The organism is Zunongwangia mangrovi, from assembly GCF_900112105.1.
GTDB lineage: Bacteria > Bacteroidota > Bacteroidia > Flavobacteriales > Flavobacteriaceae > Zunongwangia > Zunongwangia mangrovi.
Genome location: NZ_FOKV01000001.1, coordinates 689,973 through 747,643, shown reverse-complemented (window position 1 = coordinate 747,643; position 57,671 = coordinate 689,973). Strand labels below are relative to the sequence as shown.

50 protein-coding genes (2 of these 50 cut by a window edge) are annotated in these 57,671 nt (G+C 36.5%); 22 read left to right on the top strand and 28 right to left on the bottom strand.

Translation table 11 applies throughout. From position 1 onward, the window contains the following. The 6 genes from pdeM to asnB all read right to left on the bottom strand — a co-directional run. Positions 1-490: the 5' portion of a ligase-associated DNA damage response endonuclease PdeM gene (pdeM, locus tag BM201_RS03435; RefSeq protein ID WP_092539973.1), read on the bottom strand. The gene continues 140 nt to the left of window position 1, outside the view; 490 of the gene's 630 nt are visible here — the first part of the coding sequence; the start codon lies at positions 488-490; its stop codon lies beyond the left edge, outside the window. Between the two features lie 28 nt (positions 491-518). After that, the gene (locus BM201_RS03430; RefSeq protein ID WP_092539972.1) at positions 519-1,676 is read right to left on the bottom strand and encodes a methionine aminotransferase; all 1,158 of its coding nucleotides are present in this window, start codon (positions 1,674-1,676) and stop codon (positions 519-521) included. Positions 1,677-1,758: 82 nt separating this feature from the next. Beyond that, positions 1,759-2,505, bottom strand: coding sequence for a succinate dehydrogenase/fumarate reductase iron-sulfur subunit (locus BM201_RS03425; RefSeq protein WP_092539971.1), 747 nt, complete (start codon positions 2,503-2,505; stop codon positions 1,759-1,761). A gap of 75 nt (positions 2,506-2,580) precedes the next feature. Beyond that, positions 2,581-4,584 carry a fumarate reductase/succinate dehydrogenase flavoprotein subunit gene (locus BM201_RS03420; protein ID WP_092539970.1) on the bottom strand — a complete coding sequence of 668 codons (2,004 nt, stop codon included), beginning with the start codon at positions 4,582-4,584 and terminating at the stop codon, positions 2,581-2,583. Between the two features lie 12 nt (positions 4,585-4,596). Continuing rightward, positions 4,597-5,259, bottom strand: a complete 663-nt coding sequence (locus BM201_RS03415; RefSeq protein ID WP_092539969.1) for a succinate dehydrogenase cytochrome b subunit — start codon at positions 5,257-5,259, stop codon at positions 4,597-4,599. A gap of 326 nt (positions 5,260-5,585) precedes the next feature. Then, a complete protein-coding gene (gene asnB / locus BM201_RS03410; RefSeq protein ID WP_092539968.1) occupies positions 5,586-7,268 on the bottom strand; it encodes an asparagine synthase B in 1,683 nt (560 codons plus the stop codon). 288 nt (positions 7,269-7,556) lie between these two features. Between asnB and BM201_RS03405 the strand changes: the two genes are divergently transcribed. From BM201_RS03405 to BM201_RS03395, 3 genes are all read left to right on the top strand, one after another. After that, complete coding sequence (locus BM201_RS03405; protein WP_092539967.1) at positions 7,557-8,855, top strand: aminopeptidase P family protein; 1,299 nt, start codon at positions 7,557-7,559, stop codon at positions 8,853-8,855. Positions 8,856-8,921: 66 nt separating this feature from the next. Then, positions 8,922-9,692 carry an alpha/beta fold hydrolase gene (locus tag BM201_RS03400; protein WP_245758561.1) on the top strand — a complete coding sequence of 257 codons (771 nt, stop codon included), beginning with the start codon at positions 8,922-8,924 and terminating at the stop codon, positions 9,690-9,692. A gap of 354 nt (positions 9,693-10,046) precedes the next feature. Continuing rightward, positions 10,047-10,304, top strand: a complete 258-nt coding sequence (locus BM201_RS03395) for a DUF1660 family phage protein (protein WP_092539966.1) — start codon at positions 10,047-10,049, stop codon at positions 10,302-10,304. Between the two features lie 8 nt (positions 10,305-10,312). Here the strand turns inward: BM201_RS03395 and thiL are convergent, their stop codons facing one another. Further along, positions 10,313-11,365, bottom strand: a complete 1,053-nt coding sequence (thiL, locus tag BM201_RS03390) for a thiamine-phosphate kinase (RefSeq protein ID WP_092539965.1) — start codon at positions 11,363-11,365, stop codon at positions 10,313-10,315. A 307-nt stretch (positions 11,366-11,672) separates the two neighbouring features. Here thiL and BM201_RS03385 point away from each other — a divergent pair, with 307 nt between their 5' ends. The 13 genes from BM201_RS03385 to BM201_RS03325 all read left to right on the top strand — a co-directional run bounded on the left by BM201_RS03385 (position 11,673) and on the right by BM201_RS03325 (position 22,236). Next, positions 11,673-12,002, top strand: coding sequence for a HesB/IscA family protein (locus BM201_RS03385; protein ID WP_092539964.1), 330 nt, complete (start codon positions 11,673-11,675; stop codon positions 12,000-12,002). A gap of 109 nt (positions 12,003-12,111) precedes the next feature. After that, positions 12,112-13,557 (top strand): Fe-S cluster assembly protein SufB, encoded by a 1,446-nt coding sequence (gene sufB / locus BM201_RS03380; RefSeq protein ID WP_092540612.1) that lies wholly within the window; start codon positions 12,112-12,114, stop codon positions 13,555-13,557. 21 nt (positions 13,558-13,578) lie between these two features. Continuing rightward, positions 13,579-13,965 (top strand): hypothetical protein, encoded by a 387-nt coding sequence (locus BM201_RS03375; protein WP_139219121.1) that lies wholly within the window; start codon positions 13,579-13,581, stop codon positions 13,963-13,965. A gap of 42 nt (positions 13,966-14,007) precedes the next feature. Continuing rightward, the gene (sufC, locus tag BM201_RS03370) at positions 14,008-14,760 is read left to right on the top strand and encodes a Fe-S cluster assembly ATPase SufC (protein WP_092539962.1); all 753 of its coding nucleotides are present in this window, start codon (positions 14,008-14,010) and stop codon (positions 14,758-14,760) included. 77 nt (positions 14,761-14,837) lie between these two features. Continuing rightward, positions 14,838-16,151: a Fe-S cluster assembly protein SufD gene (sufD, locus tag BM201_RS03365; protein ID WP_092539961.1), complete on the top strand. Its 1,314-nt coding sequence runs from the start codon at positions 14,838-14,840 to the stop codon at positions 16,149-16,151. 48 nt (positions 16,152-16,199) lie between these two features. Beyond that, entirely contained in the window at positions 16,200-17,438 is a 1,239-nt protein-coding gene (locus BM201_RS03360; RefSeq protein ID WP_092539960.1) for an aminotransferase class V-fold PLP-dependent enzyme, read from the top strand. Continuing rightward, positions 17,431-17,892 (top strand): META domain-containing protein, encoded by a 462-nt coding sequence (locus BM201_RS03355; protein ID WP_175486967.1) that lies wholly within the window; start codon positions 17,431-17,433, stop codon positions 17,890-17,892. Before BM201_RS03360 ends, BM201_RS03355 begins: the two co-directional genes overlap by 8 nt. Positions 17,893-17,935: 43 nt before the next feature. Continuing rightward, on the top strand, positions 17,936-18,313 hold the full coding sequence (locus tag BM201_RS03350) for a SufE family protein (protein ID WP_084841237.1): 378 nt from the start codon (positions 17,936-17,938) through the stop codon (positions 18,311-18,313). Beyond that, the gene (locus tag BM201_RS03345; RefSeq protein ID WP_092539958.1) at positions 18,314-18,637 is read left to right on the top strand and encodes an iron-sulfur cluster assembly protein; all 324 of its coding nucleotides are present in this window, start codon (positions 18,314-18,316) and stop codon (positions 18,635-18,637) included. It abuts the gene before it with no gap. A 10-nt stretch (positions 18,638-18,647) separates the two neighbouring features. Continuing rightward, on the top strand, positions 18,648-19,163 hold the full coding sequence (locus tag BM201_RS03340) for a DUF2480 family protein (protein ID WP_092539957.1): 516 nt from the start codon (positions 18,648-18,650) through the stop codon (positions 19,161-19,163). A gap of 21 nt (positions 19,164-19,184) precedes the next feature. Continuing rightward, the gene (locus BM201_RS03335; RefSeq protein WP_084841057.1) at positions 19,185-20,081 is read left to right on the top strand and encodes a DUF3078 domain-containing protein; all 897 of its coding nucleotides are present in this window, start codon (positions 19,185-19,187) and stop codon (positions 20,079-20,081) included. Between the two features lie 120 nt (positions 20,082-20,201). Further along, the gene (hflX, locus tag BM201_RS03330) at positions 20,202-21,422 is read left to right on the top strand and encodes a GTPase HflX (RefSeq protein WP_084841056.1); all 1,221 of its coding nucleotides are present in this window, start codon (positions 20,202-20,204) and stop codon (positions 21,420-21,422) included. A 79-nt stretch (positions 21,423-21,501) separates the two neighbouring features. Next, positions 21,502-22,236, top strand: a complete 735-nt coding sequence (locus tag BM201_RS03325) for a hypothetical protein (protein ID WP_092539956.1) — start codon at positions 21,502-21,504, stop codon at positions 22,234-22,236. Here the strand turns inward: BM201_RS03325 and BM201_RS03320 are convergent, their stop codons facing one another. From BM201_RS03320 to BM201_RS03310, 3 genes are all read right to left on the bottom strand, one after another. Then, complete coding sequence (locus tag BM201_RS03320; RefSeq protein WP_092539955.1) at positions 22,237-22,635, bottom strand: hypothetical protein; 399 nt, start codon at positions 22,633-22,635, stop codon at positions 22,237-22,239. Positions 22,636-22,674: 39 nt separating this feature from the next. Beyond that, complete coding sequence (locus BM201_RS03315) at positions 22,675-23,979, bottom strand: DUF5689 domain-containing protein (RefSeq protein ID WP_245758560.1); 1,305 nt, start codon at positions 23,977-23,979, stop codon at positions 22,675-22,677. Between the two features lie 65 nt (positions 23,980-24,044). Next, complete coding sequence (locus tag BM201_RS03310) at positions 24,045-26,864, bottom strand: peptidase associated domain and porin domain-containing protein (protein ID WP_092539954.1); 2,820 nt, start codon at positions 26,862-26,864, stop codon at positions 24,045-24,047. Between the two features lie 115 nt (positions 26,865-26,979). On the opposite strand from BM201_RS03310, the gene BM201_RS03305 reads away from it, so the two are divergent. Continuing rightward, complete coding sequence (locus tag BM201_RS03305) at positions 26,980-28,014, top strand: endonuclease/exonuclease/phosphatase family protein (RefSeq protein ID WP_245758559.1); 1,035 nt, start codon at positions 26,980-26,982, stop codon at positions 28,012-28,014. A gap of 34 nt (positions 28,015-28,048) precedes the next feature. Here the strand turns inward: BM201_RS03305 and BM201_RS03300 are convergent, their stop codons facing one another. The 10 genes from BM201_RS03300 to BM201_RS03255 form a co-directional block, all read right to left on the bottom strand. Beyond that, complete coding sequence (locus tag BM201_RS03300) at positions 28,049-28,489, bottom strand: hypothetical protein (RefSeq protein WP_092540610.1); 441 nt, start codon at positions 28,487-28,489, stop codon at positions 28,049-28,051. Between the two features lie 26 nt (positions 28,490-28,515). Continuing rightward, on the bottom strand, positions 28,516-30,162 hold the full coding sequence (locus tag BM201_RS03295) for an Ig-like domain-containing protein (protein ID WP_092539952.1): 1,647 nt from the start codon (positions 30,160-30,162) through the stop codon (positions 28,516-28,518). A 121-nt stretch (positions 30,163-30,283) separates the two neighbouring features. Next, positions 30,284-31,570, bottom strand: a complete 1,287-nt coding sequence (locus tag BM201_RS03290) for a hypothetical protein (protein WP_245758558.1) — start codon at positions 31,568-31,570, stop codon at positions 30,284-30,286. Between the two features lie 436 nt (positions 31,571-32,006). Continuing rightward, on the bottom strand, positions 32,007-34,619 hold the full coding sequence (locus tag BM201_RS03285) for a TonB-dependent receptor (protein WP_092539950.1): 2,613 nt from the start codon (positions 34,617-34,619) through the stop codon (positions 32,007-32,009). Between the two features lie 372 nt (positions 34,620-34,991). Further along, positions 34,992-36,623 (bottom strand): glucose-6-phosphate isomerase, encoded by a 1,632-nt coding sequence (gene pgi, locus BM201_RS03280; protein WP_092539949.1) that lies wholly within the window; start codon positions 36,621-36,623, stop codon positions 34,992-34,994. A 67-nt stretch (positions 36,624-36,690) separates the two neighbouring features. Beyond that, positions 36,691-37,923: a peptidoglycan DD-metalloendopeptidase family protein gene (locus BM201_RS03275; RefSeq protein WP_092539948.1), complete on the bottom strand. Its 1,233-nt coding sequence runs from the start codon at positions 37,921-37,923 to the stop codon at positions 36,691-36,693. A 10-nt stretch (positions 37,924-37,933) separates the two neighbouring features. Beyond that, positions 37,934-38,893, bottom strand: a complete 960-nt coding sequence (locus BM201_RS03270; RefSeq protein ID WP_092539947.1) for a tryptophan 2,3-dioxygenase family protein — start codon at positions 38,891-38,893, stop codon at positions 37,934-37,936. A 1-nt stretch (position 38,894) separates the two neighbouring features. Beyond that, positions 38,895-39,671 (bottom strand): DUF3108 domain-containing protein, encoded by a 777-nt coding sequence (locus BM201_RS03265; RefSeq protein ID WP_092539946.1) that lies wholly within the window; start codon positions 39,669-39,671, stop codon positions 38,895-38,897. Between the two features lie 297 nt (positions 39,672-39,968). Continuing rightward, positions 39,969-41,111 (bottom strand): 4-hydroxyphenylpyruvate dioxygenase, encoded by a 1,143-nt coding sequence (gene hppD / locus BM201_RS03260; protein WP_092539945.1) that lies wholly within the window; start codon positions 41,109-41,111, stop codon positions 39,969-39,971. A 32-nt stretch (positions 41,112-41,143) separates the two neighbouring features. Continuing rightward, positions 41,144-42,313: a homogentisate 1,2-dioxygenase gene (locus tag BM201_RS03255; RefSeq protein WP_092539944.1), complete on the bottom strand. Its 1,170-nt coding sequence runs from the start codon at positions 42,311-42,313 to the stop codon at positions 41,144-41,146. Between the two features lie 201 nt (positions 42,314-42,514). Here BM201_RS03255 and BM201_RS03250 point away from each other — a divergent pair, with 201 nt between their 5' ends. Then, positions 42,515-43,525 carry an LLM class flavin-dependent oxidoreductase gene (locus tag BM201_RS03250; RefSeq protein WP_092539943.1) on the top strand — a complete coding sequence of 337 codons (1,011 nt, stop codon included), beginning with the start codon at positions 42,515-42,517 and terminating at the stop codon, positions 43,523-43,525. On the opposite strand, the gene BM201_RS03245 is transcribed toward BM201_RS03250, so the two are convergent. Genes BM201_RS03245 through uvrC form a run of 3 tightly spaced genes read right to left on the bottom strand, consistent with a single transcriptional unit; the run spans position 43,505 to position 47,919 of the window. Then, positions 43,505-43,897, bottom strand: a complete 393-nt coding sequence (locus BM201_RS03245) for a ribosomal maturation YjgA family protein (RefSeq protein WP_092539942.1) — start codon at positions 43,895-43,897, stop codon at positions 43,505-43,507. The two genes, BM201_RS03250 and BM201_RS03245, sit on opposite strands and share 21 nt — an antisense overlap. Then, positions 43,897-46,116: a patatin-like phospholipase family protein gene (locus BM201_RS03240; RefSeq protein WP_092539941.1), complete on the bottom strand. Its 2,220-nt coding sequence runs from the start codon at positions 46,114-46,116 to the stop codon at positions 43,897-43,899. The genes BM201_RS03245 and BM201_RS03240 overlap by 1 nt, the downstream gene beginning before the upstream one ends. Beyond that, the gene (uvrC, locus tag BM201_RS03235) at positions 46,117-47,919 is read right to left on the bottom strand and encodes an excinuclease ABC subunit UvrC (protein WP_092539940.1); all 1,803 of its coding nucleotides are present in this window, start codon (positions 47,917-47,919) and stop codon (positions 46,117-46,119) included. A 187-nt stretch (positions 47,920-48,106) separates the two neighbouring features. Between uvrC and BM201_RS03230 the strand changes: the two genes are divergently transcribed. The 4 genes from BM201_RS03230 to BM201_RS03215 are packed head-to-tail and all read left to right on the top strand — an operon-like array spanning position 48,107 to position 50,966. Further along, positions 48,107-48,553 carry an ATP-dependent zinc protease family protein gene (locus BM201_RS03230; protein WP_092539939.1) on the top strand — a complete coding sequence of 149 codons (447 nt, stop codon included), beginning with the start codon at positions 48,107-48,109 and terminating at the stop codon, positions 48,551-48,553. Beyond that, entirely contained in the window at positions 48,543-49,415 is an 873-nt protein-coding gene (gene rimK / locus BM201_RS03225) for a 30S ribosomal protein S6--L-glutamate ligase (RefSeq protein WP_092539938.1), read from the top strand. Before BM201_RS03230 ends, rimK begins: the two co-directional genes overlap by 11 nt. A gap of 8 nt (positions 49,416-49,423) precedes the next feature. Next, positions 49,424-50,410 (top strand): succinylglutamate desuccinylase/aspartoacylase family protein, encoded by a 987-nt coding sequence (locus BM201_RS03220; RefSeq protein WP_092539937.1) that lies wholly within the window; start codon positions 49,424-49,426, stop codon positions 50,408-50,410. Continuing rightward, positions 50,403-50,966 carry a 5-formyltetrahydrofolate cyclo-ligase gene (locus BM201_RS03215; RefSeq protein WP_092539936.1) on the top strand — a complete coding sequence of 188 codons (564 nt, stop codon included), beginning with the start codon at positions 50,403-50,405 and terminating at the stop codon, positions 50,964-50,966. The genes BM201_RS03220 and BM201_RS03215 overlap by 8 nt, the downstream gene beginning before the upstream one ends. Before the next feature lie 276 nt (positions 50,967-51,242). Here the strand turns inward: BM201_RS03215 and BM201_RS03210 are convergent, their stop codons facing one another. The 5 genes from BM201_RS03210 to BM201_RS03190 all read right to left on the bottom strand — a co-directional run. After that, positions 51,243-51,851, bottom strand: a complete 609-nt coding sequence (locus BM201_RS03210; protein ID WP_092539935.1) for a lipoprotein signal peptidase — start codon at positions 51,849-51,851, stop codon at positions 51,243-51,245. 37 nt (positions 51,852-51,888) lie between these two features. Continuing rightward, positions 51,889-52,521: a DUF4097 family beta strand repeat-containing protein gene (locus BM201_RS03205; RefSeq protein WP_092539934.1), complete on the bottom strand. Its 633-nt coding sequence runs from the start codon at positions 52,519-52,521 to the stop codon at positions 51,889-51,891. 90 nt (positions 52,522-52,611) lie between these two features. Then, positions 52,612-52,995 carry a TraR/DksA family transcriptional regulator gene (locus BM201_RS03200; RefSeq protein ID WP_092539933.1) on the bottom strand — a complete coding sequence of 128 codons (384 nt, stop codon included), beginning with the start codon at positions 52,993-52,995 and terminating at the stop codon, positions 52,612-52,614. Positions 52,996-52,999: 4 nt separating this feature from the next. Further along, complete coding sequence (gene ileS, locus BM201_RS03195) at positions 53,000-56,425, bottom strand: isoleucine--tRNA ligase (RefSeq protein ID WP_092539932.1); 3,426 nt, start codon at positions 56,423-56,425, stop codon at positions 53,000-53,002. Between the two features lie 631 nt (positions 56,426-57,056). After that, positions 57,057-57,671, bottom strand: the 3' portion of a protein-coding gene (locus BM201_RS03190; RefSeq protein WP_092539931.1) for a TonB-dependent receptor. The gene runs 2,019 nt beyond the window's last position; only the last 615 of its 2,634 coding nucleotides appear in the window; the start codon falls outside the window, past its right edge; its stop codon occupies positions 57,057-57,059.

Here is a 57,671-nt window from a genome sequence, read left to right as displayed (position 1 = left end):
TTAAATTTTGCTTTGCTAAACCAACCAATCGATAACCGGGATGAATATGTCCACAAATATTAAAATCGGTTTCTTTTTCTTCAGGATGATGGGTTAAACGAAAGTTCTCGATCTGTAATTCCTGATAAATTTTCACTCCTAGTTCTTCATAATGAATCGGAGAAATGATATCGTGATTCCCGGCAATTAAAATGATTTCAGCTTGCTGCTTTTGAAGCCAGTTTTCAAATAAATTCCATTCGGCATTCAAGGCACTATGAAAAAGATCTCCTAAAAAGATAATTTTCTGCGGTTGAAACTCGGTTACCGCTACGTCTAAACGATCAAAATTCGTCTGAATCGCTGATTGTGGCACCGCGCTGCCGTATTTTCTAAAATGAGAGATCTTTCCCAAATGAACATCGGCCACCAGCAAAGCTTTTTGCTCTTCCCAATAAGAAACGCCGCTACACGCCAACTGAAAATGGTTATTTTGGATGGTGATTTTCATTTCTAGACCTCAAAAAAGAGAGGCGAAATTAACCAATTTTGAGTAATATTTCAGCTGCTTTATCTAAAGTCTCATTTTCCTTCGCGAAACAAAAACGCAATTGCTTTAGATCTTGATTATTGATATTAAAAACCGACACCGGAATCGATGCTAACTGGTATTCTTTCACTAATTTTTCAGCAAAAAGGATATCAGATTCGGTTGTAATCTCAGAATAATCCAAAAGCTGAAAATAAGTTCCGGCAGACGGAATAACTTTAAACCTTGTGTCTTTAATCTGTTCAAGAAAATAATCTCTTTTTTCCTGATAGAACTGCGGCAAACTCAAGTAAGTTTCGGGGTCTTTGAGATATTCCGCAAAAGCTCGTTGCATAGGATGATTTACGCAGAAAACGGTGATTTCATGAAATTTCCAAATCTCCTTCATTAAGATTTCTGGCGCTACGCAATAGCCCATTTTCCAACCCGTATTATGAAAAGTTTTCCCGAAAGAGGCACAAACGATTGCTCTTTCAGACAATTGTGGAAAAGCTGAAGCGCTTTGATGCTTTTTACCATCGAATATAATATGCTCATAAACTTCGTCGCTTAAAAGGATGATATTGGTGTTTTTAAGCAAGTTTTCTAATTGCAGCATATCTGCTTTAGACAAAATAGTTCCGCTGGGATTGTGAGGTGTGTTAATCACGATCATCCTCGTTTTATCGCTAATTTTAGTTTTTACTTCGTTCCAATCTACTGTATATTCCTTTCCTTTAAGCTGAATATGAACCGGAATTCCTCCATTTATTTTTACGATCGGCTCGTAAATATCGTAAGCCGGTTTAAAAATAATGACATCATCACCAGGATGAACAAAAGCTGAAATAGCACTATTTAAAGCCTGTGATGCCCCGGCAGTTAAAGTTATTTCTGAATCTGAATGATACTTTTTGCCGTGAAGCACTTCAATTTTCTTTACAATTTCTTCGCGTAGCTCTGGAATTCCTGCTAAGGGCGCATATTGATTATAACCGCCTTTCATGGCCTTATAAACCAATTCCTTTAAACGATCATCGCTTTTAAAACCAGGAAATCCCTGTGACATATTTATCGCGTTATAACGATTGGCTAAACCGCTCATTTTTGAGAAAATATTTTCAGGAGAAGCCGGAAGTTTAGAAATAAGGGATTCAGAAAAAGCCATAAAAATTTTTAAATAAGATGCATAAAAAATCCCGAAATCTAAAGAGAAATCGGGATTCAGTTCTATTCAGAAAAAATATTTTTTATCCTTTTGTACTTGCAGATAAATATTCACGGTTCATACGAGCAATATTCTCTAAAGATATTCCTTTAGGACACTCAATTTCACAAGCACCGGTATTTGTACAGTTACCAAAACCTTCAAGATCCATTTGGCGAACCATATTCATAACACGATCTGTAGCTTCTACCTGTCCCTGCGGAAGTAAAGCATATTGTGAAACTTTTGCTGAAGTAAATAACATCGCACTTGCATTCTTACAAGCTGCAACGCACGCACCACAACCAATACAGGTTGCTGCAGCGAAAGAATCGTCTGCATCATGCTTATTTACAGGAATACTATTGGCATCGATAGTGTTTCCTGAAGTATTTACAGAAACATATCCACCCGCCTGCTGAATACGATCGAAAGAAGTTCTATCTACGATCAAATCCTTAACTACCGGGAACGCATTGGCTCTAAATGGCTCGATCACGATCGTATCACCATCATTAAAAGAACGCATGTGTAATTGGCAGGTTGTTATTAATTTATCTGGACCGTGAGGTTCACCGTTAATTTGTAATGAACAAGAACCGCAAATTCCTTCACGACAGTCATGATCGAATTCTACCGGATCTTCTCCTTTAGCAACAAGCTCTTCATTTAAAACGTCTAACATTTCAAGAAAAGACATATCTCCTTCGATACCGTCGATAGGATAGGATACCATCTTCCCTGCAGACTTAGCGTTTTCTTGTCGCCATATTTTTAATATAAGTTTCATATTCTTTAGATTTTAGTATTGAGTATTGAGTCTTGAGTCGCTAATTTGTAACAGCTCATATCTCAACACTTGCATCTATTTATAACTTCTTGTTTTTAATTCGATATTGTTGAAAATAAGTTCTTCTTTGTGAAGAGCAGCATCGCTTGGTTGTCCTTTGTATTCCCAGGCAGCTACATATCTAAAGTTTTCATCGTCCCTTAAAGCTTCACCTTCTTCGGTTTGATACTCTTCTCTAAAGTGTCCTCCACAAGACTCATTTCTATGTAATGCATCTTTTGCGAAAAGCTCTCCTAGTTCTAGGAAATCGGCCACACGACCTGCTTTTTCTAATTCAGCATTTTTACTATCTGCGGTACCGGTAACTTTTACGTTCTTCCAAAAATCTTCTCTTAAAGCTTTAATTTCTTCGATAGCTTCTTTAAGACCTTGTTCATTACGTGCCATACCACATTTATCCCACATAATCTTACCTAATTTTTTATGGTAAGTATCTACAGAGTATTTTCCGCCTGCATTCATCAAACGCTCGATCTTACCACGAACATCTTTTTCTGCAGCCTCAAATTCTGGAGAATCTGTTGGGATTTTTCCGGTTTTAATATCTCCTGAAAGATAGTCTCCTATCGTATAAGGAAGTACAAAGTAACCATCTGCAAGCCCCTGCATTAAAGCCGAAGCTCCCAATCTGTTCGCGCCGTGATCTGAGAAGTTTGCTTCTCCTGCGGCGTAACATCCAGGAATAGTTGTTTGTAAGTTATAATCTACCCAAAGTCCTCCCATCGTATAGTGTACTGCCGGGAAGATCATCATTGGAGTTTCGTAAGGGTTTTGATCGGTGATCTTTTCATACATTTGGAAAAGGTTACCATATTTAGCCTCTACTGCTTCCTTACCTAATTTTATAATTTCTGCTTCAGAAGGATTTTTTTGCCCTGCTGAGAAAGCCGCTTCTTTTCCGTAACGCTTAATTGCGCTAGCAAAATCTAAAAATACAGCCTGTCCGGTTTTATTTACTCCAAATCCAGCATCACATCGCTCTTTTGCAGCACGTGAAGCTACATCACGAGGTACAAGGTTACCAAATGAAGGATATCTTCGCTCTAAGTAATAATCTCTTTCTTCTTCAGAAAGTTCGGTAGGCTTTTTCTTGCCTTCTCTAATCGCTATTGCATCTTCTTTTTTCTTCGGAACCCAAATACGACCATCATTACGTAAAGATTCAGACATCAACGTCAGTTTAGACTGATGATCTCCTGAAACCGGAATACATGTTGGGTGAATTTGCGTATAACATGGATTTGCAAAATAAGCACCTCTACGGTGTGCTCTCCATGCTGCCATTACGTTACTTCCCATAGCGTTCGTAGAAAGGAAGAATACATTACCGTAACCACCAGATGCCAATACAACTGCGTGAGCAGAATGTCTTTGGATCTCTCCGGTAATCATATCTCTGGCGATAATTCCTCTTGCCTTACCATCAACCAATACAAGATCCATCATCTCGTGACGATTAAAAGTTTGGATCTTACCACGATTAATTTGGCGGTTCATTGCAGAATATGCTCCTAACAATAATTGCTGACCAGTTTGCCCTTTTGCGTAAAAAGTTCTGGAAACCAAAACCCCACCAAAAGAACGGTTATCTAAATAACCACCGTATTCACGTGCAAAAGGAACACCTTGTGCAACACACTGGTCGATAATATTTCCTGATACCTCAGCAAGACGATAAACGTTCGCTTCTCTAGAGCGGTAATCCCCACCTTTTACGGTATCATAAAAAAGACGGTAATCTGAGTCACCATCTCCCTGATAATTCTTTGATGCATTTATACCTCCCTGTGCAGCGATAGAGTGTGCACGTCTTGGAGAATCCTGGTAGCAAAAAGTCTTTACATTATAACCCAATTCTGCAAGTGTTGCAGCAGCAGCTCCTCCTGCAAGACCTGTACCTACAACGATAATATCGATATTACGCTTGTTGGCAGGGTTTACCAGGTTAATATCATTCTTATGTTTAGTCCACTTATCTTTAAGTGGTCCTTCTGGTATCTTTGATTCTAAAACTGACATAAATCTCGCGAATTAAAGGTTATTGATATAGTGAAACAATGCTATAAAAATAAATCCTAGCGGAATGATTATAGCATAAGCCACTGTAATGCCTCTTACTCCTTTAGCATATTTGTTATTCCATCCCATAGATTGAAATGAGGAAGAAAAACCATGAAGTAAGTGTAAACTTAAGAACACAAAAGATAAGCAGTAAGCTGCTACACGAATTGGATCCTGAAATTTAGCCACCAACTCACCATAATATCTCGAGGCATCTTCTGGGTGAGATTCTACATATTTATGTACAATTTCTGGTACCCAAAAATCATAAAAGTGAAGCGCTAAAAAAGCTAAAACTACTAATCCAGAATAGATCATGTTTCTTGACATCCAGCTAGAATTAGCACTACCATTGTACTTTACATACTTTATATTTCTAGCCCCACGGTTTTTAGCTTCAAGCACAAATCCCATCACAAAATGGAATATCACCCCAAAGATCAATACCGGCTGAAGAATTGCCTGTACCAGGAAATTGGTTCCCATAAAATGAGAAAGCTCGTTAAATAGATCTTCACTAATTACAGAAGTTAGATTGATCGTAAAGTGTTGAAGTAAAAATAAGACCAGGAACAGTCCCGACAAGGCCATCGCAACTTTTTTTGCGATAGATGATTTTAAAAATCCACCCATTGGTTTGATTATTTATAGAATTTTAACAGCAAAAATACACTCCAATTAATTTATGGACAAACTTTAATGCTTCTTTATAAGGCTATTTAGAATAAGTATAAGTAAGATACAGTTTTGTTTAATCTTAAATAAAACTAGATTTCAGACTAAAAATCACCGAACACCTTTATTTGCAACGCTCCAGAACGAAAAAGAAGAATAATCGCATAATTTTTCAATCGATTGAAATTCTACAATTTATAAAGTTGAATTTAACTTAACTGTATAAAAAAAGCTACCCAAAATATCGAATTTTAGATAGCTCTTTCATTTATTTTTATTCAGAATTAACCTTCTACAAGATCTTTTTTATATGCATCTGAATGAACATTTGCCACTGCTCTACCAGAAGGATCGTTCATGTTCTTAAACGATTCGTCCCATTCTAATGCAGTTGGTGTACTACAAGCTACAGAAGGCACTGAAGGTACAGATAATGCCGCAGCATCACTTGGAAAATGCTGAGAGAAGATCGTTCTATAATAGTATTCCTCTTTACTTGTTGGTGGCTGAATTGGGAATTTGAAGTGTGCATTCTTAAGTTGCTCGTCACTTACTTCAGAGTCTACCAATTGTTTTAAAGTATCGATCCAGCTGTATCCAACTCCGTCAGAAAACTGCTCTTTTTGTCTCCACGCAACACTTTCTGGAAGGTAATCCTCAAAAGCTTTTCTTAGCACCCATTTTTCGATACGCTCACCAGTAATCATTTTATCTTTTGGGTTAAGACGCATTGCAACATCCATAAATTCCTTATCTAAGAATGGTACACGGCCTTCGATTCCCCAGGCACAAAGTGATTTGTTAGCTCTTAAACAATCGTATTGATGTAGTTTATCTAATTTACGAACGGTTTCTTCATGAAACTCTTTCGCATTTGGTGCTTTATGGAAATAAAGATATCCACCAAAAAGCTCATCTGATCCTTCTCCAGAAAGTACCATTTTAATCCCTAAAGATTTAATAGTTCTAGCCATTAGATACATAGGAGTAGAAGCTCTAATCGTGGTCACATCATAAGTTTCTAAATGATAGATCACATCTTTTATTGCATCTAAACCTTCCTGAATGGTAAACTTGATCTCGTGATGCACGGTATCTAAATGATCGGCTACTTTTTGCGCTGCAGCTAAATCTGGAGAACCTTCCAACCCAATCGCAAAAGAATGTAATCTTGGCCACCAAGCCGCGTCCTTATCATCACTTTCTATTCTTTTTTCTGAATATTTTTTAGCGACTGCTGAAGTTATTGAAGAATCTAAACCTCCAGAAAGTAAAACTCCATAAGGAACATCACTCATTAATTGGCGGTGTACCGCTTTTTCTAAAGCTTCTCTAAGTTCTTCGATACTGGTAGCGTTATCTTTTACCGCATCATACTCCATCCAGTCACGCTCATACCATTTCTGGAAACCTTCTTCTTTGCTAGAAAGATAGTGACCAGGAGGGAATAATTCGATCTTGGTACATTTTCCTTCTAAAGCTTTAAGCTCTGAAGCTACATAAAAAGTTCCGTTATGATCCCATCCAATATATAATGGAATTATACCAATATGATCTCTTGCAATTAAATATTCATCATTCTCTACATCATAAATAGCAAAACCAAAGATTCCGTTTAAATCATCAAGGAACTTCGCTCCTTTTTGTTTGTATAAAGCAAGAATAACTTCACAATCTGATGCCGTTTGAAAGTCGTAATCTGGGCATTGCTCTCTTAATTTCTTATGATTATATATTTCGCCATTCGCGGCAAGTATTAATTTTTCATCTTTAGACAATAAAGGCTGGCCTCCTGAAATTGGATCGACAATAGCTAGACGCTCATGCGCCATGATCACATTGTCATTACTGTAAATCCCACTCCAGTCCGGACCACGATGTCTTAAACATCTGGCCATTTCTAATAATTGAGGTCTTAAATCATCAGACTTCTCTTTTAAATCGAACGCACAAACAATTCCACACACAGTTTTAAAATTTTAAGTATTAAAGATGAAACAAATATCGAATAAACATTTCATTAAAAAAGCCACGACACCTATTTCAATTACATTTGTAAATTATATTTCAGAAATAAGATTAAATAATCAAAATTCCGAAGTATAAATATAACGAATTTTTTTCAGCAGTAAAGCATCGGTAAATTTTCAATGTGCCTAAAACAAGCAATGCCGATTTATCAAATATTAGCCATGGATTAACAAGCTTTGTAAAGACTGTTTTTTAGTTTTGAGGATAATTTTGAAATTAGAGTTATGAAATATGATCAAATAGACAGGAATTTATTCATTAAAAACCGTAAAAATTTCATGGAACGAATGGTTCCCGGAGGTCTAGCTGTTTTTAATGCCAATGATGTTTTTCCTATTGGTGCCGATAGTACAATGCCTTTTCAGCAAAATAGGGATTTGTTCTATTTAAGTGGTGTAGACCAGGAAGAGGCTATTTTAGTTTTATTTCCAGAAGCACCAAAACCAGAACACCGAGAAATTCTATTCCTTACAGAAACCAATCCTCACATCGCAGTTTGGGAAGGCGAAAAACTTACAAAAGAAAAAGCTTTTGAGGTTAGCGGAGTAAAAACCGTTTACTGGCTACAGGATTTCGAAAAGGTGTTTTTTGAAATTATGGCGCAGGCAGAAACAATTTATTTCAATAAAAATGAACATTATCGAGTTCAGGGAAGTATCCAAACAGAAACTCGTGACGACCGTTTTATAAAGTGGTGTAAAGAAAAATATCCTGCTCACCGCGTTGCAAAAAGTAATCCTATCTTACAAAGATTACGCTCTGTAAAAGATCCTATCGAACTGGATCTAATGCAAAAAGCATGTGATATTACCGAAAAAGCTTTTAGAAGAGCGCTTAAATTTACGAAACCTGGCGTTTGGGAATACGAGATCGAGGCTGAATACTGGCACGAAATGATTAGAAATCGTTCTAAAGGTTTTGCTTACACCCCAATTATCGCCAGCGGTAACAACGCCAATGTTTTACATTACACTGAAAATAACCGGCAATGTAAAGCTGGAGAACTAATTTTATTAGATACGGGAGCCGAGTACGCCAACTACTCGAGCGACATGACGAGATCGATCCCGGTTTCTGGTAAATTTACAGATCGCCAGAAACAAATCTACAATACCGTTAATAAAGTGAAGTCTGAGTCTACAAAATGGCTTAGACCGGGAACCATGTGGGACGAGTTCCATAAAGAGGTTGGGAAATTAATGACTTCGGAATTGCTAGATCTAGGATTACTTGATAAAGCTGATGTTCAAAATGAAAATCCAGACTGGCCGGCATATAAGAAATACTTTATGCATGGTACCGCTCATAACATCGGACTGGATACGCATGACTACGGAATTTTAACCGAACCTATGAAAGCCAACCAGGTTTTTACGGTTGAGCCAGGAATTTATCTTCCTGATGAAGGTTTCGGGATTCGACTTGAAGATGATGTTGTGATTCAGGAAAATGGTGAACCATTCAATTTAATGCGCAATATCCCGATCGAAGCTGATGAGATCGAAGATATTATGAATTCATAAAAAAACAAAAAGGCCACAGAAATTGATTTTTAAATCGATTTTGCGGCCTTTTTTAATGTAATGCTTATGAAAATACAGCATAAAAATACACAAATAAAGTTTACATCAAAGGGAAAAAGCAATCCTTTGATACTTTTACATGGTTTTTTAGAAACTGAAGAAATTTGGAGAGACTACCAGGAACTACTTTCTAAAAACCGGCAAGTAATAACGATCGATCTCTTAGGACATGGTAAAACAGGAAATATTTCTGAAGTTCACTCTATGGAAAGTATGGCAGATGCGGTTATTGAAGTGCTTGATCACTTAAAAATAGAAAAAGCAAGTTTTGCCGGGCATTCTATGGGTGGTTATGTGATTATGGAAATTCTAAAAAGATATCCCGAAAAAATATCCAAAATCGGCCTTATAAATTCTACTCCTGCTGAAGATACTCCAGAAAAGAAAGAAAATCGTGATCGTGTCGCCAATTTAGTAGCAAAAAACAAATCGGCTTTTGTAAGTATGGCAATATCGAATCTTTTAACTGCGGAAAACAATAAAAAATTTAAGCCTGAAATCGAGATTCTTAAGAATGAAGCTCAAAAAATGTCTTCAGAAAGCATTATCGCAGCTACTTTAGGCATGAAGAACAGATTAGACAGCACTGAAGCCTTTGAACAATTCGAAGGAGATAAATTTATAGTTGTTGGTAAGCAGGATCCGGTATTAGATGTAGAAAATACCATAAAATTAGGCAAAAAAACGAGTGCAAAAATTATCGAATTTCCAGATGGGCATTTGTCTTTTATTGAAAATAGGGATTTATTACTACAATTTCTGCAATCAAAAATCTAAAGAATTAAGGATAAAATTTATTCAGAAAGTATCATCATTCCAATTCTAGATACGCAAAATCTACTCAAAAGCATTCAGATACCAGTCATTTTCAATGGAAAATTTCAGCTTTAAAGTATGCAGGATCTGGCATTAATTAGTGCTAAAACGTTACAGATTAGGAAAAATACTAATGCAAAAATTACTGTCTTTAAACGAAGAGGCTTATCATTTGTTTAAAAATTTCAACAAATATTACATTATCCTCAACCTAAAACTTAAATTTTAATTTTTAACAAAAAATTAGCTATTTTTTGGGAATTTCATAAGGCTTTTTTAACTTTAGGGTGTCAAAAAATTAAAAATCAAGCTTTTATGAAAGACACCCCCAACAATTTTTCTTTCGCTAAGTTATTCTGTAATATTTTTGGCCACAAGTTAAAGGTAACCAAAAATGTTACCGACCATGTACACGAATATAAGTGTGCAAACTGCGGTCAGGAAATGACAGATACAGCGAATGGATTTTTAGCACCCCTTACTAAGAAATTTAAAGAAACGAACAACTACATCGCCAAGATTCACAAAAGGCGAAAAAATCGTCGCGTACGTCATTACGCAAAAGCTTCTTAGGTCTTGCTTTAATCTTCGCTATTCATAGAGTTCCATCCACGAGCAACTAATGGAATCGCCTGGTTAGCACGTGTGATAAGATGCATACCTGCACTTTCTTCGGTCATATGGCCAATAACCGTCAGATTTGGATTCCCTTTAATTTTATCAAAATCAGATTGTGAAACGGTGAATAATAGTTCGTAATCTTCACCTCCACTTAAGGCGATCATCGTACTATCTAATTCAAATTCTTCACAAACAGAAATTACAGCAGGATCCAGTGGCACTTTTTCTTCAAACAGATTAACTCCGGTTTTAGAGTTTTTGCAAAGATGTATCACTTCAGAAGAAAGTCCGTCACTAATATCGATCATCGATGTTGGCCTTACGTCAAGTTCTTTAAGCAAAGGTGGGATATCTTTACGTGCTTCAGGTTTTAATTGACGCTCTATTAAATAGGTGTATTGATCCAGATCTGGTTGCGCATTTGGATTGGCTTTAAAAACCTGCTTTTCACGTTCTAAAACCTGTAAGCCCATATAGGCCGCACCAAGATCACCAGTTACGACTAGAAGATCATTTGGTTTTGCACCACTTCTGTACACCACATCTTCTTTTTCAGCTTCACCAAAAACTGAAATACTAATAAACAATCCAGAGGTTGAAGATGTTGTATCACCACCAATAACATCGATATTATAAAGATCTGCAGCTAATTGTATGCCAGCGTACAATTCCTCTAAAGCCTCTACAGGAAATCTATTAGAAGGAGCAATAGAAACTGTGATGTGCGTAGCCTTAGCATTCATAGCATAAATATCTGATGCGTTCACCATCACAGATTTATACCCTAAATGTTTTAGCGGCATATAGGCAAGATCAAAATGAACGCCTTCAACAAGCATATCTGTACTCACAAGAGTTTGCTTTTCTTTAAAATCTAAAACCGCAGCGTCATCACCAATGGCTTTGATCGTAGAAGAATGTTTTGGAGAAAAATTTTTGGTTAAATGATCGATCAATCCAAATTCTCCCAATTCAGACAAACTTGTTTTTGTAGACTCACTATTATCAAACATCACAAATAAATTTTATGCAAAATAAATGAATATTATTTCAACAACATACACTTAATGAATTTTATCATTTAAACTGAAAGGTTTAGCAGATAATCCCACTAATACAATAGGAAGTATAAGAATTTAGAAATCATCCGGAAGATTTTGAAATAAAACAACTTAGCCATTTTTAAATCCGGTAAAACAAAGGCTACTAATAATAATTGAATACATTTATTTAGACATTCTTAAAACAAATATTACCGCTATGGTAAAACGCTTGTTTTAATGTATATTTGTACGCGATTTAAAAAGATCTTTTTAAGCTATGATAAAAGTAAGTGAAGACGCAAAGAAAAAGATTTCTAATCTTATGGAAGAAGAAGGCTTTAACAGCCTTCAGGATTTTGTGCGTGTTGGCGTGAAGAGTGGCGGCTGTTCTGGATTGTCCTACGAATTAAAATTCGATAAATCCAAAGCCGATGATGATAAACTTTTTGAAGATAACGATATTAAGATTGTTGTCGATAAACGTAGCGTTCTATATCTGGCAGGAACTATTTTAGAATATTCTGGCGGATTAAATGGTAAAGGATTTGTTTTTAACAATCCTAACGCCCAAAGAACATGCGGATGTGGCGAAAGTTTTTCGCTGTAAAACTTAGAGAGCAGACAGGCAACTTTCAGAATGTAAATTGAATGGATTTATATTTCACTTCTGAAATTAATTGTATAAACCTGCTACTTTAGAATTTAAGAAACAGATTATGGCATATACTGAAGACGACTTAAAAAAAGAACTCGAAACCAAAGAATATGAGTACGGATTTTATACCGATATAGAATCTGATACCTTACCTGTTGGTTTAAATGAGGATATTGTTAGAGCAATCTCTAAAAAGAAAGAAGAGCCAGAATGGATGACAGAGTGGCGACTGGAAGCTTTTAGAGCATGGGAACAAATGGAAGAACCAGAATGGGCTAATGTTCATTATGAAAAACCAAACTTCCAAAACATTTCTTATTATTCTGCTCCTAACAAAAAACCTAAATACGAGAGTTTAGATGAAGTCGATCCAGAATTACTGGACACTTTTAAAAAGCTGGGTATTTCTATCGACGAGCAGAAAAAACTTGCAGGAGTTGCCGTAGATGTTGTAATGGATTCTGTTTCGGTGACTACCACCTTTAAAAAGACTTTGGCTGAAAAAGGTATTATTTTTTGCTCAATTTCAGAAGCCATTAAAGAACACCCAGAATTAGTTAAGAAATATATCGGATCTGTGGTTCCGAAGAAAGACAACTTTTACGCCGCATTAAATTCGGCTGTATTTAGTGATGGATCGTTCTGTTACATTCCAAAAGGCGTTCGTTGTCCAATGGAACTTTCTACTTATTTTAGAATCAACCAGGCAGGAACCGGGCAGTTTGAAAGAACTTTAGTAATTGCTGATGAGAGTAGTTATGTAAGCTATCTTGAAGGTTGTACTGCGCCGATGCGTGACGAGAATCAGTTGCACGCTGCTGTTGTAGAGCTTGTTGCTTTAGATGATGCCGAGATTAAATATAGTACCGTACAAAACTGGTTCCCTGGTGGAAAAGACGGCAAAGGTGGAGTTTTCAACTTTGTGACCAAAAGAGGACTTTGCGAGAAAAACGCAAAAATCTCATGGACACAGGTAGAAACAGGATCTGCTGTAACCTGGAAGTATCCTTCTTGTATTCTAAAAGGAGATAACTCGGTTGGAGAATTTTATTCGATCGCAGTAACTAATAATTTCCAACAGGCAGATACTGGTACAAAAATGGTTCATCTTGGTAAAAACACTAAGAGTACGATTATCTCTAAAGGTATTTCAGCAGGAAAATCACAAAACTCATATCGTGGTTTAGTGCAGGTTAACCCACGCGCAGAAAATGCAAGAAACTTCTCGCAATGTGATTCACTTTTAATGGGTAACGAATGTGGCGCGCACACTTTCCCATATATCGAAGCGAAAAACAAAACTGCGAAAGTTGAGCACGAAGCGACAACCAGTAAAATTGGTGAAGACCAGATCTTTTACTGTAACCAAAGAGGAATTGATACCGAGAAAGCTATCGCGTTAATCGTTAACGGTTTTAGTAAAGAGGTATTAAATAAACTTCCTATGGAGTTTGCTGTAGAAGCTCAAAAGCTATTAGAAATTTCGTTAGAAGGTTCTGTAGGATAATCAATCGCTCGTTTCTAGAAAATGAAGAAGTTACTGTTCATATTTTTATTGGTCTTATTCATCCTGTCCTGCAAAGATAATAGTGAAAAGACTATTAAGGATAACACTGATGATAAGGAAACCGCACAAGATACGGTACCAACGGTAACAGGGAAATTCATTTTTACTGAAGAAGATGCTATTCTAAGAGGTGACGACTTTATATATAATGTAGAAATCGACAGTTTAAGCCGAGTTTTGGCCAAACAGGTTGAAGCTTATAAAACTGATGATTTTGAAATGATACCGGTAAAAGTAAAAGGAAAACTAAAACAAAGTCCCAGACAAACCGGAATCGAAAGAAATATAGAATTAAAAGAAATTGTAGCTATCCTTGCTGATAGCACAATAAATAAAAGACAGGAATAACAAACATAATTTGGGCACAGCCTAAATGCATACCAAATAATTATGCTTAAGATAAAGAATTTACACGCTAATATTGAAGGAAAAGAAATCCTAAAAGGAATCGATCTTGAGATTAACCCAGGTGAAGTACACGCTATCATGGGGCCTAACGGGTCTGGAAAAAGTACTTTATCTTCTGTTATTGCAGGTAGAGAAGAATACGAAATGACAGAGGGCGAAATCATTTTTGAAAACGAAGACCTTGCAGAGCTAGATCCAGAGGAAAGAGCTCATAAAGGTGTTTTTCTTTCTTTTCAATATCCAGTGGAAATTCCAGGAGTATCGGTAACTAACTTTATGAAAACCGCGATCAACGCACATCGTAAAGCGAATGGTTTAGAAGATATGCCTGCAAACGAAATGCTTAAGCTAATTCGTGAAAAATCTGAATTACTGGAAATCGACCGTAAATTCTTATCAAGATCTTTAAACGAAGGCTTTTCTGGTGGTGAGAAAAAGAGAAATGAGATTTTCCAAATGGCAATGCTAGAGCCTAAATTATCGATTTTAGATGAAACTGACTCTGGTTTAGATATCGATGCTCTTAAGATCGTTTCGAACGGAGTAAATAAATTAAGAACCGAAAACAATGCGGTGCTTGTCATTACTCACTACCAAAGACTTTTAAACTATATCGTACCAGATGTAGTACATGTTTTAATTGATGGTAAGATCGTTAAAACTGGTGGTAAAGAACTTGCTTACGAATTAGAAGAAAGAGGTTACGACTGGATTAAGCAGGAAAAAGCAGTTTAATATTAAAATTCGATAACAACGGGAGGTCTTTTAGGCCAATCTTAAGAATTTGTATTACAACTGATAAACAGAAGACAATGGAATTAAAAGATAAATTAGTATCATCATTTTTAGCTTTCGACGAGCAATATCAGGTAGATGATGATGTTCAACAAATAAGAAGTCAGGCTATTAAAGACTTCGAAACCTTTGGTTTCCCAAGTAAAAAAGAAGAAGCCTGGAAATACACTTCGTTAAAATCTGCTCTAAAACACGATTATAGCATTTTTCCTAAAAAAGAAGATGCTATAGAGTATAGCCAGATCAAACAGTACCTAATTCACGACATAGACACCTACGATTTGGTATTTATCGATGGTATTTATTCTTCTCATTTATCTAATACTACTCACGATAAGATCGATGTTTGCTTAATGTCTTCAGCATTAAACAAAGACAAATTTAAGCCTGTTATCGATAATTATTTCAATAAGCTTGCACCTAAAAATGGTCTTAATGCATTAAACACTGCATTTACAAAAGAAGGAGCTTATATACATATTCATAAGAATATCATGGCAGACAAGCCAATACAGATAATTAATTTCTCTACCGGAAATGAATCTTCTTTATTGCTTCAGCCTAGAAACCTTGTGGTAGTCGATGAGAATTCTCATGTTCAAATTATCGAAAGACATCAAAGCCTAACAGATCACCCGGTATTAACTAATTCGGTTACCGAGATCTTTGCAGATCGTCGTGCGATCGTAGATTATTATAAAATTCAGAATGACAAAGGAACTTCTTCTTTGATCGATAATACTTTTATCGAGCAGAAAGATGAAAGTAATTGTTCTGTTCACACATTCTCTTTAGGTGGAAATCTTACCAGAAATAACTTAAACTTCTACCAAAAAGGGGAGCGAATCGACTCTACTATGAAAGGAGTTACGATTATTGAAGGAAAGCAGCACGTAGACCATAACACGCTGGTTCACCACATTTACCCAAACTGCGAGAGTCACCAGGATTATAAAGGAATTTTCTCAGATAAATCTGTAGGTGTATTTAACGGGAAAGTGGTTGTAGAGAAAGAGGCGCAAAAAACAAATGCGTATCAATCTAACAACAACATTCTTGTAGATGATAAAGCTACCATCAACTCCAAACCTCAGCTAGAGATCTTTGCAGATGATGTACGTTGTAGCCACGGGTGCACGATTGGACAATTAGATGAAGATGCTTTATTTTATCTTCAATCACGCGGAATTCCGCATAAAGAAGCACGCGGATTATTAATGTACGCTTTCGCCAATAACGTATTAGAAAGTGTAAAGATCCCAGAGATCAAGAAAAGAATCAACAATCTTATTGCTGAAAAACTTGGCGTTGAACTAGGTTTCAACTTATAGAAAGCTATTTTTTAAGTAGCCCTTTTTATTCAGCAAAAATTTTAAGATATGAGTACAGCTACTGAAGTATTAGAATATAGCGTAGAAAAAGTTAGAGAGGATTTCCCTATTCTTAAACGAGAAATAAACGGTTATCCTCTCGTTTATTTTGATAATGCTGCAACTTCGCAAACGCCACAACAGGTGATCGATGTGATTGCAGATTATTATTCTAATTATAACGCCAATATTCATCGTGGTGTTCATGCTTTATCACAAGAAGCTACAGATAAATATGAGCATGCTCGACATACAATACAAAAGCATTTTAATGCTGAAAAGGCTCACGAGATCATTTTTACCTCAGGTACAACTCATGGTATAAATCTGGTAGCAAATGGTTTCGCTTCTTTGCTGAAAAAAGGTGACGAAATTATCGTTTCTGCCTTAGAGCATCACTCTAACATTGTGCCGTGGCAGATCTTAGCTGAAAAAACCGGGGCGATCTTAAAAGTAATTCCAATGAATCAGGAAGGAGAATTAATCTATCCTGCTTTTGAAGAATTACTTTCAGAAAAGACCAAGCTTGTATTTTTAAATCATGTTTCTAATGCTTTAGGTACGGTAAATCCTATCGAAAAGATCATTACTAAAGCACATGAGTATGATGCGGCAGTTTTAGTCGATGGAGCTCAGGCAGCACCGCATATCAAAGCCGATGTACAGGCTTTAGACGTAGATTTTTACGTAGTTTCTGCTCATAAAATGTGTGGCCCAACCGGCGTTGGTATGCTTTACGGAAAAGAAAAATGGCTTAACAAATTACCTCCGTATCAAGGTGGTGGTGAGATGATCGCAACGGTAACTTTCGAGGAAACTACTTATGCCGATCTTCCGCATAAATTTGAAGCAGGAACTCCTAACATTTGCGGCGGAATCGCTTTTGGCGCAGCATTAGATTATATGAATACTGTTGGTTTCGATAAGATCGCTGCGTACGAGGAAGAATTGCTTCATTATGCTACTAAAAAACTTCTGGAAATAGACGGTATGGAGATCTACGGAGTTTCAAAAGAAAAAACAGCCGTAATTTCTTTCAATATTAATGGGATGCATCCGTATGATATCGGGACTATTCTCGACAAATTGGGAATAGCAGTGAGAACCGGGCATCATTGTGCTCAACCCATCATGGATTTTTATAAAATTCCGGGTACGGTTCGCGCTTCTTTTTCGTTTTATAATACAAAAGAAGAAATAGATGCATTTATCAAAGCCGTTATTAAAGCTAAAACCATGCTTGCATAGATCTTTATCGATCTTAGCCATTTTTAGCTCCCTTTTAATTTATAGCTGTAAAGAAGAAAGTAAGCCCAAAGAAACACCTAATCTTAGCGAGAAGGATCAAAAAACGTTAAATAATTCTGAAATTTCCGGGAAATATTCGGTTAAAACACTGAATAATAACAATGAAAATCTTGGGAATCTTATATTTGACTTTAATTCAGAAAACGATCGACTTGCAATAACAACAGATTGTAATTCTATTGGTGCTGGATACGAGATTAGTGAAAATACAATTACATTTTCTAATGCCATAAGCACCCGCAAATTTTGTCAGGGAGCAATGGAAAACGAAAATACAATCTCTAAAACTTTGCCTAAGATTACAGCTTTTGAATTTTCTGAGAAAGAGCTTAGGTTATTATCAAATAATAATGAGGTTTTGATAAGCCTTATAAAAACCGAAAAAAGTGAGTAAATCTATACAGCAAATACAGGAAGAAATTATAGATGAATTTTCTATGTTCGACGATTGGATGCAGCGTTATGAGTACATGATCGAACTTGGAAAGTCACTTCCTTTGATCGACGAAAAATATAAGATCGAAGAAAACTTAATTAAAGGTTGCCAGAGTAAAGTTTGGGTTCATGCCGAGTTAAATGGTGAAAAACTTGAATTTACTGCAGATAGCGATGCGATAATTACAAAAGGTATCGTAGCCATTTTAATTAGAGCATTTTCTGGACATCATCCTTCAGATATTCTAGAAGCAGATACCCAATTTATCGACGAGATCGGATTAAAAGAACACTTATCTCCTACTCGAGCAAACGGACTGGTAAGTATGATCAAACAACTAAAAATGTATGCAATTGCATATCAAACCCAATTAAAATAAATGGAACAGGAAATCGACACTCAGGAATTGGGAGAAAAAATCGTAAAAGTGCTTAAAACTATTTACGATCCTGAAATCCCTGTAGATATATACGAACTAGGGCTTATTTACGACGTAATGGTAAGTACAGATTATGATGTAAAGATTTTAATGACACTTACCACTCCAAACTGCCCGGTAGCAGAATCGCTACCTCAGGAAGTGGAAGAAAAAGTAAAATCTTTAAACGAAGTAAAAGACGCTGAAGTTGAAATTACTTTTGATCCGCCATGGAGCCAGGATCTAATGAGCGAGGGTGCTAAATTAGAATTAGGACTATTATAAAATAAAAGGTATGGCTACAGAAGAAATTGTAAATCGAGTAGCAAACAGTAAACTAGTCACTTTTAATCTGGAGGATTATTATCCAAAGGGCGAAAGAGTGACTTTTGATATTTCAAGCTGGTTGCTAGAAGGTTTCGTATTACGAGAAGGCACTTTTAGAGAAGAAGCCAAAAATCACGATTGGAGCCAATATCAAGACTGTTATGTGGCTTTACATTGTAGTACAGATGCCATAATCCCGGCCTGGGCTTATATGCTTATAGCTACTTACCTTCAGCCTTTCGCTAAAAAAACCGTAAATGGTAATCTGGAAGATTTAGAAAATATTCTTTATACTGAAATTATTCAGCAAATGGATCTTTCAGCATTAGAAGATAAACCGGTAATCATTAAAGGTTGTGCAAACAAACCTGTACCTAAAAATGCCTATTTACTACTAATAAACAAACTACAACCTATTGCAAAAAGTATAATGTATGGAGAGGCCTGCTCTTCAGTTCCGTTATACAAAAAGCCAAAAAACTAACCCAAATACAACTACTAACCTATGAAAAAGATTTTACTTAGCCTACTTGCGTTAGCAGGAGCATTTAGCCTACAGGCACAAGAAGACGATGGCGATGAGCAAAAAGAAGGATGGACAACAGAAGGAAACATCCAACTACTTTTTAACCAATCGGCCTTTAATGCTGAATGGACTGGTGGAGGGACTTCTAACATCTCTGGAAACTTAATCTTCAATTATGATTTTAATTACCTGAAGGACGATTTTACCTGGGACTCTAAAGTTTTGGTAGACTATGGACTTACAAAACAGAATGGTGATGATTTTCCAAGAAAAACCAGTGACCGTTTAGAATTTAACTCGGTTGCCGGTAAACAAGTGGAAGATTCAAACTGGTTTTATTCATTCTTTACTAATTTTAGAACACAGGTTACTAAAGGATATACTTTTAGTGAAGATGCAGAAACTGGTGAAACTATTCGTACCGAACGCACCAGCTTTTTCTCTCCCGCCTACCTGCAATTTGGTCCTGGTATGCTTTGGAAGAAAAACGAAAACTTTTATGTAAACATCGCTCCGGCTACAGCAAGGTTTATCTTTGTAGATTCTTATTTTACAAGTGTAGAAGGTTATGAAGACGGTGATTATTTTGGTGTAGATCAAGGGAGTTCTTCCAGATTCGAGCTTGGTGCTTCACTTTCAGCTTATGCGAAATTCGATATCATCGAAAACGTAAAGATGGAGAACATTCTTAACCTATACTCTAACTACCTGGAAGATCCACAAAATGTAGATATTGATTACACGATGAACATTAAAATGAAAATTAATGAGTTATTATCTACAAACTTCATTTTCCAGACGATTTATGATGATAATGCCGTAGGAGCATTTCAGGTAAGAGAAGTTTTTGGTTTAGGATTTAATTACAGCTTCTAAAACCTAAAAAATATAAAAATCCAAAGCCTGTAATTAAGTTACAGGCTTTTTTTGGTTAAAATAATTTGAAAAAATAACGCGCTAAATCACAATACTAATCTATTGTGTACCTTTGTAGTTATGATTGAAAAAACAGATTTAAGTTACGAAAAAGCGGTTCTTATTGGGATCATCACTAAGGACCAAAACGAAGATAAATTAGAGGAATATCTAGACGAGTTGGAATTCCTTACCTATACTGCTGGCGGAGAAGTTGCAAAACGTTTTTCGCAAAAAATGGACTTTCCAAATCCAAAAACTTTCATCGGAACTGGAAAGATGGAAGAGGTACGAAATTACGTATCTGATAACGAAATTGGTACTGCCATTTTTGACGATGAGCTTTCTCCTGCACAACAAAAGAATATTGAAAAGATCCTGAAATGTAAAGTTTTAGATAGAACCAATCTTATTCTGGATATATTCGCCCAGCGTGCACAAACCAGTTATGCAAGAACGCAGGTAGAACTTGCCCAATATGAGTATTTACTACCAAGACTTGCCGGGATGTGGACGCACCTTGAAAGACAACGTGGTGGTATTGGTATGCGTGGTCCTGGGGAAACAGAGATCGAAACCGACCGTCGTATAGTTCGAGATAAAATTTCTTTGCTAAAGAAGAAACTTGCGACCATCGATAAACAAATGGAAATACAGCGTGGCAATCGCGGGCAGTTAGTAAGAGTTGCTTTGGTAGGTTATACCAACGTTGGAAAATCTACACTAATGAACACGATTAGTAAAAGTGAAGTTTTTGCTGAAAACAAGCTTTTTGCTACACTGGACACGACAGTAAGAAAAGTGGTGATTCGCAACCTGCCATTTCTACTTAGTGATACGGTAGGATTTATTAGAAAATTACCTACGCAGTTGGTAGAGTCTTTTAAATCGACTTTAGATGAAGTTAGAGAGGCAGATCTGTTATTGCATGTTGTTGATATCTCTCATCCTAATTTCGAAGAACATATCGACTCCGTGAATCAAATTCTGGATGAAATAAAAAGTGTCGATAAACCAACAATTATGGTATTTAACAAGATCGATCAATATGTTCCTGAAGAAATTGCAGAAGACGATCTTATTACTGAAAAAACCAGCGCCCATTACACATTAACCGAGTGGAAACAAACCTGGATGAATCGTCTAGGCGACAAAGTATTGTTTATCTCGGCTTTAGAAAAAGAAAATATGGAGCACTTTAGAAAGAAAGTATACGAAGCGGTACGTAAAATTCATATTACACGTTTTCCATATAATAATTTTCTATATCCTGAATATGATAAATATGGCGAAGAAAAGTAATCAATCGTCTTTTCTTCAAAAGAAATAGAACTCAATTTTCGAGTAATTATTAGTATCTTCATTACCAAAAATTGGTGTTATGAAGATACTTTTTTCATTTATAGCTTTTAGTATATTTCAGCTTGTAAATGCACAAAGTTTAGCAGGTTTAGAGGGATCTTGGGAATTAATTTCAGAAAATGAAACAACTGTATCACTCACTACGGTTAGGATTTACCAGGACGGTTTTTTTGCTGAAGGAACTAAAGAAGGTGACTACGATTTTAAAAGTGCAAAAGGCGGGTTTTATAAACAAGGAGAATCCATTTATACTGAAAAATTTGAATTTGATTCTGATGACTCTTTAAAAGTAGGTACTACTGTAAATTATGATTTTGGTGTTAAAGGAGACACCTTAAAAATATGGAATGATGATATTTCACAAATCTGGCTTAAGATTGGCGATTATCAGGACGATCTTTCTGGGGTATGGATTATTACAGGTCGCGAGCGCAATGGCGAAATGCAACAACGAGAAATTGGAGACCGTAAAACCATTAAAATCCTTAGCGGAACACGCTTTCAATGGATCGCATATAACTCGGCTACAGGAGAATTTTTTGCTACTGGCGGTGGTTCTTATCTTTCAAAATATGGCAGATATATCGAGAATATCGAATTCTTTTCTAAAGACGATTTTCGGGTAGGGGCAAGCTTAAGCTTCGATTATCAAATAATGAATAATGAGTGGAATCATCGCGGCAAAAGTTCTACAGGTGAGCCAGTAAATGAGATATGGTCTCCTTATAAACCTGAAGAAATCATTCAGAATTAATTATCGGGTTAAAATAGCCTCTGGAGGTAAATAAAATATACCTGAAGGATTTTTGGTGAGTTTAAAATGTAACAAATCTTCCTGATCATGATATTGCATTCTTATTTTACCTTGTGATCTTTCGTAACTGCTTTCTATAGTTCCGGCAAAATTGTCTTTAGTTATTTCGAGCATCACAATAGAAAAAGTATCCTGGTCACTATTACAATCGATACGCTCTCCATTATCAAAAATAGCGCAATGACTACCTCGATATTCTTTTTCGTTAATTTGTTCTAACTCGATTTTAAATTGCTGTGAGCCATCTGGCGAAGTCCATTTCCAGGAACCTTCTAGATTCTGGGCTCTCATAAAAAAACTGCAAAAAACAGCTAAAACCAGGCATAATTTAAGTTTCATTTTATAGTAGATTTTGGTTAGTAGGTTTTACGAAAATAATTATTCAGCTGTGACTTTTATGTTATCAATATCATAAGTTGTGGTTCGTGACGGATCTCTTCCCTGGTATCGAAAACCAATATAAACTTGAGCAGTAAAACAGGAAATATCGATTTTTGAATTCCTGAAGATCGTAGCATTTTGATTCGATGGTCCCATGGGAATATTAGCCTCGAGTAATTGCCAGTTTGCAGTTTCTGGATCACCATTAAAATCTTCGCTAATATACACCTGCAAAATAGTACCATTATCGTAAGACGCTCGAATATCAAAAGACAAAACCTCATTTCGAGTTTGCGAAAGATCTATGGGCGGCGTTATCAGCCAGGCTTCTAAAGGATTTTCCCCGGTATTGTAAGCTGAGATTCTAAGTGTTCTGTTTCCGTTGGAGGTAGCATCAACAAATCGCTCTTCGCCACCGTTTACATTCAGGTTCGTCCAACCTAAAGGATCTAATCGATTCTCGTTGGTGATTTCAGCAAAGTTTTCTTCAAACAAAATCGTGTCGCCTTCTTCAGTATTATTTCCGCAGTCAAAAAACTCGGGGTCACATCGCTCACTTCCAAAAGAAAGATCTTCGGTTGAATTTAGTTGAACCACATAAAAGTCATCATAAAAATCACGTCCTAAAACGCCCAATATCGTACCTGAGGTCGCCGGCAAATTAACCGACCTAAAATCGGCATAGGTGCTGGTGGCTAGTAAAGCCGAATCATCGCTGCCACATTCTTCGATCTGACGAAAACCATCAAATTGATCGTAAGTTTCAGCAGCAAAAGTGCTGTTTGTTTGGGTAAACAAATTTCGATTGAATTGAATATTATCTAACTGAATATATGTAGATAAAAATTCAGGTGAAAAATCACCAATATCGATTTGCTGCGGAGTGATCTCTTCTATAATTTCTGAACGAACCAGATATTCATCAATTTCTGAAGGTGTTATAGGATCAAGATCTCCCCTATTCTGTTTTCCCAACTGAATTAAACCATTGCTCTTAGAAATACTCAATCCGTTTAATTTCACGAAAACTTTTCTTCCGAAGTTATAGCGCTGATAAAGGGCATTTTCATCAATTAAAATTTGTATCCCCGCTTCCGGATTTCCTGGAAGATCCTGAAGGATCAATTCATTATAAAAATTACCTGCCCTATCTGAAGAAACCACATAAGCCTCAAAATATTGATCACCCGAAAATGTAAATATATCGCCGGTTTCTTCATCATAATTATTCTTTGCGGCCCTCAGACTAATTTGCGTGCCTTCTATGCTCACATTTGCCGGAACCTGAGTTTCTGGGCACATTAAAATCATCTGTCGTCACACAACTTATTAAAACAAGAATTAAAAGGAGTACAAATTTCTTCATTTTAAAACCGAACATATAGATTAGCAAAATAAGTGGTGCCGTAACCGTACCAATAGCGATTACCAAAAACAGGCATTTCACGTTCGCGATCTTCCTGCAAACTGGTAAAATTGGCATTTCTGGATTGTTCGTAACCGCCGGTTTTGTAAAGCTGATCCAAGATATTATTCAGGCTAACAAAAAGCCCAACATAATAATCTCCCAGTTTCCAGGATTTCCCTCCAATGGCATTCAGCAAAAAATAATCGCCTAAATTCTCTTGTTTTAGATATTCCCTGGCAAGTTGCGCATCATAATTTTCTAAAGGCAATCCATCGGTATCTGTAGCGAAATTTGAAGTTCGCAGTAACGGACTCACATTAATAAACACGTTTGCAAAATAGTTTGCCGTTAAACCAAACCACCAATAATCGGGATCACGGTATTCAAAACCTAGTTGTGCCGCATGCTGCGGCCCGTTGGCGAGCCGGTAATTCTTCAGTCGAGTTTCCCCGTAATTCACATTGCCAGCAAAACTATTGCTGGTTAAATACAAATTGGGATTATTGGAAAAGATAAATTGGCCAAGCGCTAAAGCCGACTTTAATTTGATCGTGGAAGTTACCTGCGCTTCAGCACCAAATTCAATACCCAAATGCTGCTTTTCGGCATCGTATAAAATCTCCTGAACAAAAGCAGTGGTTGTATTTCTGCCAAGGCCCGAAAGTCCGTCAACATAATAAAAAGAGACATCGGTTACATTTCTAAATTGTGTAAAATAGCCGCTAATTTTTAAATTGAAATTCGGCGAACGATAGCGATACGTGGCATCTGCGCTATAAATTTGTTCACTATCTAAATCCTGAACCAGCGTTTTATTTTGTCGTGGATTTGCGAAACTGTTTTGCAAAGTTGGCGGATTACTGGCTAGAAATAAATTGGAAGAAATAGAATGTCTACCCGTAAAATGATAAGTTATACCTGTTTTTAAGCCAAAATCTGTAAAATGTAATGTTGCACTTTGCCCTAGTGAATTATCAGGAAATAAACCATTTTGATAATTACCAAACCTATCATAATTTGTAGAGCTGATCTTTGCTGAAAGGTAAGTTTCGATATTTTTAGCGATAAATTCAAGCTGAGAAAAAGCTTCAAATTTCGTTGAATTTAGATCATAGTTATACTTGTAAATCTCATTTTCACCCACCAGCCGATTTGGGTTTTGCAAATCACTTTGCGCCACCTGTTCTAATGAAAAATCATTGGTTGGTTCAGCGAAAAAATCGATATCCAGAAATTGATTTCCACCAAAAAGATCATCGATTTTTGCATAATTATGGCTTTTTAGCTGCTGAAAATTAATTCCGTCATTTAGCTTCAAATTTGAATTTAGCTGATGATCGAAAGTCGTATTTAGAAAAACCGAACGATCATCATTACGATCTTCGGTTAAAGCATAAACGGCGTTATTTCCGGCATTGGCTTCAGTTCTATTAGCTTCATAGATCGCATCCCAGTTTAATTGTCCATTTTCCCGAAATGCAGCGGCGCTTCGGTAAGCGGCCTCATAATTTTCACTCCCTTCAAATCGTAAAAAATAACTCGGTAAATTTTGATAATAAGAAGGATCTGGATTTTGGCCACCACCATCGTAAGAAACCTGATCGTTAAACCGAACTAAATTTGTACCACCATAATCGATCCTGGTATTCCCAATACTCCCAAATTGATAAGCGATATTGGTTGTTATTTGGGTGTCTTTTGAGAGTTCCCAAAAATGATTCAGCATCAAGATAGGCTCTTCTACTCGTCTTTGACGGGAATTCCTGATTTGATCTCCCTGATATCCCCAGTAACTATTATATTTTCTTCCTTTTAGTTCAAAAACTTCATCGGTGATCGCTGCCGATTTTCCACGAATATTAGGCGTATAAATTGCCGCAAAATTTAAACTATGATCTTCATTTATCTTTTTTTCTACGGAAAGAAAAGCTGATTTCGCGTTGTATGAAGTACCTTCCATATAGCCTTCTTCAGCAAATCTTCCGGAGAGCGAAACGGTATAAAACCAATTATTTTTTAATTCTCCTGAACTATACGTGGCCATGATCCTGGAGCGATAACTTCTATTGGCAGCCGATAAAGTAAGCCTGCCACCTTTAGAGAATTTTGAAGCACGCATCACGAAATTGGTAGAACCGGCAAGACTTCCGAAGTTCTTATCTACAGCGCTTACCGCGAAATTAAAATCCTGATTGCGCTGCACATCATTTAAACCACCCCAGTTACTCCATTGCGGCCGGCCATTATTGATTTTATTCAGCGGAATTCCGTTAATCATTACCAGACCGTACTGACTATCATAACCACGAGGTTTAAAATAGGTCTGACTAAAATCGTACGCGGCAGCATTTAAAAAAGCATCCTTCCCAGCATTTAAAATCGAGGAAAAACCGGCATCGATTTGATCGTCATCCAACTCATTTTCACTAAGATTTACGCTTCCTAATTGGGCCTGCTGTTCAGCAATATCGGGAGTTAGGCTAATCACACCCAAATCTAAAGTTGATCGATCTAGAAGAATAGGCAATCGTAATGACTGAAAACCAAGTTTTGAAATATTTAAAATATAATTTCCCATTTCGAGATCTGTAAAACTGAGTATGAAAATTCCCTCGGTATTAGTTTTAGTCTCCGTAAAATGATCTTCTAAACGAACACTAACGCCACCAATAACATTTTGAGAATTAGCATGTAGTATTTTTCCGGATATAATGATTTCCTGCGCCTGCAAAAGACCAGAGGAAATAGAAATCACCCAAATAAAAACTACACTTTTCATTGAAAATCAATAAATTACAGCTTCAATTTAGAAAATAGCATTCGAAACCGTTTATTTTATCCGAAAGAATAGGATAACTTTAACGCAAACTCACAACAATTTTAAGATTCTGATAATGAAAATCTTACAACTAATTTTTCTTTTTTACTGCGGAATTGGATTTGCGCAAAATCAAACTACGTACGAGGTTTTGACGATCGCATTTTATAATACCGAGAATCTTTTTGATACTGAAAATGACGATTTTACTTTCGATGATGATCGTACTCCTGAAGGAAAAGATGCGTGGACGGAAGAAAAATACCTTCAGAAATTAAACAATATCGGCCAGGTAATTTCGGAAATTGGAGTTGATCTATCAGGCAATAGTCCTGAAATTATCGGCTTAAGCGAAATCGAAAATTACCGTGTACTTGAAGATCTTTTGAATACAGAACAATTGAAAGATAAGAATTACGAAATTATTCATTTTGATTCGCCTGATCGCCGAGGTATTGATAATGCCCTATTCTATAATCCTAAGGTGTTTCAACCGAAAACATCGAAAGCTATTACTGTTTTTATTCAGAATAAGGAAGGAAAAAGAATTTACACCAGGGATATTGTGGTGGCTACAGGAAAAATTGAAAATGAAAACTTTGCATTTTTAATTAACCACTGGCCATCCAGAAGTGGTGGTGAAAAAGCAAGCCGAAATTACCGAAAATCTGCTGCAATGGTAAACAGAAAAATTTGCGATTCGCTTTGGGCAATAGATTCTTCTTTCAAGATCGTAAATATGGGGGATTTTAATGATGATCCTAAAAACAAAAATGTGAAGAATGTGCTTAAAACTTCAGAAAAGGCGAATCAATTTCAGTTTTATAATCCTATGCTGAAATTGTATAAAAATGGCATTGGAAGTTTGGCTTATCGCGATAATTGGAATTTGTTTGATCAAATCCTTGTTTCAGGCGCTATGATGACTAAAAATTATGATTATTTTCAATATTACAAAGCCGGAATTTTTAAAAAAGACTATTTAATCACTTCAAATGGGCAGTATAAAGGATATCCCTTCCGAAGTTATGGATATAATGGCTATTTGGGCGGTTATAGCGATCATTTCCCGGTATATCTTTATCTTATAAAAAAGAAAAATCCCCGCTAAAAACGGGGATTTTCGATATTTTGAAGACTATTTTTTATAGCCATGCATTCCAAGGAATTCTGGAAAGAAGTACCACCAAAGCAATCGTATAAAATATCGCCAGCGTTTTAAATTTTGGAGTAGAGGTTAATTTCTTTTTGTGCTTTGAATATCCTACGGTGATCAAAACAATAGCGATGATCATCATAAGAGGATGTTCCATATTATACAATCTTAACGTATCGTCACCCATAATTTCACTTACAGAAACTTGATCATTAAACCATACTGTTTTATCTGAAACAAAAAACAATACAATTCCTATCAAAAGCTGAATGTGAGAAACGATAAGTGTAAATAGGGAAATTCTAAAATTACCGGCACTATATTCTTTACCAGATACCCAACCAATAATAGCACTAACAGATGCGATTACCAACATGGCTATCACTAAATAAGCCCAGTAAGAATGTATAAATTGAACAGTTTGGTACATAATTATCTTTTTTTTACAAAAATAGGTTATTCCCATCGATTTTCAGCATCACTGCCACCCCAAATAAGTGTTGCAAGATATGGATTATCGATAAACGGGTTTCTTACTCCCTGGGCAGCTTCGATCACATTATTTCGTTGTATTTCGAATGCTGAAACCGGGTCTTCTCTATTCCACTGAAGAAAAAGATCTAAGTCACCAACCGTCGAGATATTTTCTCCGTAACGAATATTAAGGTAGAATATCATTCTGGCTACATCACCTTTCCAATCGTCTCCAGGGTACCAAGCATTATTGCCAACTAACCCATAATCTCCACTTCCGTCTGTGAAAGAATAGTTCGATCTATCGCTATTTATACCGTCATCTATGGTTCTTAAGTGATGTAAATCTGTGACTGCATCTTCTGATCCTAATCTAGATTGCGGATAAATATGCTCTGTATTGAAAGTTTGCGGTGAATAAGAATTGCTTCCTGAAGTATATTCTTCCCAATATCTACTTTCACCAGAGTACATTAAAAGAACGTTATCTGGATTATCCGGATCTTCATCGGCTTCGTAAAGATAATCGTGACGATCTGTATACGCTAAGATCGTTTCGTGCGCAGCTACTGTAAAGTTTGAAAGCGCTAGTTTTAAGAAATCTGATTGATCTGTAAAAGTAACACCGTCGTAGTAATCCTGTAGATCTGCCGGAATATTGAAGGAAATCGGGGTTACAACCTGAACAGTTACCGTAGCGGTGCTACAGGAAGCTTCTGGCTGATCGTCATCACAAATCGTATATTCAAAAGTATCTTCTCCTGTAAAACCAGCTGCCGTAACATAAGTTACTGTACCATCTTCATTAAGTGTTACGGTTCCTTTGCTAGACGAATCATCTACACCATTAAGCGTAGCACCATCGATTAAATTATCATTAGCAAGGAGGTCTGCAAAGATTGTTTCTGCATTATTGCCGTTTGCAATCACTTCATCATCTTCAGCATAAGGATTACCTTCATCGATTACCTCAATTGTAATAGTTGCAGTATCACAAGAGGTTTCTTCATCATCGTTACAGATGGTATAGGTGAATGTGTCTGATCCTGCAAAGCCTTCGTTAGGAACGTATACAATATTGTTTTCACTATCAATACTCACAGTTGCATTTCCACTTGAAGATTCAACCTCAGTGATAGAAGCATCTCCAATTAGGTCATCATTCCCACCGTAATTACGAATTGTTAAAGTTCCATCTTCTGCAACTTCATAATTATCATCATTAGCTGTTGGTGGCCCAGGCTGATCTACCTGAATAGTCACTGTAGCTTCTGAACATCGATCTGAATCCCCAGGAACACAAAGTAAATACATAAAAGAATCTTCTCCCTGAAAGTCTGCAGGTGGAGTATAAGTATATGTTCCATTTCGGTTGTTTTCTATACTCCCACCTTCAAGAGATTCTTCATCTACAGAAAAAATTCGAGCATTGTCTACAATTTCATCATTATTCAGCAATTGATTGACTGATATTGTAACTTCAACATTTTCTATTGTGCTAAAATTATCATCTACTGCAACAGGCTCCTGTTCCACAGGTACCTCGGGCTCCTCTGGAGCACTATCATCACTGCTACATCCAAGGAAGAAACTTCCTAAAAGGAATGCAAAAAAGAAATTCTTTTTCATTAATTCTTGATTTATATTCTAATTTGATTCTTGTCGTACAAATATCTTAAATAAAAAGGCTTAAAAAAATAAAACCTTCTACGTAGTGGCAGAAGGTTTTAAAATATTCTAAGAAAAGAGCTTATTCATTAATAACCCACTCTCCAGCTTCATTCTTGATTAGGCTGATAGTTTCAGTTACGTTAGAACCATTGTAAACATCGTAAGTAATATCGTATTGCTGTCCTACTTCAGCATCTGGATCGATACTATTCAACACAATACGCATAGCTTCGATTATCATATCGTCACTCCAATAAGCAGCATTACCATTCCTTCTATCAAAATTGCTATAGCGAGCCATACTTGAAACCGGATCTGGATATTGATCCACTAATGCCTCAGCTACCGTACTATAATCTGAACCTGTCAAGAAGTATGAAATAGTATTGTCTGGAACCCAAATACCATCAGTTTTTGCAAACTGTAACGTAGTCTCGATTACTCGAGGTACACCAATCCATTCACCATCTTGCAATGTAAATAATGAATATCTAGTATTAGTACTACCATCATAAAATTGGTAAGACACAACAGCGGAACTACCATTTGGAGGATACGTGTAAAGATTATCTAAATATATACCTATGTTGTAAAAAGCTTCTGATTCATCATCAAAGTTAGGGTAACTCTGTCCCATTTCAGCGTAGTCCTCAGTAGACAAGGATAAAGGCATATTCCAAGAGCTTCCCGTGTAAGCATACATTACTGTAGTTTCAATAGTTGATATAGGGGTTGGCTCGTTATTTATTACGAACTCTCCATCCTCAAAAATTAGAGATAAAGATTCTGGAGCTGTATTACTGCCATTATAAATAGTATAACTAACTTCAAACTGGCTACCTTCTGTTACATCCGTGAAATTTTCACCTAAGATTATATTCAAGGCTTCAACTATCATTTCCTCACTCCAGTAATTTGATGATCCTTCATCTATGTTGAAACTGTTGTAAGATAAATTATTTGCAGGACCAGGGTAAGTATCTGCTAATTCCGTTCTTGCTAGTGCATAGTCAGCATTATCAAGTTCGTAAGAAGCACCTCCTACAGGCACATAACTATTACCATTAAATTCAACAGTCATGCTTTCTGTACCTGCACTCCCGTCATAAATATCATAGCTTACATTATATCGCTGACCCTCTACCCCATCAAAAGCATCATTTAAAATTACATTGATGGCTTCTAAAATCATATCATTACTCCAGTAAGCATCATTAGTTTCACGTCTATCGAAATTACTATAGTTTGCTGCACTGCTTGCGGCATTCGGATAAGTTTCGCCCAATTCTTCTTCTAAAAGATCAAAATCTTCAGAACTTAACTCATAAGCTATTTCGTTAGCTACCGTATTATATGTTAACTCCACTAAGTCTCCGTTTTGAGCTGCTTCAAATTGACTCTCTAGAAAAGATTGTACTTGCGATGTAGAGCTAAAATATCCATTTTGGTTACCTATTGCAGTATAATCGTCTTCACTTACAGTATATTCCACAGGTAACAATGGATCTTCTACGTTAAATGTTGTTATTATTGAGGTACCGTTTTGATACAATGGGAATGCGTTATCTAAAACAACAGGAATTAATTCCTCAGCTTGCTCATAATTATCAAAACCTGATTCAATATTAAATCCAACTTCTTCATAATCATCCTCGGTTAAAGTATAATTAGCTTCTCCTTCGGTAAGACTATTGTCGATTTCTTCATTTGCAATATCCTGAAGATTATCCGTAGGGTCGCACGAATAAAGTATACTCCCTAATAAAGCGGTTAAAATATATAATTTTTTCATTTGTATTTTTTTAGAAATTAATCTTCATTCCTACGGTATATGTACGACCAAAACCATAATATACCGATGCATCTTGAGCATTTGAAACTAATCTTGTTCTGGTTTGTCCATCAGGACCTTCAAATTGGTCTCTTCGAGTACCATCAGTTACATCAGAAATATACTCTGTATCCAACACATTGTAAACATTGGCATTTATTGTTGCATCAAAAGAACCAAAAGCAAACTTGTGTGTAAAACCTAAATCAAAAACACCGTAATCTGGAGCCTCCCATGGATCTGTAAATTCCACTTCATCATCATTTCTAGAAGACGGATCATATTGCGCATACATTCTTGAGAAATAATTGAAATTTCCACGTACAAAAGTCCCAGGGAATACTTCAGCATTAAGACCCAGAGCTAATGATGTTTGAGGTTGATTACCAACAGGAGTATCTTCAATAAAAAGATCTACTGGCTCACCCACAGGTGCTTGTTCTTCATCAAAGAACTGCACATTTGTAATATCATTACTCCATCTCCAGTCTCCATACGAGAACATACCATTAACGGTTAAAACTTCCCATGGCTTATACTCAAATTCTAATTCAACACCTTGGTGAAGAGCATCCACACCTAGTAGGTTTCCAAAATATTGTTGATCTTCTTCTCCTTCTTCATCACCTCTTACAACAATAGATTGTACTTGGGTTCTGTCTAACCATTGGGTTCTATAAAGGTTTAGATCGATTCTTAAATTAGAGCTTCTAAAACCATATCCAGCTTCCACACTAAATATCTTTTCATTTTCGGCTTCAGAGTTTACAATATTTTCATTATTTGGAAATACGGCATCAAAATCTGGAGCTCGCTCAAAATACCCAACATTTGCAAAGATGTTATGATTATCATCAATATTATAATTTGCTCCACCTTTAGTCATAAACCCAATATAACTTTCAAAATCTGTTTCCTGAATAGGGTCTGAATCTTCATAAGTGAAGTAATCTATTCTTTTGTAGGATGTATTTGATCCTGATAGAGATAGAAACGCTGAAAAATCGTCCTTAGAATATTCTGCCTGTGCAAATAATCCTTCCCATAAAACGATTCCATCGTTATAATAATTGATTTTATCACCTGTTCTTGCAAGATTAGTAGGATTGTTTATGTTTCCTCCATCAGCCCAGTACTGACCTCCTAATAGATCTTTTACTTCCTGATAATGCTTTCCTTCATAATACCTTAGATCTATTCCTCCCATCAATTCTAAATCTTCAGTAAGTTCTGTTGATAAGGTTGAAAGAACACCATACCAATTGTGATTATTTACTGAATTGTAAAGTATAGTACCTGATCCGTCTATTCCATTAGCGACATTTTCATCAACTACAAGATCTAAATTAATTGGTTGATATGGTGCGCTTCTATATGGCGAGTTTACGCTTCTTAGATTAGCATCACCAGTATATCCACCACCACCTCCTGTTCCAAAAGAAACATAAGCTGCAGTCGACAATTCTGTTTTATCGTTAATATCCCAATAATGATTTAAAGATATCTGTGGCTTATGGTAGTAGTTGTCTTGAATATTTACTACTTCTCCATTTCTATATCCCCAATCACCATTGAATTTAATACCTCGATCACTTCTTTCATAATCTTCGATAGAATATTGAGTTTCTCTTTGCCCATGACGCTGTGGTGCACCAAACATCGTAAAAGATAATTCATGATTTTCATTAATCTCCTTCGCTACACTAAGAAAATAGTTGTAACCTTCGAATTGTAGACCATCAGCGAATCTCTCTCCTGTAGTTTTGGAAGCCGATACTGTAGTTGCCCAACCGTTTTCTGTTTTACCAGTAGAAACGGTAGCGCCAAATTTTTGATAACCATCGTTTCCAGTTGAAGCTATAATGTTGCCTCCTCTTTCAATATCTGTAGTTTTTGTAACAATATTTACAGTACCTCCAATAGAAGGTACGGCAACTTTTGCTGCACCAAGACCTCTTTGAACCTGCATTGTACGAGTCACATCAGAAAGTCCCGCCCAGTTACTCCAATAAACACGACCGTTTTCCATGTCGTTTACTGGAACACCGTTTATCATTACAGCAATATTCGTAGATCCAAAACCTCTCATTCTTAGTTCAGCATCACCAAAACCTCCACCAGATTTTGTTGCGTAAACACCTGGAGTTGTGTTAAGGATTTCAGGAAATTCCTGGTTTCCTAACTTCATCTCAATTTCTTCCCCTTTAATTGTAGAAACAGCAACTGGTGTCTTTCTATCGATTGCCAAAGAAAAGCTGGTAATTACAATTTCATCTAAAGCATTGTCATCACCTACTAACACAATTTCTCCCAGATCTTGAGAATTTCCTGAAAAATTGAACTGTACTCTCTTGCTTTTGAAACCTACAAAAGTAATTTCTAAAGTTCCTGAAGAGCCATCCACTTCTAATGAAAAATTTCCATCAAAATCTGTTGTAGTACCAGTTCTAGAACCTACTACCATTACGTTTGCTCCCGGTAGCGGGCCATTCATTTCAGAATCTATTACCGTACCGGTAACAGTCCCCTGAGCAAAAATTGTAGCCGTTGCAAAAAACAACGCTAAAGCTAATAATTTCCTCATGTGTAAAATTTGTTTGATTTGATTTTAGTTCGACGCAAATGAAGTTATTATTCCAAAATCCAACTTTAACGTAATGTTAAGGATTCAATATTTAACACCAATTTGCTCGCCAAAACTAAAACTTTTTTCAAACCCTCTGAAATTGAGAGACTAAAAGTTTTGAACTCATATTTAGTTTTATCTTATTTTTATTTTAATATAAATTTTAACTAAACTTTAATGAGAATTTAGTGATTAAACAATGATGTTTTTAAGGTATTTATAAGACTTCTATGATTTATAATAATGAATTATTCGCCATTCCATTATTAAAAATAAAAAAGCACCTCATTTTGAGGTGCTTTTTAAATTATCTTAAAAAATGTTAAATCGCTATCCTAAGAAAACCTCTAATAAACTACTTGTTGAAGAATCATGGTTTTCTATCGCTTTACTATCCATATCCTTTAAAATAGTACTTGCTAATTGCTTTCCTAATTCAACTCCCCATTGGTCGTAACTAAAGATATTCCAGATAACACCCTGTACAAAGATCTTATGTTCGTACATCGCTACTAATTTACCTAAACTTTCAGGTGTTAGTTTATCGATAAGAAAAGATGTCGTTGGCTTATCTCCATCAAATAATTTAAAAGGCAGCAATTCTTTTATTTCATCTTCACTCATTTCTTTAGAAGATAATTCTTCACGAACCTCATCTTCGGTTTTTCCCTGAAGCAAAGCTTCTGTTTGAGCAAAAAAGTTTGCCATAAGTTTGTTATGATGATCTTTATCGTCGAATAAAGACACCTTAAAACCTATAAAATCGGCAGGGATTAATTTTGTACCCTGGTGAATTAACTGAAAAAAGGCATGCTGAGAATTTGTTCCAGGCTCACCCCAAATAATCGCTCCTGTTTCATAATCTACCTTATCGCCATTACGGTCTGTACTTTTACCATTACTTTCCATAACTGCCTGTTGTAAATATGCGGGAAGTCTATGTAGATATTGCGTATAAGGAATTACAGCTTCACTTTCTGCCTTATAAAAGTTGTTATACCAAACACTTAAAAGACCTGCTAATACTGGAATATTATTTTCGAATTCAGTTTCTTTAAAATGTTCGTCCATTTTTTGAGCTCCACTTAGTAAAGCATCAAAATTAGGGTATCCAATCGCTAAGCTAATAGAAAGTCCAACAGCACTCCATAGTGAGAAACGACCACCAACCCAATCCCACATTGGGAAAATATTGTCTTCATCGATACCAAAATCTTTTACTTTTGGCACGTTACTAGACACTGCTATAAAATGTTTAGAAACTGCTTCCTCTGGAGCAGTTTTCATAAACCAGTTTCTTATTGTGGTTGAATTTGATAAAGTTTCCTGAGTAGTAAAAGACTTAGAAACAATTACAAAAAGTGTAGTTTCAGGATTAAGATCCTTGATAGTTTCGTGAACATGATCACCATCTACATTAGAAACAAAATGAACATTAAGATGGTTCTTGTAAAACTCTAATGCTTCAGTTACCATTACCGGCCCAAGGTCTGAGCCTCCAATACCAATATTTACAACATCGGTAAATGCTTTATCTGTGTATCCTTTTCTAATTCCCTGAATCACTTCAGAAGAAAAAGCTTTAATTTTTGCTTTCACTTCTTCAACTTCGGTCATTACATTTTCACCATCCACTTTAATTTCCGCATTCTTAGAAGCTCTTAAAGCAGTATGTAAAACAGGTCTTCCTTCTGTTTGATTAATGGCCTCGCCGCCAAAATAAGCATCCATCGCTTCTTTTAAACCACACTCTTTAGCAAGCTCTAAAAGAAGTGACTTCGTTTCTTCAGTAATTTTATTCTTACTAAAGTCTACATAAAAATCTTCCCACTTAGTGGTGAATTTTGCAGCACGCTCACTATCGTTCTCAAAAAGTGATTTTAAAGACTGGTTTTTAGTCTCGTTATAATGAGCTTCTAATTTTTTCCAGGCTTCGGTTTTGGTTGGATTAATGTTTTTCATTTTTCAATTTTTTATTGCGAAAAACTTAGTAGAAAAAACCACCAAATCTTACACATTAATCTTGGTTTTAGATATTTTTATAAGGTATACTATCAAGTTCTGTTTTTAGCGGCTCTATAAAAGCATAATAATCATCTTTTTTAGCATCCTCAATTTTCTTAGCTGTTGGTAAGTTTTGGCGATAAGGGTCTACCTGTTTCCCATTTACCCAAAACCTATAACATACGTGCGGCCCTGTGGCCAATCCTGTACTCCCTACAAAACCTATCACATCTCCCTGCTTAACAGTCTGGCCATTTCTCACATTTCGTTTGCTCATGTGAAGGTATTGCGTTGTATATTTTCCATTATGGCGCACTTTTACATAATTACCATTTCCAGAAGTATAACTTGAAGCTATTACAACACCATCTGCTGTAGTTTTAATAGGTGTCCCGGTGGGTGCAGCATAATCTGTTCCTAAATGCGCTTTCCATCTCTTTTGTACCGGATGAAATCTTCTTCGCTGATATCTGGAAGAAATTCTACTATAATTAAGCGGAGCCTTTAAGAAAAAACTCTGCAAAGCTTTTGCTTCTTCATCATAAAAACTTGCCTGGCCGGTTATCGTATCAGTTTCGTAATTGAACGCATAAAAAGGACGGTCTGAATGTTTAAAAACGGCTGCCTCTACTCGCTCTACTCCCGCAAAGATGGTATCGTCAATATATTTTTCATGATAGATCATTTTAAATTGATCTCCCTTCTGAAGTTTAAAGAAATCGATACTCCACTGATAGATATCTGATAATTGATACACTAGCAAGTTACTTAAACCCTGCGCCTGCATTGCTTCAGAAAGTGATGAAGTTACCACTCCAGAAACCTCTCTTCTTTTTACTGAAACCGGCTTTTTTGCTTTAAATGCTGAAATACTATCACCAATATTTAAAACCGTATAATTGATCTTATCATTTTGGTATATAAAATGAAGCGGAGTCTTTGCTGAATCTTTAGCCTTCAAGATTAGAAATTTCTTACCAGCCGTAATTCTGGCCGGATTAAAAGTATCTTTTACTTTTTCTGAAATTTCGAAAACTTTACCACGATCTACACCATGACGATCCAGGATATATCCAAAGTTATCGCCTCGCTCTATCGTATCTACAACTACATCAAAATCGTCCAAAACAAAGCCATATTCTTTTACGACCGGCTTAGGTGCTGGTTTTTTAGTTTCAGCTACAGCTTGTTCTTTTGTGTCTTCTTTACATCCCGCAAAAACTAATAACAGCAGGAATAAAAAACTAAATTTCTTCAATTTCTAATTCTTATTTTTCAGTATTAAACATGTGGTTTACCCATTCTTTGCCCCATTCTTCGTGCTCTTCTTCACTCCACAATTCAGGAAAAAAAGATATTTTCTGAAATCCTGGTGGTAAAAACTCTTTCCAGTTTGTTCCTCCGGTTGCTTTTATCGTTTTGTTTCCTTTATCCAGGTGCCTATATGCCGCACCAATATGCATCAACAACCAGTTAACGTTTACACTACTATCAAAAGTACGTAATGCTCTAATTAATTTTGGATTGTTTTTTTCTGAATCGGCCAGGCTTTGATAACGTCCATAAAGTGTTTTCCCTTTTACCTCGTTTGCAATCCTTAAAAAGCGGGACGTATACCTTTTTTCGAATTGCTTAAGGGTTAAAGTTTTCTCACCGGTTTTAAGATCGATACCACCCTTTTTCCAGTAAATATGATCAAATAAATCTTCTACAGAATTATCTAAATTGAAATTCTTCCTGATCTTGTGCTCTACTAGATTTTCGATTGGAGTCGAATAAAATTCTATCATTCTAAACTGAGCCGATTGGAATCCGCTTGCAGGCAGTAAAGCCATACGAAATTTCAAGAACTGCTCACGCTCCATTCCCTTGATCATCACATCAAAAGAATTGATAAGCACTCTAAAATAACGAATCATCCTATTTAATTTCTCAATAAAATAAGAAGCCGTTAGATTAGGATTTTCGATCACCTGCTTTTGCTCGTGGATAATAAGTTTAAAATACAACTCGGTTATCTGGTGATAGGTTAGAAAAATTTCCTCGTCTGGAAAATGTGTCTCTGGTTTTTGCAAACTCAGCAATGTATCCAAACTTATATAATCCCAATAAGTTAAGTAACGGTCGTATAAAAGACCATCAAGGTAAGAACCCATATCCTGACCAGAATTTCTGAATTTCTCTTCCAGCAATTCTATTCTCTCGGCTATTTCGGGTTTAATTTCCATGCTAATCTACGATAATCCTGAAGGGGTATTTTAGACCTTTGTAAGCATCAAGATCGGCATCCAGTGATCCTACTGCAAGATCGGCTTCGATTTTTAAAGGAACTTTATTTTTGTCGTCACTTACCCAAAAGGTAAGGCTCTCCTTCTCTTTAAATACTCTACCAGCCATCACATAAGGCCTAAACTTAAGCGCATTTACTTTTCCAAATTTGGTTTTTATCACTTCCCTACCCAAAAACTTCACCTTAAAATCCATGTTTTCATCATCGATAAAAAGATTAAGGATTAGCTCGTGGCCGGGTTGTAGCGCCTCTTCGTTTATATTGCTGCGAAGATAGTAAAATGCAGACAACATATCATGGATATTTTCCTTTGTAGAATAGGTCTTTTTCTTATTATGCTTTTTATCATGAACATAGGCCGTATTCGATTTATGATCAAAATCGATCTCTAGATCTTTGGTGTGCCCACCTTCATCGATTTGACGTATAAATTTATAAGGATGTCCAGATTTACGATCGATATATGTTTCGTAATTATCATTCACTTTAAAGAACCAATGTAGCATCCCGGTAGATTTACCTTTTCCTACTACATGATAAACAGGCTTACTATTTAAATATTCTTCACTTACCTGAAGTGTCGCATAGCTTGCATTAAAAGGCCCGTAATGAATCCTGAATTTAAACCACTCTCCCGCATCAAAAGCGGTTTGAGCTTCGTGCGAAGTAAGCGCAAAAAAGAAGAGAATTAATGTAATTGTAAGTCTTTTATCCATTGGTTTCAATTTGAAATAGTTTCATCCTAAATGACTATCTTTTAAGTAGATTTACAATTACTATTCCAAATGTATCAAAACAAAAAACCCCATCAAATTAATGACGAGGTTTTTTGTCTTATTAACCAACTAAAACTTAAATTATGAAAAAACAAATTTGGTAACCACTCCAAAAATGCGAGCGCAAAATTCTGCATTTAATCCAATTAAAAAAAGCCAAAAATAAACTTTAACTAAAACATTGATTTTTAGATAAAAAAGAAGCTTTTTGTTTTAGTAAAAATCAAAAATTTCAAATTAATTTAGCGTTCCTCGCAAATCCTGCTCTCTTTCTATTGCTTCAAATAAGGCTTTAAAGTTTCCTTTCCCAAAAGATTGCGCTCCTTTTCTTTGAATTATTTCAAAAAACATGGTTGGCCGATCTAAAACAGGCTTGGTAAATATCTGTAACAAATAACCTTCATCATCACGATCTACCAATACTCCCAACTCTTTTAGCGGTTCTAGATCTTCATCGATCTCACCAACTCGATCTAAGAGATCATCATAATAGGTTTCTGGAACATATAAAAATTCTACCCCACGATCACGTAAAGCGGTTACCGTTTCGATAATATTATCTGTAGCTAAAGCGATATGTTGCACCCCGGCACCATTATAAAAATCAATATATTCTTCGATCTGTGATTTCTTTTTTCCTTCAGCAGGTTCGTTTATCGGAAATTTAATTCGTCCATTCCCGTTACTCATCACCTTACTCATTAAAGCCGTGTAATCTGTAGAAATGTCTTTATCGTCAAATGAAACCATTTGCGCAAAGCCCATCACTTTTGCATAAAATTCGCACCATCTATTCATCTCGTCCCAACCCACATTGCCTACCATGTGGTCGATATACTTCAACCCGGTTTCTGGAGATTTTGCAAGCGGAGCATAAGTTCTATAACCCGGCATAAAAGCTCCTTGATAATCACCTCTTTCAATAAAAAGATGTACGGTTTCACCATAAGTATGAATTCCAGAGATCACTACTTTACCATGTTCATCTTCCAGCTCGTAAGGTTCTACGTAACTTTCAGCACCTCTTTTGGTAGTTTCCTCGTAACTTTTTTTTGCATCATCTACCCAAAGTGCCACAAATTTTACCCCGTCACCATGTTTATCGATATGCGCATTTATTTCTCCGGAAGGTTCTAATGGAGAAGTAAGTACGATCCTGATTTTTCCCTGCTGCAACACATAGGATACGCTATCCTTCCTTCCGGTTTCCAATCCCGAATACGCAACCGGCTGAAATCCCCAGGCATGCTGATAATAATATGCTGCCTGCTTTGCATTCCCTACATAAAGCTCTACAAAGTCTGTCCCCAAGATGGGAAGAAAGTCTTCTGCTTCAGGAATTACTTTTTCTAATTGTAAGGATGAATTATCTTTAGACATAATCTTAATATTCGTTAGTTTTTGAATGTTTTTTATTTATCCTCGTCTTCTAACCAAGATCTATAATAAGTTTTATCTGCAATGGCCATCGCATCTTCGGTAAGTTGCAGAGGTTTAAACGTATCTACCATTACTGCTAATTCTTCAGTTTCGGTTTTACCAATACTTCGTTCTACTGCTCCCGGGTGCGGCCCATGCGGAATTCCAGCCGGGTGCAGCGAAATATGTCCCGCTTCAATATCATTTCGGCTCATAAAATCGCCATCTACATAATAAAGCACCTCATCGCTATCGATATTACTATGGCTGTATGGCGCCGGAATACTTTCTGGGTGATAGTCGTATTTACGCGGACAAAAACTGCAAACTACAAACGCATCGGTTTCAAAAGTTTGATGCACCGGTGGCGGTTGGTGAATTCTACCTGTAATAGGTTCAAAATCGTGAATTGAAAACGCATAAGGATAGTTATAACCATCGTAACCCACCACATCGAATGGATGTGTGCCGTAAACCGTATCAAAAATATCGCCCTGCTTTTTGATCTTGATTAAAAAATCGCCTTTTTCATTATTGGTTTCTAACTCGTAAGGCTGCCTTAGATCGCGTTCACAAAATGGCGAATGTTCCAATAATTGCCCAAACCAGTTTCTATACCTTTTAGGCGTATAAATTGGGCGCTTGGACTCAACAATAAATAGTCGGTTTTCCTCAGTTTCAAAATCAATTTTATAGATCGTACCACGCGGGATTAGCAAATAATCACCGTATTTAAAATCCAGATTCCCTAAATGCGTTCTTAATTTCCCGCTTCCTTTATGAATAAACAAAAGCTCATCACTATCGGCATTCTTATAAAAATAATTATCGGTAGATTTTTGTGGCGCTGCCAGAATAATATCGACATCACTGTTAGTAAGAATAACTTTTCTACTTTCTAAATAATCCTGTTCTGGCTTTACCTGAAATCCCTTTAGACGATAAGATTTTAAATTATTTTCTTTTGAAATTACAGGTTTTACGCTATAACTTTTTTTTACTTCCTTAACCTGCGTAGGTCGCTGTTCATGGTAAGATATCGAAGACATTCCATCAAAACCAATAGTACCAAAAACCTGTTCGTAATAAAGGTTTCCGTCTGGTTTTTTGAAGATCGTGTGTCTTTTATGTGGAATCTCACCTAACTTATGATAAAAAGGCATAATTAAACATTTAATTAAACTGCTTTCCTAATAGCTAAAATTATAAAATTATCAATAAAAACCATATAAAATTAACTAATAATAAATTTATAGAAAATAAATGTATTCTTTCTTAAATGAAATGTAAAACTAAACACCAATAGCTTAAATTAGTTTGTAAGCATTAAGCTCCAATTCCGAATAACTTATTAAAACCATTGCATGAGTGATATTAAACTTGGAATCTTAGATCAATCTGTTGTTCGCACAGATTCCTCTGCTATTTCAGCAGTTCAGGAGACGATCGAAACTGCTATTCTTGCTGAAAACTTAGGGTATCATCGATTTTGGATTTCTGAACATCACAATTCTACCTTTATTGCCGGCTCTACTCCAGAAGTTTTAATGGCAAGATTAGGGGCTGAAACTTCACAAATTCGGCTAGGAAGTGGCGGAATTATGCTGCCCAATCATAGTGCTTTTAAAGTTGCTGAAAATTTTAGAATGTTAGAAGCGCTTTACCCGGGAAGGATCGATTTGGGAATTGGTCGCGCACCCGGTGGCGATGGTATTAGTGCCAGCCTTTTAAATCCTTCGAATACATTTCAGGAGGAAGATTATATTAAGCAACTGCAGCATTTAGATCACTTTTTTAAGGATAACGCGCAGGTTAATGCTTCTCCTATTTATGCGATTCCGCAGGTAAAAACAATACCGCAGCAATGGATTTTAAGCAGTAGCGGTGGGAGCGCAAAAATCGCGGCCAACTTAGGTTTAAATCTTGCTGTGGCCAAATTTATAAACGGAAGTGTTTCTCCTAATGTAGTAGAAAGTTACCAAAAACATTTTACGCCTACGGAAGATCGCCCAGAACCCAAAGCGCTAATTTCTTCTTTCGTAATGTGTGGTGAAACCGAAGATGAAGCCAACCAAATGCGAAAGTATATCGACTATATTTTATTGCAATTCGATAAAGGAAATTACCAAAATCTCCCAGCTTTCGAGGATATTCGAAATCACCGGTTCACCTCTTTCGAAAAGCAGCGTCTGCATTATAATGCCGGTCGAATTATCTCTGGAACTCCAGATCGTGTAAAGGAGAAAATCGTCAATTTAGCGAAGGATTTTGATGTAGATGAAGTAATTATCTCTACGATGAGTTTTAATAAAGAATTGCGCTTGCGAAGTTTTGAGTTGGTTGCTGAAGCTTTTTCAATGAACAGCCTTTCCTGAAGCATCTTTTTTCTGCAAGATTCTTTGCATAAAAACAAGACTTAAAAACGCTAAAGTATAGGCCAGCATATCCAGCCAATCGAAAGAAGATCCTAAAATCATATCTGTAAATGTCGATTTTGGGATTCCAAGAATCTTTAAAATTTGTACATACTGTAAAATCTCAATAAGATATGCTACAAGTAAAACGAAAACGGCAAGTTTAATTTTTTGCCACTTGTAAAAGCTGAGCAGGAAATAATAGATCAAAAAAACAACCAGATAATCCCCAAGAACATTCCTTATAAAACCGCCATTGATAAATCTGGCGATTAAAAATTCGGTTATAAAAAGTACAAAAGCAACTAGAAAGTATTTTATAGAAAAACGCATTAAAACCAAAAACCTAAACTAAAAAACCACTGACTTTCCCTGATTTCTGGTGAATACGAATATTTTACTTCCATGGGACCAAGAAAAGTTTCCATCCCGTAACCCAAAGCATAACCCGTATAATCTGGCAGCGACAACCAGTTTCCCGAAGAATAAAGATCGTTCTCTACATTTGCGATATTACCACTTAAAGTAATATGGTTATTTTTAAAAATTTCTACATCTGCTTCAACAAGTCCTTTTATATAACTATCCCCGCCAAGACTAATAAAATCGTACCCGTAAAAAGGAACCATGTTATTAATAAGGTTATTTCCGTAGCCACCTAAAAGAAAATCGAGCGTTCGCTGGTCGCTTGGGCCAATTTTAAAACCGGTTTCAGAAAAAAGCCTGAAACTAAGATTTCTAATTGGCGTAAAAACATATCCAATCTTTCCTTTTGCGATAGAGAATTCAGTAAAATCGTCGATTGAAGAAAAGGGATAAATATGAAAATCTCCATGAAAATAAAATCCGCGTTTGGGATAATATTTATTGTCGAAAGAATCATATTTTAAATATCCAAAAGCGCTGTAATAATGGTTATTCTCGAATTCGGTTCCGGGAACATCAAGACCTTCCTCACCGCTATTTATAGTTTCCGAAGAAATTTTTAGATACTTATGCTCGGCACCCATTCCCAGAGAAGCCACCTGCTTAAATAAGGTTTCTACATAAAATTGATTGGTAAAATCCTTAAAATCGATATCTATTCGATTAATATTAAAATCGCTTCCGTTAATTTCATCTTCTACCAGCACATAATCTACCGGCGTATCAAAAGAATTGAATCTGGATTTTACGCCAATACTCCAATAATATCCTTTATCGATATAATACTGAAAGTTATACCGAACATTTTCTCCTACAATTAGATCTAAAGATGTAACATCGTTGGTAAAAATCGAACTTTTTCGGGTTAAATTTACCAGTGCTGCACTACGATACAACTCATCGTAATGCAAGGCCAGCTTCAAGAAAGTTTTATTTTCGCTCTCGTCCATATTAAGATTTAGCGTATACGAATCTTCATTATCCTGAGTTAGAAAATAATTGATCTTATCGAAGTTTCCTGTAGCCGATAAAAAATCGATCCCTTCGTTAATCTGCGACAAACTAAATTTACCTGGTGTTTGCAATCTAAGCCGCCCCATGATAAATGAACGCGGATAATTGGTATTGCCTGCAAGTTCTACTCTACTTAAATTAAGCGTATCAATAAGTTTTCGCTTATATGGTTTTGGATGTGTTTGTTGTTTCGAGGCCAGCTCCTTTAATGCTATAATTCGCTCGTTTCCGGCCACTTTTCCAGAATCGATGATCGCCGAGCCTTCTTCAAAAGACATGATCGAAAAACGACCAATATCAGGGCGAATGTAAATATCGGTAAGCGGAATCTTATGCTTCATATCATTAATGGTCCTGAAGTTACTTACCTGTGTGAAAATATCGAAAACTCCTTTTAGATCTTTACGATTAAGCAACGAATCCTGCACATCCACACCAATAACCACATCGGCTCCGCGACGGCGAAGTTCTTCTACCGGGTAATTATTTACTACTCCGCCATCGATAAGCAACCTGCCATCTATTTTTACAGGAGAAAACAAAGACGGAATCGCACCACTAGCTGCAACAGATTTTGCCAGCGAACCTTTATCTAAAATAATTTCTTCGCCGGTTTCTACATCTGCCGCCACGCAAAAAAACGGGATGGGTAATTGCGTAAAATCGGTTTCATCTTCCAGATGCACGGTTAAACCAGACATGAAATTATAAATATTTTGTCCTTTACTTAATCCCGAAGGAAATCCTACTTTAAAATGATCGAAAGGAAGCGTAAGCGCATACCGCTCGGTATTTTCCTTTTCATAAAATGTCATTGATTTTCGTGGAATTTCGTCCTGAATAAGAATATTGAAATTGGTATGATTCACGATCGAATCTAATTCGGTCGCAGTATAACCTGAAGCGTACAATCCTCCAACAATAGCTCCCATGCTGGTGCCCGCAATATAATCGATATGCACGCCGGCTTCTTCGATCGCTTTAATAGCACCAATATGCGCTAAACCTTTTGCTCCTCCTCCACTCAGCACTAATCCTACCTTTAATTTTTCTTCCTGAGAAAAACTAAAAAGTGAACTACAGAAGAATAGGATGCAAAAGATTTTTTTCATTTAATCTGAAGATTCTGAGTGATAATAATCGTAAACAATTTTAGCTTTAGCACTTCCCACAACATCTGCCAGCGATTTTTCTGAAGCTTCCTTTATTCGTTTTAATGATCTAAAACTTTTTAGTAACTCCACCACCGTTTTTTCGCCAATTCCTTTAATAGACTCCAGCTCCGTATTTAACGCAGATTTACTACGTTTATTTCGGTGAAAAGTGATTCCAAATCTATGCGCTTCATCTCTTAACTGCTGAATGATCTTTAAGGTTTCCGATCTTTTATCCAAATACAATGGGATTGGATCTCCTGGATAAAACAGTTCTTCAAGACGTTTAGCAATACCTACAATCGCAATCTTACCTCGCAAGCCTAAAGTTTCCAAGGCTTTTACGCCACTACCTAACTGTCCTTTACCTCCATCTACAATAATAAGCTGCGGTAATTCTTCACCTTCATTTAAAAGACGCTTATACCGTCGATACACCACTTCTTCCATCGAAGCAAAATCGTTAGGGCCTTCAACAGTTTTGATATTAAATTTACGATAATCTTTTTTACTTGGTTTTCCATTTTTAAAAACAACGCAGGCAGCCACCGGATTTGTTCCCTGGATATTCGAGTTATCAAAACATTCGATATGGCGTGGCTCTACACTTAAGCGCAAATCTTCTTTCATTTGGGCCATCACACGGTTTACATGACGATCTGGATCTACGATCTTCATTTGCTTAAATCGCTCCTGGCGGTAATATTTGGCATTACGCTCAGATAACTCTACGATCTTACGTTTATCACCAAGCTTAGGAACGGTAACTTTTACTTCATCACCGGCATCTACTTTAAAAGGAACGTAAATTTCAGGTGATTTTGAATTGAATCTTTGCCTAATTTCAGTTATACCAAGCTCTAATAATTCTTCATCGGTTTCATCTAATTTCTTCTTCATTTCGATGGTATGCGACCTAATAATCGAACCATGCATTAACTGAAGAAAGTTCACATAGCCATAACCCTCATCACTAATTACAGAAAACACATCTACGTTATTAATCTTAGGATTCACAACCGTAGATCGCGATTGGTAATTTTCTAAAACTTCGATCTTATTTTTTATTCGCTGTGCATCTTCAAACTCCATATTTACAGCGTGTTCCTGCATTTGCTCTCTAAACTGGCTAAGCGAATCTTTAAAATTTCCTTTTACGATCTGTCGAATATGGTCAATGTTTCGGTTATACTCGGCTTCGCCCTGGTAACCTTCACAAGGACCCATGCAATTCCCCAAATGATATTCCAGGCAAACCTTAAATTTGTTTTCCCGAATTTTATCTTCTGCAAGATCATAATTACAGGTTCGCAGTTTATACAATCCTTTAATTAGATCGAGCAAAGTGTTTACCGTTTTAAAACTGGTAAACGGGCCATAATATTCACTCCCATCCTTTACTAATCTTCGGGTAGGAAAAACTCTTGGAAAACGCTCATTTTTAATACAGATCCAGGGATAGGTTTTATCATCCTTCAGCATTACATTAAAACGAGGCTGAAGTTTCTTGATAAGGTTATTCTCTAATAATAGGGCATCAGTTTCCGAAGAAACAACGATATGCCGTATTTCGTGAATCTTCTTTACCATCACACCAATACGATGGCTATCGTGGCGCTTTGTAAAATAAGAAGTTACCCGTTTTTTAAGGTTTTTAGCTTTACCTACATAAAGGATCTTCCCATTTTTATCGAAATATTGATAAACGCCGGGACTATCGGGCAAAGTCTTTAACTGTACATCCAAAGAAGGTATTTCCATCACTTCAAATTTAAAATATCTTTAGGCTATTTTGAAGAAAATCGATAAAATTTGGCGCAATTTTTACACCAATTTTTCTCTGAAATTTTATTTCTGAATCTCGATCGTATTACTGAAATTCGCAGTTTTAAAGGTATTTTATAATTCCTAAAAACCGTAAAACATTTATTTTGGCTATCTTGAGCATATGAGCGAGAGCAAAAAAACCATAATCGGTCGATTTGATAAAGCAGATTTCCCTGTGCTTAACCTGGAAGGTATATCTGTAAAAATCGATACCGGCGCTTATACATCTTCAATTCATTGCGACGAAATTGTTGAAAAAGATGATGTGTTATACTGTAAATTTCTAGACGAAGAGCACGACCAGTATAATGGTAAAGAATTCATTTTTAAAGACTATGATATTATTTACGTTCGCAGTAGCAATGGCATGATACAGAAGCGCTACCAGATCGAATCTAAGATCAAGCTTTTTAATAAAATCTATAAAATTTCGCTTTCTTTGTCCTCACGCCAGGAAATGCGTTTTCCCGTTCTCTTAGGACGTAAATTCTTAAGCAATAAATTTATCGTCGATCCGCAATTAATCGATCTATCATTTAATAATCAACACCAAACAAATGAACATTAAAATCCTTTCCAGAAATTCGCAACTTTACTCAACAAAACGACTTGTTGAAGCGGCCATGAAACGCAAACACACCGTAGAGGTTGTAGATCCTTTAAAGTGTGATATTGTGATTGAAAGGAGAAACCCTAATATTTATTTTAAGGGAAAATATATAAAAGATGTAGATGCTATTATCCCAAGAATTGGTTCGTCGGTTACTTTTTATGGTACTGCCGTAGTGCGCCAGTTCGAAATGATGGGTGCTTTTACAACTACAGATAGTGAAGCTTTAGTGAGAAGTCGTGATAAATTAAGAAGTCTACAAGTACTTTCTCGCGCAAAAATCGGACTACCAAAAACGGTATTTACCAACTATTCCAGAGATGTATCTGGCGTAATTAGCCAGGTTGGCGGGCCACCGTTGGTGATTAAATTGCTAGAAGGAACACAAGGTGTTGGTGTTGTTCTTGCTGAAACCAAAAATGCAGCCGAATCTGTTATTGAAGCTTTTAACGGTTTACAGGCTCGTGTGATCGTGCAGGAGTTTATCAAAGAAGCAAAAGGTGCAGATATCAGAGCTTTTGTGGTAGATGGCCATGTAGTTGGCGCCATGAAACGACAGGGAAAAGATGGGGAATTCCGTTCTAACCTGCATCGTGGTGGTAGTGCAGAATCTATCGAGCTTAGCGACGAAGAAGAAATTGCAGCAGTAAAAGCTACAAAAGCAATGGGACTTGGTGTTGCCGGTGTAGATATGTTACAAAGTTCTCGCGGTCCTTTAATACTAGAAGTAAATTCTTCACCAGGCTTAGAAGGTATCGAAAAAGCTACCGGAAAAGATATCGCCAAAACCATTATTCGATATATCGAAAAACACGCCTAATTTAATCTATGCCTCAAATCACCAAAGATAACGTCCTGGAAATTCTGGGAAAAAAGATCCTACCCGGTAAAAGCGCCACCATTAATCTTAACATGGCGAAACTCTACACGACCACATCGGTAGAAGTTCCTGTGATTATAGAGCGTTCCAAAAATCCGGGACCTGTGGTTTTAATTACTGCCGGTATTCATGGTGACGAGCTTAACGGTGTAGAAATCGTAAGACAAATAATAAGTAAAGAAATTAATAAACCAAAATGCGGTACCACCATCTGTATTCCGGTGGTGAACGTTTTTGGCTTTTTAAATATGGCTCGCGAATTTCCCGATGGACGCGACCTAAATCGTATGTTTCCGGGAACAAAAAACGGATCGCTTGCGGGTAGATTTGCTTTTCAGTTTGTACAGGAAATTTTACCGATTGCCGATTTTTGCCTGGATTTTCATACCGGCGGTGCAAGTCGTTTTAATGTAGCACAGATTCGCGTTAAAAAAGGCGATAAACACAGTATTGAGCTAGCTAATATCTTTAAAGCACCATTTACGATCGTTTCTACGACAATCACAAAATCCTATCGTGAAACCTGTTCTAAAATGGGGATTCCTATTCTACTTTTTGAAGGTGGAAAATCTCAGGATAGCAACAAGGAAATCGCAAAACAGGGAGTTGAAGGTACTATGAGAATCTTGGATCACCTGGATATGTTGAAGTCTAGATTTGAACTTCCCGATGCGCATGCTGAACCCATTCTTATCGAGAATACTACCTGGATGCGTGCAAAGTACAGCGGACTATTACATCTTAAAGTTCCCTGCGGAAAGTTTGTTGAAAAAGGTGAATATATTGGAACAATTACCGATCCTTATGGAAAATTCAGACATAAGATAAAGTCCAGAAACCAAGGTTATATTATTAATGTGAACGAAGCTCCGATCGTGTATCAGGGTGATGCTATTTTTCATATTTCAACCGCTTCAAAAGTGACCGATGAATAAAACTGAACTGCGTAAAAAATATAAAGCTTTACGTATCGATCTTTCTTCGGAAGTTATTGAAGAATCCAGTTTAGAGATCGCCAATAATCTGCTGAAATTAGATGTTTGGGAAGGCAAATTTTATCACCTGTTCTTAAGTATTGCTGAACAAAAAGAGGTGGATACCGAATTTATTTTGCACATTCTTCAGGGAAAAGATAAAAATGTGGTAATTCCCAGAACTGATATCGAACACAATAACCTGATCAATTATTTACTTACCGAAACCACCAAGATCAAAAAAAACAGGTGGAATATTCCAGAGCCTGTAGATGGCATCGAAATTCCTTCAGAAAAAATAGACGTGGTTTTTGTGCCTTTACTTGCTTTTGATAAAAATGGTCATCGAATTGGTTACGGAAAAGGCTATTACGACAAATTTTTGAGCTCCTGCAAACCCGATATTATTAAAATAGGACTCTCATTTTTTGAAGCTGAAGAGGCTTTTGAAGATGTTTACGCCAGTGACATTCCGCTTGATTATTGCGTCACCCCAAAACAAGTTTATAGATTTTAGAGTTTATAATATAGGCGTTTCTATGCTGAATTTTGAGGGATAAAAGCCATATGCGTAAACTTTCCCAATTGTCACTTCGAGTGATTTTAATGAAGCGATAGCGGAATAAAAATTGTATCGAGAAGTAAATTGAAATCAGATTTACTAAAAGCGAACCCAAGATTCGATAATTTGTACTCTAAATTTTAACTCTAGAAATCCTTTTTTAGAGCTCAAATCTTACAACTAAAGGCGGCTATTAAATAAAACCTCTGTAAACTCTTCACTACTAAACAACTACTCCTTCTCCTCCTTAGGAAAAGCTCTTTTATTAAATAATAGTAGTAAAACAACACCAACACTTATTGAAGAGTCGGCGATATTGAATACAGGTTCGAAAAAGGTAAAGAATTTGCCACCCCAAAACGGAATCCAGTCTGGCAGATAACCTTCATATAACGGGAAGTAAAGCATATCTACTACTTTCCCATGGAAAAGTGTTCCGTAGCCTCCACCTTCAGGTAAGAAAGTGGCTATTTTATTATAACTGTCACTAAAAGTAATTCCGTAGAAAACAGAATCGATAATATTTCCAAAAGCACCGGCAAAAATTAACGCGATCGAAGTGATCAAAATTCGGCTTCCATTTTTCTTAACCGAATCTACCAGCCAGTAACCAATACCAAAGATGGCTACCAATCTAAAAAGTGTAAGTGCCAGTTTACCGTATTGTCCCGGGATTTTGGTTCCCCAGGCCATACCTTCGTTTTCAACAAAAAGGATTCTAAACCAGTCAAAAACTTCAACCTCGCCACCAAGTTTAAAATGTGTTTTGATGTAAATTTTAGAAATCTGATCGATTAAAAGAACTATAAATATAATTAAGCCTGCTTTCTTTAAAGACATTTCTTTTTTTGTTAAAAACGCACCAAAAATACTAATATTATTTAGTTTTTCGCACGCTTATGTCACCATTAATTGAAGTTAGTTTAATTTGATGCATTCCGTAGAGATCTTTATCGACCAAAACTTCACCATGCCTACTATTCGCAGTGACTTCTCCGGAAGCAACTTCAGCATTAATATCACCTTTATAAGTATTTATACTTGCATTTCCTTCAAAAGCTTTTAAATTACAATATCCACGTTGCAAATTAGCCGAAAAACTCTCGAAGTTCCCTGAAACGACCAAAGAAGCCGAATTAGAACTAATGATCAATATTTTATCTTCGGGAAGATAAAGGTCTAATTCGAGTGAAAAAACTTTATGAGCACTTAGTTTATCAAAACCTCCTACTAACTGCTCTGGATACTGAGTTTCGATTAAAAGTCTGCCATTTTTAAGGCTGCTTTTTAACCTAATTTCATTAAAATACTCTCCTTCAGAATGAGTTTTGTATTGTAAATTGTCGCGCTTCTCGCTAATTACATTAATCTTAAAAACCTCATCTGCATCGATAATCACTTCAGTAAAATCTGAAGTTAAGATATTTTGCGTGTCTTTTTGAGCAAGCATAAAAAGCGTACCTGTAAAAAAACAGCATAAAAATATCAAATATCGATTAACTACTTTCATATAATCTATACAACAAAAAACGCTCCTTAAAACGGGAGCGTTAATTTTTCAATTATAAGAGCATTTAAACTCTCGATTAGCGTAAAGCTTTTATCGCTGCATATTTTTAGCTTCGATACTTAAAGTGGCATGAGGTACCAGCTTTAGACGCTCTTTATTAATTAATTTTCCAGTAACGCGACAAATACCGTAAGTTTTGTTCTCGATACGCATTAAAGCGTTTTTAAGATCACGAATAAATTTCTCCTGGCGAATAGCTAATTGCGAATTCGCTTCTTTACTCATTGTTTCGCTACCTTCTTCGAATGCCTTAAACGTTGGGGAAGTATCGTCTGTACCATTATTCCCGTCGTTTTTATAAGCATTTTGATAGATCTCCAGTTGTTCCTTGGCTTTAGCGATCTTACCCTGGATCAACTCCTTAAATTCGGCCAATTCTGCATCGCTAAAACGCTCTTTTACATCGGTTGACATAAGCTTAGTTTTTTGTGATTAATAATTTAGTAGTAACATCATCAAACTCGACCTCTATTCCTTCGTTTACTACCTCTGCAAGTTCGAGTGCTGCAGTTAAAGTTTCAGTTTTGATATAGGTTATATTTTCATTTACGGCATCCTCGACAATACCGTCTTTTTGTAGGGTCACATTAATAGTGTCTGTCACTTCGAATCCGCTATCTTTTCTCATATTCTGGATTCTATTCACTAGTTCTCTCGCAACTCCTTCTTTCTTGAGTTCTGGCGAGATACTAACGTCTAAAGCTACCGTTATATTGCCACTGCTTGCCACTAGCCATCCTTCGATATCCTGAGAAGAAATTTCAACTTCATCGATGGACAAAATAATCATTTTTTCATTTACTTCGACATTTATTTTACCCTCCTTTTCAAGGATCGCAATGTCTCCAGCATCAAATTGATTGATCTTGTTTACCACGTGTTTCATCTCTTTCCCAAAACGTGGACCAAGCACCCTAAAGTTAGGTTTAACCTGCTTAACAAGTATTCCTGAAGCATCGTCGATTAACTCGACTTCTTTTACGTTTACTTCAGATTTTATAAGATCCTGTACTGCTAAGATTTCTTCTCCCTGTTGCTTATCTAAAACCGGGATCATAATTCGTTGCAGTGGCTGTCTTACTTTTATCATTTCTTTTTTACGCAACGAAAGCACCAAACTTGAAATAGTTTGCGCTTTTTCCATCTTACGCTCTAAAGATTTATCTACAAATTTTTCGTCGAAAACAGGGAATAAAGCGGTGTGAACCGATTCGTAATTCTCTTTTTTCGTAGTGTTGTTCAAATCTTTATATAAAGCATCCGTAAAAAATGGTGCTACCGGAGCACTAAGCTTAGCTACAGTTTCTAAGCAAGTGTATAAAGTTTGATATGCTGAAATTTTATCCTGCTCGTAATCGCCTTTCCAGAATCTTCTTCGGCTTAATCTAACGAACCAGTTACTTAAGTTTTCCTGAACAAATTCTGAAATTGCTCTTGTGGCTCTTGTTGGTTCGTATTCAGCATAAAACTTATCTACTTTCTGAATTAGCGTATGTAATTCTGAAAGAATCCAACGATCGATTTCCGGGCGTTCTTCTAAAGCAACATCGGCTTCAGCATAGGTGAAGTTATCGATGTTGGCATATAATGTAAAGAACGAATAGGTATTGTAAAGTGTACCGAAGAATTTACGGCTTACCTCACCAATTCCTTCAATATCGAATTTTAGGTTATCCCAGGGATTCGCGTTAGAGATCATATACCAACGCGTAGCATCTGGACCATAAACCGATAAAGTTTCGAATGGATCTACGGCGTTTCCAAGACGTTTAGACATTTTTTGCCCGTTTTTGTCTAAAACCAGTCCGTTTGAAACTACATTTTTATAAGCAACATCATCAAAGGTCATGGTTGCAATCGCATGAAGAGTATAGAACCATCCACGAGTTTGATCGACACCTTCAGCAATAAAATCGGCTTTACGCCAGTCTTTTTCTACTTTCTCTTTATTCTCGAATGGGTAGTGCCACTGTGCATAAGGCATAGAACCAGAATCGAACCAAACATCGATAAGATCTGCTTCACGCTTCATTGGCTTCCCGGCATCAGAAACCAACGTGATCGTATCTACCACATTTTTGTGAAGATCTACATTAGCGTAGTTTTCTTCACTCATATCACCGATTTTGAAATCGGCGAAAATATCTTTTTCCATCACCCCAGCTTCAACAGCCTTGGTGATCTCTACTTTTAATTCTTCTACAGATCCAATGATCTTTTCTTCCCTACCATCTTCGGTTCTCCAAATTGGTAGCGGAATTCCCCAATATCGGCTTCGGGATAAATTCCAGTCGTTCGCATTGGCAAGCCAGTTTCCAAAACGACCTTCTCCTGTAGATTTTGGTTTCCAGTTGATTCCGGTATTCAGCTCGTGCATGCGATCTTTTACATCCGTCACTTTAATGAACCAAGAATCTAATGGATAATATAAAATTGGCTTATCGGTACGCCAGCAGTTTGGATAACTGTGCACGTATTTTTCAACTTTAAAAGCCCTGTTTTCTTCCTTCAGCTTAATAGCGATCTCTACATCTACAGATTTCTCTGGAACTTCAGCATCATCATAATATTCGTTCTTCACATATTTACCGGCAAATTCGCTCATTTCTGGTCTAAATTTCCCCTGAAGATCTACTAAAGGCACTAGATTATCGTTCTCGTCTTTTACCAACATTGGCGGAACCGGCGGTGTTGCCTGTTTTGCCACAAGCGCATCATCTGCACCAAAAGTTGGCGAAGTATGTACAATCCCGGTACCATCTTCTGTAGTTACAAAGTCACCAGAAATTACCCTAAATGCATTTTCAGGATTCTCGAAAGGCAAGGTATATGGCAATAATTGCTCATATTGGATACCTACAAGATCTTTCCCTATATAAGATTCGCCGATTAAGAATGGAATATGTTCATCTCCTTCTTGATAAGCTTTCAGCTCTTCTTCGCTTTCAACTTCTTTAAATTTCTTATCGAATTGTTTACGTGCCAATTCCTTGGCTGCAACAATCGTAATAGGCTCAAAAGTATATTGATTATAAGTTTTAACCGTTACATACTCGATCTTTGGCCCAACAGTAAGCGCGGTGTTTGATGGAAGCGTCCACGGAGTAGTTGTCCAGGCAATAAAGAATAGATCGCCCCAAGCTTCCCCCTCCAAACCTCCCCCAAGGGGTGAGGCTTTTAATTTGTCATTTTGTTTAATCTTAAATTGCGCGGTTACGGTGGTATCTGAAACATCCTGATACGTCCCCGGCTGGTTAAGCTCGTGAGAACTTAAACCTGTTCCTGCTTTTGGAGAATATGGCTGAATGGTATAGCCTTTATAAATAAGACCTTTGTTGTAGATCTCTTTTAAAAGATACCAAACCGTTTCCATATATTTTGGCTTGTAGGTGATATAAGGATCGTCCATATCTACCCAATATCCCATCTTCTCGGTAAGGTCGTTCCAGATATCTGTATAACGCATTACCGCATTTTTACAAGCCTCGTTATATTGCTCTACACTAATTTTAGTGCCAATATCTTCTTTGGTGATCCCAAGTTCTTTTTCTACGCCAAGCTCTACCGGAAGACCATGAGTATCCCATCCTGCTTTACGTTTTACCTGAAATCCTTTTTGAGTTTTATATCTACAAAAAATATCTTTGATCGATCTTGCCATCACATGGTGAATCCCCGGCAATCCGTTAGCCGATGGTGGCCCTTCGAAAAATATGAATGGCTTTTCACCTTCACGTGAAGTTATGCTCTTTTCAAATATTTGGTTTTCTTTCCAATACTTTAATGTCTCCTCTGCAACTTTTGGCAAGTCAAGTCCTTTATATTCAGGGAACTTTGTGCTCATTTCCTCAAAATTTCTAATGATGTGCGAAAATAAGGAATTTTGCTAAAACAGCGGTCGGTATCTGCTTAAATTACCCATTCTTAGGAATTTTAATCTAATGGTAAAACCGAATTAAAGAAAACGTAATATTTATAGCGGTTTTTTCTTTTGTTTTGAATATAGTTTTGAGTTAACAGTTCACGGTTTACAGTTATTTTAGCTGTCAGCTTTTAGCGATCAGCTGTTAGCCTGATTTTAGCCTGAAGAAGAGTGTCATTTCGACTGAAGCGTAGCGCAATGGAGAAATCTATTTAGATATAGTTTCGAAAAAGATCTCTCCACTACGCCTGCCTGCGGCGAGGCTTGGTCGAGATGACGAAAAGTTCACGGTTTACTGTTGACAGCTTTTAGCTATTAGCGTTCAGCTTTCAGCCAAAATTAACTTCTAAATTATATAATCTTGAATTTCATTCTTTTTGAAATTCTGACTAACATCCACTTCTCGATACAATTGCTCCTAAACTCGCAATCACTCGAAGTGACAAGTTTTTGTATTCAAAATTCAACATAAAAAATATCTATTCTCTCTAGTCTAAGCTCTAACATCTAAAAGCGAAGCGGTCTCATGTCTAAAATCTAACAGCGCAGCGTTCTACAACTTATAAGCAATTTTCAAAAGAACAGTTCTTGGTTGTAGGTAAACACGACTATCGGTAACGATGAATTCTGAAAATGAATTTTCCCTTCGGAAGTTGGCATCCAGCATATTATTGACTTCAACCTCAAAACTCCAGGCGCTATCCAATTTATTATAAAACAGCGAGGCATTTCCTATCTGAAAACGGTTCACCTGGTCGTTTTCCTGATTTTTGTAATAATTATATTCGTAATCGGCTTTCAGAATAAATCCGTCTAAAAAGTCATATTCTAAGCGGGCAAAAGGTTGAAATTGCACAAATCGATTCTGAAAATTATCAGATCCAAAAGCACTAAAATCATGTTCGTAACCCACATCTAAATTTGGGAGATCGTCAAAAGTAGTTCGAATTCGCAGGCTGTAACCATAATTTTCAGAATCATAATCAATAATATTTTCGTTTACAATTCGGCTATAACTAGACAGCGCAGCATCACCATCTACCGTAAATCGAAAGTCACTGATTCGCTTGGTAAAAGAACCTCGCAAGCTGTAGGTTTCATTGGGCAAATCGGTATAAATTGGACTCGAGATCTGGTTAATTCCCTCTAAAATCGTTGCATTTAAAAT

Coding starts and splice junctions, on each gene's coding strand:
- rimK (WP_092539938.1), top strand. CDS start 48,543: ATGAACATTAAAATCCTTTCCAGAAATTCGCAACTTTACTCAACAAAA.
- BM201_RS03375 (WP_139219121.1), top strand. CDS start 13,579: ATGAAGAAGTTACTGTTCATATTTTTATTGGTCTTATTCATCCTGTCC.
- BM201_RS03400 (WP_245758561.1), top strand. CDS start 8,922: ATGAAAATACAGCATAAAAATACACAAATAAAGTTTACATCAAAGGGA.
- BM201_RS03215 (WP_092539936.1), top strand. CDS start 50,403: ATGAATAAAACTGAACTGCGTAAAAAATATAAAGCTTTACGTATCGAT.
- BM201_RS03240 (WP_092539941.1), bottom strand. CDS start 46,116: ATGAAAAAAATCTTTTGCATCCTATTCTTCTGTAGTTCACTTTTTAGT.
- BM201_RS03200 (WP_092539933.1), bottom strand. CDS start 52,995: ATGTCAACCGATGTAAAAGAGCGTTTTAGCGATGCAGAATTGGCCGAA.
- BM201_RS03420 (WP_092539970.1), bottom strand. CDS start 4,584: ATGTCAGTTTTAGAATCAAAGATACCAGAAGGACCACTTAAAGATAAG.
- BM201_RS03335 (WP_084841057.1), top strand. CDS start 19,185: ATGAAAAAGATTTTACTTAGCCTACTTGCGTTAGCAGGAGCATTTAGC.
- BM201_RS03385 (WP_092539964.1), top strand. CDS start 11,673: ATGATAAAAGTAAGTGAAGACGCAAAGAAAAAGATTTCTAATCTTATG.
- BM201_RS03285 (WP_092539950.1), bottom strand. CDS start 34,619: ATGAGGAAATTATTAGCTTTAGCGTTGTTTTTTGCAACGGCTACAATT.
- BM201_RS03305 (WP_245758559.1), top strand. CDS start 26,980: ATGAAAATCTTACAACTAATTTTTCTTTTTTACTGCGGAATTGGATTT.
- BM201_RS03315 (WP_245758560.1), bottom strand. CDS start 23,979: ATGTGCCCAGAAACTCAGGTTCCGGCAAATGTGAGCATAGAAGGCACG.
- BM201_RS03265 (WP_092539946.1), bottom strand. CDS start 39,671: ATGGATAAAAGACTTACAATTACATTAATTCTCTTCTTTTTTGCGCTT.
- ileS (WP_092539932.1), bottom strand. CDS start 56,425: ATGAGCACAAAGTTCCCTGAATATAAAGGACTTGACTTGCCAAAAGTT.
- BM201_RS03430 (WP_092539972.1), bottom strand. CDS start 1,676: ATGGCTTTTTCTGAATCCCTTATTTCTAAACTTCCGGCTTCTCCTGAA.
- BM201_RS03270 (WP_092539947.1), bottom strand. CDS start 38,893: ATGGAAATTAAACCCGAAATAGCCGAGAGAATAGAATTGCTGGAAGAG.
- pgi (WP_092539949.1), bottom strand. CDS start 36,623: ATGAAAAACATTAATCCAACCAAAACCGAAGCCTGGAAAAAATTAGAA.
- sufB (WP_092540612.1), top strand. CDS start 12,112: ATGGCATATACTGAAGACGACTTAAAAAAAGAACTCGAAACCAAAGAA.
- BM201_RS03405 (WP_092539967.1), top strand. CDS start 7,557: ATGAAATATGATCAAATAGACAGGAATTTATTCATTAAAAACCGTAAA.
- BM201_RS03295 (WP_092539952.1), bottom strand. CDS start 30,162: ATGAAAAAGAATTTCTTTTTTGCATTCCTTTTAGGAAGTTTCTTCCTT.
- BM201_RS03230 (WP_092539939.1), top strand. CDS start 48,107: ATGAGCGAGAGCAAAAAAACCATAATCGGTCGATTTGATAAAGCAGAT.
- BM201_RS03395 (WP_092539966.1), top strand. CDS start 10,047: ATGAAAGACACCCCCAACAATTTTTCTTTCGCTAAGTTATTCTGTAAT.
- BM201_RS03415 (WP_092539969.1), bottom strand. CDS start 5,259: ATGGGTGGATTTTTAAAATCATCTATCGCAAAAAAAGTTGCGATGGCC.
- hflX (WP_084841056.1), top strand. CDS start 20,202: ATGATTGAAAAAACAGATTTAAGTTACGAAAAAGCGGTTCTTATTGGG.
- BM201_RS03320 (WP_092539955.1), bottom strand. CDS start 22,635: ATGAAACTTAAATTATGCCTGGTTTTAGCTGTTTTTTGCAGTTTTTTT.
- BM201_RS03340 (WP_092539957.1), top strand. CDS start 18,648: ATGGCTACAGAAGAAATTGTAAATCGAGTAGCAAACAGTAAACTAGTC.
- thiL (WP_092539965.1), bottom strand. CDS start 11,365: ATGTTTGATAATAGTGAGTCTACAAAAACAAGTTTGTCTGAATTGGGA.
- BM201_RS03325 (WP_092539956.1), top strand. CDS start 21,502: ATGAAGATACTTTTTTCATTTATAGCTTTTAGTATATTTCAGCTTGTA.
- BM201_RS03250 (WP_092539943.1), top strand. CDS start 42,515: ATGAGTGATATTAAACTTGGAATCTTAGATCAATCTGTTGTTCGCACA.
- BM201_RS03220 (WP_092539937.1), top strand. CDS start 49,424: ATGCCTCAAATCACCAAAGATAACGTCCTGGAAATTCTGGGAAAAAAG.
- BM201_RS03300 (WP_092540610.1), bottom strand. CDS start 28,489: ATGTACCAAACTGTTCAATTTATACATTCTTACTGGGCTTATTTAGTG.
- uvrC (WP_092539940.1), bottom strand. CDS start 47,919: ATGGAAATACCTTCTTTGGATGTACAGTTAAAGACTTTGCCCGATAGT.
- BM201_RS03350 (WP_084841237.1), top strand. CDS start 17,936: ATGTTCGACGATTGGATGCAGCGTTATGAGTACATGATCGAACTTGGA.
- BM201_RS03425 (WP_092539971.1), bottom strand. CDS start 2,505: ATGAAACTTATATTAAAAATATGGCGACAAGAAAACGCTAAGTCTGCA.
- BM201_RS03205 (WP_092539934.1), bottom strand. CDS start 52,521: ATGAAAGTAGTTAATCGATATTTGATATTTTTATGCTGTTTTTTTACA.
- BM201_RS03210 (WP_092539935.1), bottom strand. CDS start 51,851: ATGTCTTTAAAGAAAGCAGGCTTAATTATATTTATAGTTCTTTTAATC.
- BM201_RS03245 (WP_092539942.1), bottom strand. CDS start 43,897: ATGCGTTTTTCTATAAAATACTTTCTAGTTGCTTTTGTACTTTTTATA.
- BM201_RS03360 (WP_092539960.1), top strand. CDS start 16,200: ATGAGTACAGCTACTGAAGTATTAGAATATAGCGTAGAAAAAGTTAGA.
- hppD (WP_092539945.1), bottom strand. CDS start 41,111: ATGTCTAAAGATAATTCATCCTTACAATTAGAAAAAGTAATTCCTGAA.
- BM201_RS03310 (WP_092539954.1), bottom strand. CDS start 26,864: ATGAAAAGTGTAGTTTTTATTTGGGTGATTTCTATTTCCTCTGGTCTT.
- sufC (WP_092539962.1), top strand. CDS start 14,008: ATGCTTAAGATAAAGAATTTACACGCTAATATTGAAGGAAAAGAAATC.
- BM201_RS03255 (WP_092539944.1), bottom strand. CDS start 42,313: ATGCCTTTTTATCATAAGTTAGGTGAGATTCCACATAAAAGACACACG.
- BM201_RS03345 (WP_092539958.1), top strand. CDS start 18,314: ATGGAACAGGAAATCGACACTCAGGAATTGGGAGAAAAAATCGTAAAA.
- sufD (WP_092539961.1), top strand. CDS start 14,838: ATGGAATTAAAAGATAAATTAGTATCATCATTTTTAGCTTTCGACGAG.